Below are 51,304 nucleotides of genomic sequence, written 5' to 3'. Positions count from 1 at the left end.
GCGGCCAATCTTCAGCGCCTCGAGCGCCGCGTAGCGCCGCCGGTGATCCTCCGGCAGCGACGCGTAGTAAAGCCGCATCGTGTCTTCATGCTCAGCGCCGTAGCCAGCAAACGCACTCATCGTGTCACCCCACTGCGTACCAAGACCCAAGGGTCGCGCTTGGACCTCGAGCAATCATTGCGTTAGCGCATAAAACCGATAGTTTTTTGCGAGCCCAACTGAGTACCTTGTTAGTGAACCGTTCCCTAGTAGACCCCCTTGAGGTAGAGCCATGGAATCAGTTTCCCAACGCTGCAGGCGCGCTTGAGTTACGGCAGCAGGAGCGCGGAGTGAACGCAGGCGCCGCCACCGATGCGCTCGTGCACCTTCGGCACCCGCACCTCGACGTCGCCCATACCAATCTGCACCGTGCGCTCAGGCAAGTCGCCGTTACGCACCACCGCCGGGCGCTCGTCGCCCCGAAGACGATAGGCGGCGTCGCTCAGGAACGCGGCCAGCTCCGCCGCCATGCCTCGGCGATCAGCCGTCGGGCGCCGTTGCTCAGCAGCGCACGCAGCGGGTCAGTTTTCTCGATCGCTGATTGTGAAAGAACGCTCAGCGTCGACTCGGACGTGGCATACCCACCTCTGCTGTCTGTAATCTTGGCGGTGATCAGTCAACCGGATACGCCACCTGGGGGAGCCGGTAGCGGGTCCGGACGGGAGGATGGGAGGCAACCGAGACGATCCCCTCCCGCTTCTCTTCCAGCCGACGGATCTGTGCCTCCAGCAGCTCCAACCTCTCCTCGGAGGAGACCATCGGCTCCGCGCCCTCCGCTCGCAGGAACCGGCGGATGTGCTCCGTGAAAGATGGCATGCCCGCAAGCTGAGCGCAGGGTGCGCCTAGATCACGATCAATATAGGAGCAACCGCCGGGGGGGGATCGCCACGCCCTCATCCCAGCTATACGAATACATTTCCTGGCTCCGCGAAAAAATCGGCTTCGCGGGGGAGAAATCAGCGAAAACCGAAGCCGTAGAATGCCAGAAGATTCGTCGGCGAGGGGCAGCGAGGGGTATGGGTAGGGTGCGATTGAGCGGCAGGACCGGTGCCGCTATAATCCACCACAAACGACATCATCAGTGCAATTCGCCGACCAAACTCCGCCTGCCGCATTCTCCAGTTCCTCATCACTGAGGCTCTGGATTCGGCCAGCTTGCTGGCGAATCAGCTCAGCCTGGGTGATCGAGAAACCTGCCTCCATGGCGATGGCCACAGGGTCGGCCCCCTCGGCCTTGAGCTTCTCCTGTAGGGAGGGGTCCTGTTGGACGGCTTCGAGGAATTGGGTGAGATCTTCTTGGGACATGGGTCGTTGGGTTAGGTATAGGTTGCTGTTGGACGGATAGGAAATTCAAGCCATCCTGAGCGCCCAGCTTAGCTCAGAAGGGGAGGATAGCGGGGGCGGGATGTGTGGTCAACACCAAACAGCGGGGCTGACGGGCGTCGGGGCGGTGTAGGCGGCTCCACGATCACGGCCGCAGGCCCACCGGAACCGGGGCGCCCGGCTAGACTGTATATAAATTCAGTCAAGCGCCGAATTCCAGCCGGATACCGACATGGCCGCCGCATCACCGGGATGCGGACCTACCCCGTACTGTCGCCGCCATCCCGAGCAAACCGTCCTCTACCAAGTCGTCCAGCAGCACCTGGAGACCTATCTGGCGCTCGCAGGGGAAGACGACTGGGACGGGCAGCGCGTGCCGGCCTACGTGGAGCGTGAGTTCCGCCACGACCTCGAATGCGGCATCCTCTCCTATGGTTTTGCGAGGGCCAGAGGCCCGGGCTGCGGGCATGACTTCCTGGTCGCCTTCTCGCGCAAAGGGCGCGGCCTGTGTCCGTCGTGCAACGCCCGGCGCATGGCAGAGACCGCGGCGCACCTGGTCGATCACGTCATCCCGCCGCTGCCGGTGCGCCAGCGGGTCCGCTCGGTGCCCAAACGGCTGCGCTGGCCGATTTGAGATCAGGCGGAGCGCGAGCCGCGGGCGCTCAGCGCCGTGCTACGCATTTGGTGTAGGCCGACACCTGGCCGCAGCTCGACGCATGGATCAAGCGTCGTTGGCTATCAGCCAGTCCGTCGGGCACCTGTTTCCCCTGCAGTTCCTAGTAAAACCCTCACTTGGCATCGCCGGGCGTGGCGTTTATAGTCATGCTCGGTTTCGGAGCCGCGGGAGAGACCGGTGACGTGCGGGGCAGCTTTGCCATCGCGCGCGCCGGCGCCGAAGGCGCAACACCGCCCGGAATCGCTCAGGCAAAAGGACCGCGGCACCCAACACCGACTCTGGAGAGCGGCCGACGCAGACGTTGATGCGCCGGCCCACCGACGGGGCAGCAGTGGCAAATGGCCCACCATCACACTGCGATGGGGCCAAAGCGTGCAAAGCAATCCGGCTGCGCATACAGGCCACCGCAAACTCTCAGGTTCAGGACAGAGGGGCGGCGTGCAGATTCGTGAGTCATCTGCGCGTGCGCGCATGTCCAACCTGCCGGCCTCGCGTCGGCGCGACCGGGAGGCCCGCATGGGTTCCAGAACGCCGCTCTACGACGCCCACATTGGCCTCAATGCCAAGATTGTTCCCTTCGGCGGCTGGGATATGCCGCTGCACTACGGCTCCCAGCTCGCAGAACATCATGCCGTGCGCCGCGGCGCCGGCGTCTTCGATGTCTCTCACATGCAACCGGTGGATGTCACCGGACCCGCCGCGAAGCCGTTCCTGCAATACCTGCTCGCCAATGACGTCAACAAGCTGCGCGAGCCCGGCCGCGCCCTCTACAGCTGCATGCTGAACGCGCGTGGCGGTGTCGTCGATGATCTGATCTGCTACTACCTGGCGCCGCAGCGCTACCGGCCGGTGGTGAATGCGGCGACTGCGGACAAGGATCTCGACTGGATGCGGGATCGGGCCAAGGGCTTCGATGTCGATATCACGCGCCGCGACGATCTCGCCATGCTGGCGGTGCAGGGGCCGAGCGCCCGCAACCTCGCAGAACCGCTCCTGCCGGCGTCCCTGCGCGACCGCGCCATGGCCCTCAAGCCGTTTCACGCCGCCGAAGGCGATGGCTGGCTCGTGGGCCGCACCGGCTACACCGGCGAGGACGGCTTCGAGATCATGCTGCCGGCGGCGGACGTCGGCACGCTCTGGCAAGGCCTCCTGCAGGCGGGTGTGGTGCCCTGCGGCCTCGGCGCCCGCGACACCCTGCGACTGGAGGCCGGCATGCATCTCTATGGCCAGGATATGGACGAGGAGACCGACCCCTTGTCCGCCGGTCTTGGCTGGACCGTGTCCTGGCAACCGCCGGAGCGCAACTTCGTCGGTCGTCAGGCGCTGCAGGCGCGGCGTGAGGCAGCGAGCCTGCCGCACTTCGTGGGCCTGCTGCTCACCACCCGCGGGGTGCTGCGTGCACATCAGCGGGTGCTGCACGCCGGCGTCCCGGTGGGCGAAATCACCTCGGGCGGCTTCTCGCCGACCCTGGAGCGCTCCATCGCCCTGGCGCGCATCGACGCCGCAGCCGCCGCGGCCGAGGGCACCGAAGTCGCCGTTGAGATCCGTGGCAAGGCGATGCCTGCGCGCGTCGTGCCGCCCTCTTTTGTGCGCAACGGCAAGCCCAAGATCACCGTCTGAGCCGGCGTGCGGGCGGACCACGGGACTGCCGCACCGCCGTCGTCCAGCGTCTCTGCATCCGCAACTGCCCCCAACAGGAGTCAGCCATGAGCGACATCCCGAACGACCTCCAGTACACCGAGTCCCACGAGTGGGTCCGCGACAACGGCGATGGCACCGTCACCGTCGGTATTACCGATCATGCCCAGGACGCCCTCGGTGATCTGGTGTTCGTCGAACTGCCTGAGGTGGGCAAGCAGCTCGCCGCCAAGGACGCTTGCGCCGTGGTTGAATCGGTCAAGGCGGCATCCGATATCTATGCGCCAGTGGCGGGCGAGGTCGTGACAGTCAACGAGGCGCTCGGCGATACCCCCGAGACCATCAACTCCGACCCCTACGGCGAAGGCTGGATCTTTCAGCTCAAGCTCGCCGACACCGATGCCGACGCGGGCCTGTTCGACGCCGAGGAGTACCAGCAGGTGGTTGAGGACGAGGCCTAGCGCGCCGCCGCCGCACCCATCCCGCCGGGGTGGGACCAACCAAAAAGCGGACCAGCATCCCGCCCAATCAGGCCCCGGCGCCCACTGGCCGGGGTCGGTGACGACCAGCAGCGATCGTAATCATGCCGTTCATACCCCACACCGACACCGACGTCACCGAGATGCTCGCCGCCATCGGCGCCGGGAGCATCGACGACCTATTCGATGAAATCCCGCCGGAGCTGCGTGCCCAGGGGCTCGACGGCATTCCCGCCGGCCTGTCCGAGATGGACGTGACGCGCCTGATGCAGGGCCGCGCGCGCACGGACGGCCAGCCGTTGTGCTTCATCGGCGCCGGTGCCTACGAACATCATATTCCCGCTGCGGTGTGGCAAATCACCACCCGTGGCGAGTTCTACAGCGCCTACACCCCCTACCAGGCGGAAGCCAGCCAGGGCACACTCCAGGTACTCTACGAATTCCAGTCCATGATGACGGCGCTGACCGGCATGGACGTCTCCAACGCATCGCTCTACGACGGCGCCTCGGCGCTGGCGGAGGCGATGCTGATGGCGGTGCGTGCCAACCGCAAGAGCAAGAGCCAACGGGTGCTGATCCCCAAGGCACTGCACCCGTCCTATCGCCGCACCGCCCGTGGTCTGGTGGGCAACCAGGGCATCGAGCTGGTGGAAGTGGATTTCGACCGCGAGACCGGCCGGACGCCCGTGGCTCAATACGAAGCCGCAGCCGCGGATGGTGAGTTCGCGGCACTGGTGGTCCCGCAGCCCAACTTCTTTGGCGCGCTCGAGGACGTTGACGCCATCACCGACTGGGCGCACCAGCGCAATATGCTCGCCATCGGCGTCGTCAACCCGGTGGCCCTGGCGCTGCTGAGCCCGCCGGGAGACTGGGGTGACGCGGGTGCCGACATCGCCTGCGGCGAGGGTCAGCCGCTCGGGATGCCACTCGCCTCCGGCGGGCCCTATCTCGGTTTTCTGACCTGCAAGCAAGACTTCGTGCGCCAGTTGCCCGGGCGCATCGCGGGCAAGACATTGGACGCCGACGGCAAGGTGGGCTACACGCTGACGCTACAGGCGCGCGAGCAGCACATCCGCCGATCCAAGGCCACGTCGAACATCTGCACCAACCAGGGCCTGCTGGTGACGGCGGCCACCATCCACATGGCCATTCTCGGCGCCGACGGTCTCGAGCGCGTCGCCGCCAGCTGCCATGCCAACACCCGTCGGCTCACCGAGCTGCTCTGCGAAATCCCGGGAGTCGAGCCGCTGTTCGACGCGCCGGTCTTCCATGAGCAGGCGCTGCGGCTGCCGGCGCCCGCCGCCCGGGTGCTGTCCGCACTGGCGGCGGATGACATCCTCGGCGGCTTCGACCTCGGCGCCGAGTATCCGGAGCTGGACCCGGCGGTACTGGTCTGCGCAACCGAAATGCGCACGGACGAGGACATGATGGCCTTCCGCGACAAACTTGCATTGGCTTTGCGTCACGCGTGAAGAGGACAGCGCGCCTGTCTGCAACCGCGTGACTTGACCCTCGCGCGCCCCCCAAGCCGCCTCTCCCAGGAGACCACGACCATGGCCCAGACCGCACTCCAAGGCAGCCCAGTCAACCTGGCCGGCGAGCTGCCCGCCGTTGGCAGCCCCGCACCGGACTTCACGCTCGTCGACAAAGATCTCGGTGATCAGTCCCTGGCGGACTTCGCCGGCAAAAAAGTGCTGCTCAACATCGTACCGAGCCTGGACACGCCGGTTTGCGCCACATCCACCCGCAAGTTCAACGCCTCCTTCGCCGGACGCGACGACGCCGTCTGCCTCGTGGTGTCGGCGGACCTGCCCTTCGCCATGGGCCGGTTCTGCAGCACCGAGGGTCTCGAGAACGTGCATCCGCTGTCTATGATGCGGTCGAAGAACTTCGCCAAGGACTACGGCGTGCTCATCGCCGACGGCCCGCTCGCCGGCATCACCGCCCGCGCAATCGTCGTCGTCGATGAAAACGGCAACGTCGGCTACACCCAGCTGGTGCCGGAGATCGGTGAGGAGCCTGATTACGATGCGGCGCTGCAGGCGCTCGGCTGAGCGTCGATCGAGCCGGTGTCGTGGCGCCATCGCACGGCACAGCATGCGGCATGACCGACAGCGCTGAGCGCAGCCCGGATTTCACCGCCCCAACGAACCGAAAGCTGAGCATCCCATGCTGATTCAAGAGCAATCCCGCCCCGGCCGCACGGCCCCCGCGCAAGCCCCCCTCCACATGGCCGACGTGTCGGATCTGCCGGCCGGCCTGCGCCGCCAACGCCGCGCCGCGCTGCCGGAAGTCTCGGAGCTGCAGGCGGTGCGCCACTACACCCGCCTGTCGCAGCAGAACTTCGCCATCGACACGCACTTCTACCCGCTTGGCTCGTGCACCATGAAGTACAACCCGCGGGCCTGCAACAGCCTGGCCTCGCTGCCGGGCTTCCTGGCCCGCCACCCGGCGGCGCCCGAGAGCCACAGCCAGGGCATCATGGCCTGCCTGCATGAGCTGCAGGACATGCTGAAGATCGTCACCGGGATGCATGCGGTGTCGCTGGCGCCCGCCGCCGGGGCCCAGGGTGAGCTCGCCGGCGTAATGATGATCCGCGCCTACCACGACGCCCGCGGCGACCATGCGCGCCGTGAGATCCTGGTGCCGGATGCCGCCCACGGCACCAACCCGGCGTCGGCCATCATGGCCGGCTTCACGGTGCGCGAGATCCCCACCGGCAGCAATGGCGACGTCGACATCGCCGCGCTGCGCGACGCCGTGGGGCCGCAGACCGCCGGCATCATGCTCACCAACCCGAGCACCGTCGGCGTCTTCGATCGCAACATCCAGGCCATCGCCGAGACCGTCCACGAGGCCGGCGGGCTCCTGTACTACGACGGCGCCAACCTGAACGCCATCCTGGGCAAGGTGCGCCCCGGCGACATGGGCTTCGACGTCATCCACATGAACCTGCACAAGACCTTCTCGACGCCCCATGGCGGCGGCGGTCCGGGTGCGGGCCCGGTGGGTGTCTCCAAGCGCCTGGAGCCCTATCTGCCGGTGCCGCTGGTGATCAGGGACGGCGATGCCTACCACTGGCAGGTGGAGTCCGACCGCCCCGAATCCATCGGCCGCATGACCGCCTTCGGCGGCAACATGGGCATCCTGCTGCGCGCCTACATCTACGCCCGGCTGCTCGGCGCCGAGGGCATGCGCCGGGTCTCGGAGTACGCCACGCTCAACGCCAATTACCTGCTCGCCCGGCTCAAGGCGGCCGGCTTCACCGCCGCCTACCCCGAGCGTCGCGCCAGCCATGAGTTCATCGTGACGCTCAAGAAAGAGGCCAAGGAATACGGCACCAACGCCATGGACTTCGCCAAGCGTCTGCTGGATTATGGCTTCCACGCCCCCACCACCTATTTCCCGCTGCTGGTGCCCGAATGCCTGCTGGTGGAGCCCACGGAGAGCGAGTCGAAAGAGTCCTTGGACGGGTTCGTCGAGGCCATGACCAAGATCCGCGCCGAGGCCCAGGACAACCCCGACACGCTCAAGCAGGCCCCCTACACCCTGCCCGTGCGCCGGCTCGACGACGTGCGCGCCGCCCGGCAACTGGACCTGGCGTGGAAGCCTGCGCAGGTGGAGGGCTAACGCCCGGAGTCGTCCGGGCTGGGTGTCGCGGCTGAGCACGCCTGCAGCATGCGTCCAGCCGCCCTGCGCCACCCAAGGCAAGCACGATGGCCAACCGCAACGTCCATGGCTGGAAACGCGTCCTCTACGCCTTCGGCTATTCCATGAAGGGACTCAAGGCCTGCTACGAGGGCGAAGAGGCCTTCCGCCAGGAGCTGCTGGTCCTGATCCCGCTGCTGCCGCTGGGGCTGTGGCTCGGCGAGTCGCCGGTGGAGCGTGCCATGCTCGTGGGCAGCCTGCTCATGGTGCCCATCGTCGAGCTGCTGAACTCCGCCATCGAAGCCAATGTGGACCGCGTCGGCACCGAGCGCCATGAGCTCTCGGCGCGGGCCAAGGACATCGCCTCCGCGGCGGTGTTCACCAGTATCCTGTACGCGGCGGCGGTCTGGCTGCTGATCCTGGTGCCGAAATGGCTGTGACGCGCCGCGCTGCTTTTGGGGGAGCGCACGCTTGACCTCAACCGCGTAACCGCCCAGATTCAGCGAATCCCAGTGCCGACCAAGCCGATGCCCGCATGAGCCGAACCCCAGACGACGCCCCCTTCCGGTCGCCGCCCATCGCAGTGCTCACCGTCTCCCAAAGCCAAACCCGGTCCCGCGACTTCGCGCCGCCCACCGCGCGCTTCGGCGAGCACTGACATGGCCGGTGCCCACGACTGTGGCGATCCCGGCCGGGCCATGCACTCCGTCGAGGCGGCCCTGGCGCTACTCCTGGCCGAGGCGCGCCCGCTCACCGACAGCGAGCCCGTCCCGCTGGTCGGGGCACAGGGTCGCGTGCTCGCCTCCAGCCTCGTCAGCCCCGGCGACCAGCCCGCCTGGGACAGCAGCGCCATGGATGGCTATGCCCTCCGCGCCGCCGACGCCGCACAGGGCCCGCTCCCCGTCTCCCAGCGCATCCCCGCCGGCGCCATGGCCGAGCCGCTGGCGCCCGGCACCGCCGCGCGCATCTTCACCGGTGCCCCGGTACCGGCGGGCGCCGACACGGTGGTGGTGCAGGAGGCCTGCGAGCGCCTCGGCGACGGCCGGGTGCAGCTCCCGGCGGCGGTCGACGCCGGCCACAACATCCGCTATCGGGGCGAGCGACTGCGCGCCGGCGATGCAGTGCTCACGCCGGGTGTGCGATTGGGGCCCCAGCACCTCGCCCTGGCCGCCTCCGTAGGGGCCACAGTGCTGCATGTGCGCCGGCGGCTGCGGGTGGCCATTGTCGCCAGCGGCGACGAGCTGGTGGAACCGGGAGAGCCCCTCGGGCCCGGCCAAATCTACAATTCCAATCGCACCCTCTATCAGGCCCTGCTCGCGGGTCTCGGCTGCGAGATCATCGATCTCGGCATCGTCCCCGACACCCTTGCGGCGACCCGAACCACCCTCGCCGACGGCGCCGAGCGGGCCGATTTGGTGCTCGCCAGCGGCGGCGTCTCCGTGGGCGAGGAAGACCATGTGCGCCCGGCCGTGGAGGCACTCGGTCGGCTCGACCTCTGGAGCATCGCCATACGCCCGGGGCGGCCCCTCGCCTTTGGCCATATCGGGGAGACGCCCTTCATCGGCAGCCCGGGCAATCCGGTGTCGCTGTTTGTGACTTTCTGCCTGTTCGCGCGGCCCTTCATTCAGCGTATGCAGGGGCTGGAGCCGCTACCAACCCCGAAGCGCATCCACGCCACCGCCGGCTTCGACTGGCCGAAGCCGGATCAGCGTCGCGAATACCAACGCGCTCGATTGATGGTCGACGCCACCGGCCATGCCCGGGTCGAGGTCTTCGCCAGCCGCTCCTCCGCGGACCTCAGGTCGCTGACCTGGGCAAACGGTCTGGTGGAGCTGATGGAGGGCCAGACCTTGCGTGCCGGCGACCCGGTGGCATTCATTCCTTTGACGGAGCTTCTGTCATGATCCGTGTGCGCTACTTCGCAAGCCTGCGCGAGGCCCTGGGCACCGCCGAAGAGACCCTGTCCGCCGCGCACGCCGGCAGCGTGGCGGCGATTCGCGCCCAGTTGTGCGAGCGCGGCGGCCCCTGGACCGCAGCCCTGGGCGATGACCGTCGCCTGCTCACCGCCGTGAACCAGCAGATGGCACAGCCCGACACGCCGGTCGCAGACGGTGACGAGCTGGCCTTCTTTCCGCCGGTCACCGGCGGCTAGGGCATCCTGCGGCCCCTGCGTGCATCCCGGCGCCCGAGGCTGAGCACGGGCATCACGTCAGCGCGCCCGCGAGATCGGACGCCGCCGGTATCCGTCTGCAAGGGTCAGCGCTCCAGGATTTGCCGCACCGCCCGTTGCACCCGATTGGCGGGCACCGAAAACCCGATGCCGACGTTGCCGCCGCTCGGACCGATGAGCGCCGTGTTGATGCCGACGATGCGTCCCGCCAGATCGATGAGCGGACCACCGGAGTTGCCGGGATTGATGGAGGCATCGGTCTGGATGAGCTCCCCCAGACTGTCGTCGGCGATGCCCGTGCGGCCGACGGCACTGACGATGCCGGAGGTCACGGTCTGTCCCAGGCCGAAGGGGTTGCCGATGGCGAGCACGAAGTCCCCCACCTCCAGCGCGTTGGAGTCGGCGAAGCCCAGATCAGGCACGTCCAGGGGCATGATGCGCAGCACCGCGACGTCCGTGCCCGGATCACGACCGATGAGCCGGGCCTTGAAGCTGCGCCGGTCCTTGAGCGTGACGGTGATGTCCCGGGCGTCTTCGATGACATGGGCATTGGTGAGCACGAGGCCGCGGTGGGCGTCGACGATGACACCGGAGCCGACACTCTCGCGTCGGCGCAATTCCTCGGACGTCGGCGGCTCGATGTCGAACTGCTCGAGAAATTCCCGGAAGGCCGGGTCTTCCAGAAAGGGGTGGTCTGCCAAGTTGACCTCGGAGATCACGGCGACGTTCACCACCGCCGGCGTCACCCGCTTGAGCAACGGTGCCAGCGATGGATAACCGCCATCACGCTTCCAGTAGAGGGCGCCGCCGCCGACAACGGCCGGCAGCGGCCTCGCGGCCGCATCCACCGGCTCCCGCACGGGCAGATCCGGACCGGCGCAGCCCACAAGAAGCATCAGCAGCCATGGCGCCAGGGCCGATCCGATCGGGCGCCGCCGACCAGACCGACGCCAGCCACGGGGCCGGCGTTGCGCGCGCCCGACGCCGATGACGCCATGGTCCTGGCGAGTCGCTCGCACCGCTGCCGGCTCAGTACCGCGCCAGTCTCGGTGCCGTCGCCAGCGCACTGGCCACCTGATGACGGAAACCATAGGCCACCGGCTGGTTGATGAGCAGGCTGAAGGCTGCCCAGCCGCCGTCCCGGCGCACCCAGCCGGCATAGCAGCTCACTCCGGAGAGGGTACCGGTCTTGGCGCGGACATTGGGGTTGCCATCCTGCACCGGTACCAGCTGGCGGTAGGGCACCATGGCGTCGAGCACGTCGATGAGCTGGCGCCCGCTCAGGCGGTTGCCGCGGGAGAGGCCGGCGCCATCTTCGATGGTGAAGCGGTCCCAGCCGAACTGACGCCGCGCCCACGCCTCCATGGCCCGCTGCGATTGCGCCATGCTACTCACCCCGCCGCGCTCGCCGAACAGCAAAAAGAGATCGTTGGCGATGAAGTTGGTGGAATACTCCAGCATGTTCTCCACCACGGTGGCCAGGGGGCGGCCGTTGCGGTGGACCAGCAGGACGTCGGCCCCATCCGGCACACGCCCGACGCGCACGTCGCCGGTCACGCGCACGCCGGCGGCTTCGAGCTTCAGCGCCAGCAGCTCGCCGAAGTGGCTGAGCGCATTGTCACGGCTCTGCAGGTTGATGCGGTGCTCGCCGGTGCCCATGCGCATCCCCAGGCGGCGCGCCGTGGGCGTGAGCCCGGTTTGCGCCTCGGCACTGCGTACGCGGCCGCCGGCGACACGGACGTTGACCGTATTGAAGTTGACCGCCAGCGCCGTCACCGGGGCGTCGTAGGGGTTGTGGCTGGACGCCCGTCCCGGGATGCGGTCCCCCGCGACGAACAGCGTATCGTCCAGGCCGATGCCGTTGACAGTGCTCAGCCCCTGGCGCCGCAGGGCGCGCACCGCCTGCTCCAGCTCTTCGGAGACGAGGTAGGGGTCCCCCCGCCCCACCACCCAGAGCCGACCATCCCGCCCCCGCCGGAATTCCGTCGTGAAGCGGTGGTCCAGGCCCCAGCGCTCGATGGCGGCGAGCGCCGTCAGCAGCTTCATGGTGGATGCCGGCACCATCCCCCGATCGGCATTGTCGGCGATGACGGTGCGATCGTCCTCAGCCACCACCAGGCTGGCGTTGCCCAGGGCGAGCGCCTGGCCGATGGGATCGGCTTGCGTGCCGGTGGCAGCCAGCCAGAGCGCGACGGTGCCGAGCACCAGGGCGGCGCGGCGGCGTGCGGCCCTGGGCGCCGCGAAACATTGGCACGGGGTCGGGGCAGACATGACTTGACTCCTAACGGGGCACCTTGCGGGCGCAGCCACAGATGGCCGTGACCGCCGGGCGTGCGTCTACATCCGGCGCGGCGACGCTTGATTGCGCTTGAGCTTAGCACGTGGCGGCCCTGCCACATCGGCTCGCCGGTGCGGCTCAGCCGTGGGCGGCGGCGATCAGCGCAGCAGCGGTTCCAGACTCAGGTATTCGGCGACGACGTCGGGCTTCGGCAGGTCGAGGCGGGGCACGACGCCAAGCGTCGGCGCGTCGATGAGCGCGGCCAGGGTGGCGATGTTCTCGTCCCGGGCCTGCATGTCGGGGTCGATCTCGTTGGCGACCCAGCCCAGTAAGCGCACGCCGCGGGCGCGGATGCTCTCGGCGGTGAGCAGACTGTGATTCAGGCAGCCGAGCCTGAGCCCCACCACCAGCACCACCGGAATATCCAATGCCTCGGGCAGGTCGCTCACCGCCAGGGCCGGTCCCAGCGGCACCCGCCAGCCGCCGACGCCCTCCACCACCACCCACTCGGCACGCCGCGCAAGGGCGGTATAGGCCTCGCGGATACGACCGAGCCGGATATCCACGCCTGCCTGACCGGCAGCGATGTGTGGCGCGATCGCCTCTGCCAGGGCGAAGGGGTTCACCTCGTCGTAGGGCGCATCGACGCCGCCGGCCGCCAGCAGCTTGATGGCGTCGTCGGACTGGAGTCCGTCGTCGCCGGGTGTGCAGCCGGAGGCCACCGGCTTCATGCCCGCGGCACTGATGCCCCGGGCCTTGAAGGCCGCCAGCAGGCCCGCCGCAATCTCGGTCTTGCCGACGCCGGTGTCGGTGCCGGTGATGAAGAGACCGCTCATCCCCGCCCCCCCGCCGCCTTGTGCGGGCGCACCACGGCCGCGAGCGGGATGGCAACACCGTCATCGGTGACGAACTGCGGCTGCGCCTTGACCGCGACCCAGGCGTGGCCATGCACCACCTCGTAGGTGGCGGGCAGGTGCCCGTCCCGACGCTCGCGCTCGTAGGCCGCGGCCAGCGCCGCCAGCCGCCGGCGCCCGGTGAGCCCCCGCGGGCGCCCCGCCAGGGCATTGCGTGCCCCCAACTGCTTCAAATCCCGCATCAGGCCACCAATGTCGGCATAGGTGAGTGTCATGCGCTCCACATCCATCACCGGGTCTGCGAAGCGCGCGCGCACCAGGGCATCGCCGATGTCGTGCATATCCAAGAACGGGCTGACGTGCTCGCCCGGATCCACGGCGGCCCAGGCGGCGCGCAACTCCTTCAGGGTATCCGGACCGAAAGTGCTGAACAACAGCAGTCCGCCCGGGCGCAGCACCCGCAGCAGCTCGCGAAAGGTGGCATCCAGGTCGTTCACCCATTGCAGCGTCACGCTTGAGAACACCAGATCCACCGAGTCATCCGCCAGCGGCAGCTGCTCGGCGTCGGCGCAGACCACCCGCGGTCGGTTCAGCCAGTGCCCCCGGCGCCGGGCCCGGGCGAGCATGCCGTGGGCAAAGTCGAGCCCGATGACTTCCGCCCGGCGATAGCGCTTGGCGAGGCGCTCCAGGGCCACGCCGGTGCCACAGCCCAAATCCAACACACGCTGTGGCGTGAGACGGATGTAGTCGAGCCGCTCCAGCATGCGCTCGCCGATCTCGTGCTGCAGCACGGCGACGGCGTCATAGCCGGCGGCGGCGGCATCGAAGGCGCGGCGGGCGGCCGTTTTGTCGATGGCGTTCATAGCCCGATGCTATCCAGAAACTTGATCATGGCCGCGGCGGTCGCACCGCCGTGGGAGAGCCAGGGGGCATGGGCCGCCCCCGCCAGCACCTGCATCCGGGCCTCGGGCATCAGCAGGGCCACGCGTTCGGCGGCGGCGGCCGGCACCAGCGTGTCACGCTCGCCGAACAGCCATAATGTCGGCGGGCGGATGTCCGGCAGCGGCCCGCGCAGGTCCTCCTCGCGCAGCAATTGCAGCCCCTGAGCCAGCGCCGCCGGGTCCGCGGCGGGTTGTCCCGCCAGTCCCGCGCGCAGCCGTCGCAGCAGCGCGCGGGCGTCATCGGCACCTCGGACCTGCAGGGCGAGGAAGCGTTCCAGTGTGCCCTGCGGATCTGCAAGCAGGCCATCGTGGAACTGTCCGAGCGTGCCCTCGGGGACCGCCACCTGCCAGTCCACGGCGCGCACGAAGCGGGGGGTCGCCGCCAGCAATACCAGCGCCCTGACGCGATCCGGCGCCAGCCGCGCCGCCTGCAAGGCCACGAGCCCGCCCAGGGACCAGCCGAGCCAGACCGCAGGGGTATGGTCGCCCGCGGGCGAGCGCGCGCTGACCTGGTCCAGGCAGGCCTGCGCCCAATGGTCCAGGGACCATTGCCCGGCGGAGAACGGCGCTCCGCCATGGCCCGGCAGATCCACGGCCAGGGGCGCGAAGCGCTGGGTGATCGCCTCCGGCAGGCCGGCCCAGACACCGGCGTTCATGCCCCAGCCATGCACCAGCACCAGGGGTGTGCGTACCGGTTGATGGGTGCTCGAGGCGACCTTCATCCGCTCATCTCCCGCCGACGCTGCCCCGCGTTCCAACGCTCACGCCGCTTGTCATCGTCGACGCTCCCCCGCGACGACGCCCCCAACGCCAACGCCGATCGGGATTGCGACCACGCCGGCGCACGAGCGAGCCACCGCATGCCATCAATCGCCCACGGCCCGATCCGGCAGCCGCGCCAGCAGCGCCAACAGCCGCTCGACATCCTGCTCAGCGTGTGCCGCGGACAGGGTGATCCGCAGCCGTGCCGCACCCTTGGGCACCGTCGGCGGGCGGATGGCCGTCACCAAGACGCCCTGCGCCTCCAGCCAGCGGCTCCAGGCCAGCGCCCGCTGCGCGCTGCCCGCCAGCAGCGGCTGGATGGGCGTGGTCGAGGCCATCAGCGGCAGGCCGAGCGCCGCGGCGCCGGCGCGAAAACGCGCGATAAGTGCCTGCAGATGCGCCCGACGCCAGGCGTCGCGCTGCGCCAGCGCCAGCGCCGCAGACGTGGCATGGGCCAGCGCCGGCGGCAGGGCCGTGGTGTAGATATAGCTGCGGGCGCGCTGTATCAGCGTCTCGATGACGGCATCGCTGGCGGCGACGAAGGCGCCGAAGGTGCCGAAGGCCTTCCCCAAGGTGCCCATGACAATGACATCGCCGGCGTCGTCCCAGCCCTGTTCGCGGTAGACATCCAGCGTGCCACGGCCGTCGCGGCCGACGACGCCGAGTCCGTGGGCGTCGTCCACCAGCAGCCGGGCGCCGGCGGCATCCGCGCAGGCGGCGAGTGCCGGCACCGGCGCCAAATCGCCGTCCATGCTGAAGACGCCGTCGCTCACCAGCATGGCGGCATCGCCGCCGGCGCGCATGCGCGCCAGCGCCGCCGTGTCGGCGTGCGGATAACGCCGCAGGCGCACCCCGGCGAGCAGGGCGCCGTCGTTGAGGGAGGCATGGTTCAGCCGATCCGCGTAGAGCGTCTCGCCCCGCTCGCACAGCGCACTGATGACCCCGAGATTGGCCATGTAGCCGGTGGAGAACAGCAGCGCCCGCGGCCGGCCGACGAAGGCCGCGAGGTCGTCCTCCAGGCGGCGGTGTGCTGCGCTGTGACCGGTGATCAGGTGTGCGGCACCGCTGCCCACGCCATAGCGGGAGACACCCGCGCGCAGGGCGGCCGCGAGTTCCGGGTGCGCCGCGAGGCCCAGGTAATCGTTGCTGCAAAAAGACAACGCCTGACGGCCATCGATGACCGGCCGCACCCCCTGGGGGCCATCCAGCACCCGGCGGGCCCGGTAGAGATGGGTGTCGCGCAGGCGCTCCAGCGCCGCGCGCAACGCCGCATCATCACGCCGGCGCTGGCCGGTGACGCCTTGCGCACGCGCACCGGTGGTCCCCGAATGCCGCAGGGCTGTGCCCATCAGCCGGCGGCGGTGGGTGCCGACGGCGGATGCCGGTGACAGGCCCCGGGCGCATCCCGGTCCGGCAGGTCCGCCGTCTCGAAGGCGAGCCCGAGGCGGGCGAACAGCGCCAGATCACGCTCGCTGCCGGCGTTGGCGGTGGTGAGCAGGCGCTCGCCGTAGAATACGGAGTTGGCCCCGGCGAGAAAGCACAGCGCCTGCAGCTCGTCGCTCATGTCGTCGCGGCCCGCGGACAGGCGCACGTAGGCGCCGGGCATCATGACCCGGGCGGCGGCGATGGTGCGCACCAGCTCGAACGGGTCCAGGAGCTCGCTGCCGAACAGCGGCGTGCCCTCCACCTGCACCAGCAGGTTGATGGGCACGGATTCGGGGTGTGCCGGCAGGTTCGCCAGCTGACACAGCATGGAGGCGCGGTCCCGGCGCCCCTCCCCCATGCCAAGGATGCCGCCGGAGCAGGTCTTGAGGCCCGCCGCGCGCACATGCTCCAGGGTCTCGAGCCGGTCCTGGTAGGTGCGGCTGGAGATCACCTGGCCATAGAACTCCGGCGAGGTGTCCAGGTTGTGGTTGTAGAAATCCAGGCCGGCGTCGGCGAGCCGCCGCGCCTGCGCCGCCGTCAGCATGCCCAGGGTCACGCAGGTCTCCAGCCCCAGATCCTTCACGCCCTCGACCATCGCCAGCACGGAGTCGAGGTTCTTGTCCGTCGGGTTGCGCCAGGCGGCGCCCATGCAAAAGCGGGTCGCCCCGGCGGCGCGGGCGCTGCGGGCCGCCGCCAGCACCGCATCCAGCGACAACAGGCGCTCACGCCCCAACTGTGTGTCGTGATGGGCGCTCTGGGAGCAGTAGCCGCAGTCTTCCGGACAGCCGCCGGTCTTGATGCTCAATAGCGTGCTGAGCTGGATACGATTGGGGTCGAAGCGCGCGCGATGCGCCGTCTGCGCCGCGAACAGCAGGTCGGTGAAGGGCTGGCCGAGCAGCGCTTCGGCTTCGTCGGTGGTCCAGTCGTGGCGCTCGGCGGTGTCCGCGGCGACGGTCGCGGCATGGGTGACAGTGGCTTGCATAGGGGCGGCGGTCGACGATCGGGCGGCCGCCGGAGGGCGGCGGTATGGCCGGGCAACACCATCGCGTTGCCGGCACGGATTAAGAGCGCGAATGGTCCCGCGCCCGTCCCGGGCTGTCAACCAATGACCCGGCCATCGGTTGACAGGCCCCAAGACCGCCCTGACCGCAACCGGCGGCCGCAGACGCTCTAAGTCTCCAGCACCATGATGGCGTCCATCTCCACCTGCGCCCCCCTGGGCAGACTGGCGACGCCGATGGCGACGCGGGCCGGATAGGGCGCGCTGAAGTAGGCTTGCATCAGCTCGTTCACCAGCGCGAAGTGGCTGAGATCGATCAGATAGATGTTGAGCTTGACGATGTCGGTCAGCTCGCCGCCGGCGGCGCGGGCCACGGCCTGAAGGTTGTCGAAGACGCGACGCACCTGCGCCGCCATGTCGCCGTCCACCAGGTTCATGGTGGCCGGGTCCAGCGGGATCTGCCCGGACAAGTACACGGTCTCGCCGGCGCGCACGGCCTGGGAATAGGGGCCAATGGCTTCCGGTGCCTGGTCCGTATGGATGATCTGCTTCGCCATGGGGTCTCCGGTGTGCTGTCAGGTCCGTCGCGGACCATAGGCAGTCGGTGCGGCGGGGTCAATCACGCGCGATGTTTAGCGATACCCGTTGCCCCAAGGGCCTCAGCCGAACAACCGCTGCCACCAGCGCCGCCGGCCGCGGGGTGCGGGCTGCGCGGCCGGCAGGTCCACGGGCCTGCGCTTGCTCATGATCCAGCCCGGCAGCGGCGGGTTGTCACTGAAGCCGCAGACCACGCCCAAGTTGTTCGGGTCGTAGATCTTGACGAAGCCGGGTGCCTTGAGATCGTCGGCGTAGACGATGCCGCAGTAGTCTTCGTCGTGCTCGCGCCGCAGCAAGGCATCGAGCTCGTCGATGAAGCGGCGCACCTGCGCGGCGGTGGCGGGCGCCGACGGCGGCGCCTCGCCGACGGCGTAGAGGTACCAACCGCCCTCGGCATCGGCGCGCAGCACAGCCCACAAGGCATCCAGATGATGCCAGCGCAACGCCGAGGTGAAACTGCCGCGGAAGGCGCGCAGGAAGGCCTGGGCGTCAGCGTCGGGCGGTGGCTGCGTGGCGGCCGTGGGCGGTGTCTCGGGCGTGGCTTTGGTTCGCGGCATGGGCTGACTGTCCGGCGCGCTGGCGTTGATCATGGGGTTGACGACGGCGCGCGGGGCACCGCAAGGGCTGAGTACCCGGGCCGCAATGGGCACGGAGCCGACGCGCTGGGCTGCTATAGTCGCAACCGCAAGCCTGCGGGGCAACGGGCCACGGCCCGGTTGCGCAGCATGCAGCGCCACCCGCACCGGCGTGCGCCGCCGGTACCAATGCATCGCAAAGGCCTGAGACCATGACCGCCAGAGCAGACGCCCTGTTTCAATCGGACCTGCCGCACTTGCCGCTCATCAACCGCGGCAAGGTGCGTGATATCTACGGCATCGACGATGATCACCTGCTCATCGTCACCACGGATCGGCTGTCGGCGTTCGACGTCGTGCTGCCCCAGCCCATTCCGGGCAAGGGCGAAGTGCTGACGCGGGTGTCCAGTTTCTGGTTCCGGCGCACCGCAGGCCTGGTGCCGAATCACCTGGTGGATCGGCCGCTGGCGGCGGTGGTGCCCGATCCGGCTGCGCGCAGCAGCCTCGGCGAGCGCGCCGTCGTCGTCCGACGGCTGCGGCCGCTGCCGGTGGAGGCCATCGTCCGCGGTTATCTCATCGGCTCCGGCTGGAAGGACTACCAGCGCACGGGCGCCGTCTGCGACCTGCCGCTCCCCGCCGGCCTACGCCTGGCAGACAAGCTGCCGGCGCCCATCTATACGCCTTCCACCAAGGCCGCCGTCGGCGACCACGACGAGAACGTGAGCTTCGAGCACACGGCGGACCTCATCGGCGCCGACCTGGCCGCACAAATCCGCGACGTCAGTCTGCGCATCTACGCCGAAGCGGCGGACTACGCCCGCGGCCGCGGCATCATCATCGCCGATACCAAATTCGAGTTCGGCCTGGACGACGCCGGCCGCCTGCACCTCATCGACGAGGCGCTGACGCCGGACTCATCCCGCTTCTGGCCCGCCGACCAATACCAGCCGGGCAGCAGCCCGCCGAGCTTCGACAAGCAGTTCGTGCGCGACTATCTGGAGACGCTCGACTGGGACAAGCGTCCGCCGGGGCCCGAGCTGCCGGCGGAGATCATTGCGAAAACAGCCGCGAAGTACCGCGAGGCGGAGCGGCGGCTCCTCCCAGGCGCCGGGCCTTGAGGCGTCCGGCGCGTCCGGGGCGGCGTCAATCCTCGCGGCCGCCGCCGAGCAGGGCCGCCACCTCGTGCCGACGCCCGGACCGGCTGTGACGGTGTCCGCGTTGCGGATTGGCCGCGTTGGCAGACTGCGATTTGCGATGCTGATGGCCAGCCTTGGGCTTGCGCCCGGCGGGCGGCGCGACGGCGTCCTGGCCCCTGCCCTGCGCTGTCTGCTGCGCCGTCGTCCGCTCCGAACGGCGTTGTGGCTTCCCGCTGTCCTGCCGGCTGGCTTGTGGTGATCTGCGCGCGCCGCCGGCGCCGTCGCCGCCGCGCCCGGCGGCATTGCGCCCCGAGGCGCTGCGCTGACCGCCACGCCGGGCACCGTCCGCCGGGCGATCATGGCCGCGGGCGCCGCGAGCGCCCTTGCCCCGCACGATGGGCTCCGCCGGGATGCTCGGGTCCGGCGCATAGCCCGCCAGCACTACCTTGGGCACCTGGCGCTGCAACAACCGCTCGATGTCGCGCATCAGTTTGTGCTCGTCCACGCAGACCAGGGAGACGGCCTCGCCGGCGTTGCCCGCGCGGCCAGTGCGGCCGATGCGATGCACATAGTCCTCCGGCACGTTCGGCAGCTCGAAGTTGACCACGTGCGGGAGCTGATCGATGTCGAGCCCGCGGGCGGCGATATCGGTGGCCACCAGCACGCGCACATCACCGCTCTTGAAGCCGGCGAGGGCCCGGGTGCGCGCACCCTGGCTCTTGTTGCCGTGGATGGCGGCCGCCGTCAGGCCGTCGGTCTGCAATTGCTCGGCGAGACGGTTGGCGCCGTGCTTGGTGCGGGTGAACACCAGCACCTGGCGCCAGTCGTTGGACCCCACCAAATGGCTCAGCAGCTCGCGCTTGCGATGGCGATCCACCGGGTGCACCACCTGGCGCACCGTTTCCGCGGCGGTGTTGCGCCGCGCCACCTCGATGAGCTGCGGGCGATTCAACAACCGGTTGGCGAGCGCCTTGATCTCGTCCGAGAAGGTGGCGGAGAACAGCAGATTCTGGCGTTGCTGCGCCGCCGGCAGCAGCGCCAGCACGCGGCGGATGTCATGGATGAAGCCCATATCGAGCATCCGGTCGGCCTCGTCCAGCACCAGGATCTCGATCCTTGACAGGTCGATGGTGCCCTGCCCGGCATGGTCCAGCAGCCGTCCGGGGGTGGCCACCAGCACATCCACGCCGCGACGCAGTTGGGCGATCTGCGGGTTGATCTTCACACCGCCGAAGATGACGGCTGACGTGAGGGGCAGGTGGCGGCCATAGGTTTCGATGCTCTCGTGCACCTGAGCGGCGAGCTCGCGGGTGGGCGCCAGCACCAGGGCACGGATGGGGCGCGGGCCGCTGCGCCCGCCGCCGCCGGAGCGGGTTTCCGCGAGCCGCTGCAGCAGCGGCAGCGTGAAGCCGGCGGTCTTGCCGGTGCCGGTCTGGGCGCCGGCGAGCACGTCCACACCGGTGAGAATAAGAGGAATAGCCTGGCGCTGGATGGGCGTGGGCTCGGTGTAGCCCTGCTCGCGCACGGCGCGCAGGAGATCGGCGGTGAGGCCGAGGGTGTCGAAGGACATGGGATCAGCTCCGGTTGTGCCCTCCCTGGGGCGCGCACGGGTAACGGGCGCGCCGCCGGGAGCCGGTCCAGGCGGGGTTCGGGTTTGCTTGGCTGGAACGGGAGGCGCCCGACGGATTGGCACTGGGCGGCAGCGCGGGCGGCAGCACGAACGGCTTAAAGCGGGTTTCGGCGACGCCAGTGGCCTGGTGAGGCGCCTGGTGAGCCGCAATGGTGCCGACCGGTGAGGCACCCGAGCCGGGATTGTAGCAGAGAACCGCCTCGGGCAGACACAGGGCACTGGACTCAGCGCCGATGCGGCCCGCTCCCGCCGCCGCCGATACGCTTGATGCCCAACGGCCGACCGCAGACGCGGGTCTTCTTGAGATGCTGCAGCAGCTCCTTCGGCATGCCCGCCGGCAGATCCAGGGTGCTGTGGTCGTCACGGATATCGATACGGCCGATGTAGCGGCCTTCCAGGCCCGCCTCGTTGGCGATGGCGCCGACGATGTTGCCGGGCTTCACGCCGTGATCGTGGCCAACCTCGATGCGGAAACGCTCCATCCCCTCAGCCGAGGGCGCGTTGCGCTGGGGGCGCTCGTCCACCCGCTCGCCGTCGCGCCAGCGCCCGGGCTCGGGGCGCGGGCCCCGGTCCTGTCGGCGGGTGGTCGCTGCGCCGCCATCCGGCGCCCGGCGCTCGCGCCGATCCGTATGCGCCCGATCGGGCTCGCGGGTGCGCGGGCGTCTCTCCCGCCCTTGGCGTGGCCCCTGCTCATCGCGGCGGCCGCGCTGCTCCCGCGGCTCGCGGCGGGGCCGGCGCTCCGGCTCGGGCGGCAGCAACAGGGGCTGCTCGCCGATGACCAGCCGCGCCAGCGCCGCGGCGATCTCCACCGCCGGCACGTCGTGCTCCTGCTGGTACTGCTCCACCAGGCCTTGCAAGAAATCCAGCTCGCCGGCGGCCAGGGCATCGCTGATGCGCTGCTTGAAGTCGGCGATGCGCTTGTCGTTGACCGTTTCCGTGGACGGCAGCTGCAAGGGCTCGATGGGCTGGCGGGTCGCCTGCTCGATGGCACGCAGCATGCGACGCTCGCGGGGAGCCACGAACAGGATCGCCTCCCCGGCGCGCCCGGCCCGGCCGGTGCGGCCGATGCGGTGGATATAGGCCTCGGTGTCGTAGGGGATGTCGTAGTTCACCACATGGCTGATGCGCTCCACATCCAGCCCGCGGGCGGCGACGTCAGTGGCGACGATGATGTCGAGCTGCCCCTGGCGCAGACGCTCTACGATCTGCTCGCGCAGCTTCTGCGGCAGGTCACCATTGAGAGCCGCGGCGGCATAGCCGCGGGCCTCCAGACGCTCGGCGAGCTCCACCGTCGCCGTTTTGGTACGCACGAAGATGAGCAGCGCATCGAACAGCTCCACTTCCAGGATGCGGGTCAGCGCATCCAGCTTGTGCAGGCCACTCACCAGCCACCAGCGCTGACGAATGGTTTCCGCCGTCGCCGTGCGCGCGGCGATGCTGACTTGCACCGGATCATGCAGGTAGGACTGGGCGATGCGCTGAATGGCCCGCGGCAGCGTGGCCGAAAACAGGGCTGTCTGGCGCGTCGGCGGCGTCTGCGCCAAGATCCACTCGACGTCATCGATGAAGCCCATGCGCAGCATTTCATCCGCTTCGTCGAGCACCAGCACCCGCAGCGCATCCAGGTCCAGCGTGCCGCGGCGCATGTGATCCATGATCCGCCCGGGCGTGCCGACGACGACATGCACGCCGCGCTGTAACTGGCGCAGCTGCGTGCGATAGTCCTGGCCACCATAGATGGGCAGGACATGGAAATCCCGTAGCTCCGCGGCATAGCGCCGGCAGGCCTCGGCCACCTGGATGGCCAGCTCGCGGGTGGGCGTGAGCACCAGCGCCTGCGGCACACGCTGGCTCAGGTCCAGTCTGGCCAATAACGGCAGCGTGAAGGCGGCGGTCTTGCCCGTGCCCGTGGGCGCATGACCCAGGAGGTCGTGCCCGGCGAGCAGATGCGGGATGGTTTGGGCCTGGATCGGCGACGGTGTCTCGTAGCCGACGCGCTCCAGCGCGGCGAGCAGGGACGGCGGCAGGCCGAGGTCGTCGAACCGGGGCTCGGTGCCCGCGGCATCGCCGGGGGATGGGTCACCGGCAACCGCGTCCGGCGCTGTGGGGGTGGCGTTGTCTGTAGAATCGGGCGTCATACTGTTGCCGGCGGCGGGTCCGCCGGCGGATGCGGAGGCGTTCATGGGTCGGGATGCTCAAGTCAATCCCCCAGTATACTCGCCACGGCAGCCGGGCGGCGCCTGGCGTCGTGAAACCCGCACAGGACGAAGGAGCGCACAGCCATGCAGATCTGGGTCGACGCGGACGCCTGCCCGAAGCCCGTCAAAGACATCCTGTTCCGCGCCGCCGAGCGCACCCGCACCCGCCTCACCCTGGTGGCGAATCAGCCCCTGGCGACGCCACCGTCGCGGCTGATCCGCAGCGTGCGGGTCGGTGCGGGCTTTGATGTGGCCGATAATCACATCGCCCAGCATGCCATGCCCGGCGACTTGGTCATCACCGCCGACATCCCCCTGGCGGCGGATGTGGTGGCCAAGGGCTGTACGGCGCTCAATCCCCGCGGCGAGCCCTACACGCCGGAGAACATCCGCGAGCGCCTCAACCTGCGAGACTTCATGGACACCCTGCGCGCCAGCGGCGTCGACACCGGCGGACCGTCGGCCTTCGGCCAGCGCGAACGCCAGGCGTTCGCCAATGCGTTGGATCGCTGGCTGGCCGCGGCACGGTAATGGGCAGGGCGATGACGATTGCCCACCCGAGAGGACAGCGCCATGGGCTAGCGTCCCGTTGGACGCGCGTTAGTCACCCGATCTGAGATCAAGCAACCTACGCCAGCGGGTGAGCATCTCCTGGCGCTGGCTTGGCGACCGAAAGCCGAAGGGTAGTCCAGCCAAAACCAACCGCACCCGTCGATGCCCCGACGCCATCGTTGCGATGGTCATCGCGGGGCGGTGCTCGTTCCCCAGCGCGGGATAAGCCAAAACGGTATCGGTGAACTCAGTATCAGTGAGAGCCGTGTAAGCCAGCGCTTGGTGTAGATCGGCGCGGTGAGCATCGCGTACGGCTTCTGTGAGACCTCGCCAGCCGTATTGGGAGAGCAACGTGAGGTGGGCCTTGTATTTGGCATCCACCCAGATCACCCGCTGGGGGCTCCGCAGTCCCGTATCGGGAATTAGCGCCCCCATTGAACTTGGCCGACCCTGCCAGTTGAGCCGGTGCTGGGTCTGGCCACGCCCAGCCCAGACCATGCCGAGGTACGGCGCCAAATCACGCACAAAGGATGCAACAAAAGCTTCCCACAGTTGGTCAGCTTCAACATCCCAAGCCAAGCCATCGAGGCTGCGGGCACCGCCCAGGCCCCTCTCCTCCGCCACCCAGCCCATAGCCTGTTGCGCATCCGCAAGCCAGCCGGAACTCTGCCCGGGCTGATCCCAAGGCGCGGGCCGGCGACTCCGGCCGGGGCCCAGATCGTGGTTCAGCAAACGAATCCGCTCGTAGAGTGCACGGCTGGTCAGCGAGTCGAGTTGCGAGGCAAGGTCCTGCTCCAAGCGTGCCAGCGTCCAGCGCATGGTGGCGATAAGCTCAGGGTCATCATCAAGATCCGGAAAGGTACACGGCAAACGCCCCCATTGTCCCTTCCCAAACTCCCGCTGGATCCATTGCGGCCACTCAACGCGCCCGCGCGGGGTCAACCTGACCTCCGTGCGCTCGACAAAGCCCCGCTTCATATAGCGCAGCAAAGCCTCGAGGCGGTTCAACACTGGCGCGACAAGCAGCCAAGCGGGGACTTCACGAGCCGAACCTGGGACGAGGGGTGCTTTCCCGAGCGCCGGTTCGACCGCAAAACCAACTGTCTGAAGGACACTACCCAATGCCGCCCAACCAAAACGGGGCGCAACGAGTACCCCTGCGGCCACCCGGCGCGTCGACGTTGACACTAGCGGTATGGCGCCGATGTGGCTACCAGGACGTACCACCAAGCACACGCCGCCGCGGGTCTCAACCTCAGTACGCAGATCGAGCCGGCGCAGATGCTTACAGTTGGCCTCCAGAAAGCCGTCAATCCATCGATCCCCTGCGGCGCCGACGTTTGAGGCTCTGATCCGGATCGGATCGCCATGGTCCACCAGCCGAAACAAATTCCGGGCTTTGGGTACCGATGACTGGGCCAGTTGACCGCGTGCCTTGCCCTTCGCGGCAGGACCCCGCGCTGCCATCAACTCAAACCCATGATTGTGCTACTGATTCTGTCAGTCAGACCGGCGATGGCTTCGCTGGCACCACCGCACAGGCGCTCGTCAAGATAGTCACGCAACAGCGGCACCAGTTCTAACTCCAGACGCCGAGCAACCCGAGCCTGGCGGTCAACAGGATCAAACTCTGGACGGGGATCGAGGAAGTAAGCATGGCCGGGAACGAGCCGCAGAGTCTCGTCATCGGCGAACTCGGCAAAGCTATGGACGGTATCTGCAAAGAGCTGCACGGCAAAATCTACCCCCTCAGCCGCTACCACGTCCAGGTCGGGCCAAACGGGAACGAATGCGAAGCGTCGGCGGATGGCTAAGTCCAGACGTGCGATGGTGCGGTCGGCGGTGTTGCGGGTACCAAGCACCAGAAGGTTTGGCGAGAGCTCCAATTCCGGCGGATGGCCGGCTGGTACTTGTGGCAAGTGGACCCGCCGCGGCGCCTCGCCGACCTCGAAGAGCATTACAGCCTCACCCAATACCCGTCCAAGGTCGGCACGATTGATCTCGTCGATCAGGAGGACGTGAGGCCCCTGCGCTGCCGCTAAGTTTGCTTGCAGTAAGTCCCCTGCTCTTACCTCGAAGGCCAGGCCATCAGCGGCTGGACGGGGAAAGAGACCGACAACGAAGTCCTCATAGGTGCGCGCTGGGTGAAATTGGACCGTCGTCACAGGCCCAATCCGATGCGACAGATCTAATGCCCAACGTGTCTTGCCGGTGCCGGGGGGCCCTTCCAAGATTACGAAACGGCGTTCTTTGAGCAGGCTCAGGACCTTAGTTGGGTCGAAGCGCGGGAAAATGGCGCCGGCAATCGCTTGCTGCCGATCAGCCCAGCGCTCGCGAAACTTGCCTGTCAGGGGTGTGCCATGCTCTGCGAAAAAGAGGTCGAGGAGATCTTCAACGGCCGAGCTATCCGCGATGTTACGCACCGGAACAGCAGCGTAGATAACGTGGCCGTAGATCTTCATCGCGGACTCGGCGGCCGGCCAGTTGCCGATGACACTATCCGGCACGCGAGTGTTGAGGTCGAGGAGGTCCGGCTTGACCCACACCTGGCCCTGGTGCAAAGCCCTTAGGGCACGCAGCCTGCGGGCATGCCCCGGCCGCCCGAGGATGTGACTATCGGCCCCGAAACCGTCAGTGCCAATCACCAGGACTGCAATGCTGCCGCCAACACCCGGGAACCATACGAAGGAAGTCCCCTGGTATGCGCCTGAGGTGGGATTGTCCGCAGTTATCCAGCCGGCGTACGACGCGACATCTTCTTTCTTCTGCAAGTTTGCGCGCTGTTGATAACGGTCCCGGAAATGCGCGGCGCTATGATAGCGCTCACTGTACACCGCCGTCATCAGCTCACGGGCTTGCTCTGAGTTTCCCATACCTGGCCAGTCTCGACCGGCAATCATCGCAGCAATGAGATCTTGAAAGGCACGCATAGGGCACTCCTTGGGGTTGCTCATCGATGGCGCCTACCCACCCGGACGAACGGGCCTGCGGCTGCGCCTCCGCGAAATGCCATCCTGACGCTCAGAGCGCTCCCCGAAGGCGGCTCTGAGGGAGCGCGCGCCGGGTGAGCGTGCGGTGGCGCCGCAACGCCGGGCCTCAGTCGGTCTGCACCCGGATACAGCGCACCGTGCGCCCATCCGCCAGGCGGCGCTCGTCGGGATAGGCCGCCGCGCAGTCCTCGATGGCCTCGGGGCAGCGCGGGTGGAAGTGGCAGCCCGCCGGTGGGTTGGCGGGTGAGGGCATATCGCCTTCCAGGCGAATGATGTCGCGCTGGCGCTCGGGGTCGGCGACGGGCACGGCGGAGAGCAGCGCCTTGGTGTAGGGGTGCCGGGGCTCGCCCAGGATCTGCGCCGTGCTGCCCCGCTCGACGATGCGCCCGAGATACATCACCGCCACTTCGTGGGCGAGGTAGGACACCACGGAGATGTCGTGGGTAATGAACAGGTAGGCCAGCCCCAACTCCTGCTGAAGGCGCTTGAGCAGGTTCAGGATCTGCGCCTGTACGGAGACATCGAGTGCGCTGGTGGGCTCGTCGCAGACGATGAGTCTGGGCTCCACCGCGAGCGCGCGGGCGATGCAGATGCGCTGGCGCTGGCCGCCGGAGAACTCGTGCGGATAACGGCCCAGGGCCTGCTCGCCGATGCCCACCTGCTCCAGTAACGCCGCGACGCGCTGGCGCCGCTCGGCCCGGCCGGGGGCGATGCCGAGCGCCTGCAGGCCTTCGCCGACGATGTCCTCCACCAGCATGCGCGGATTCATGGACGCGAAGGGGTCCTGGAAGATGACCTGCAGGTCCTTGCGATAGGGCCGCAGCCGTGCGGGCTTGAGCCGCGACAAATCCACGCCGTCGTAATGTACGGCGCCGGCGGTGGGTCGCGCCAGTTGCAGAATGCCCTTGCCGGCGGTGGTCTTGCCGCAGCCGGACTCGCCGACCAACGCCAGGGTGCGGCCGGCATAGAGGGCCAGATCCAGGCCGTCGACGGCCTTGACATGCCCCACGGTGCGCTTGAAGAGCCCGCGGCGGATGGGAAAGTGGATCTTCAGGTCGTCGGTGCTGAGCAATGCATCCGCAGACGCGGCCGCCTCCTCGCCGTCCGTGGCCTGTTGCGCGGCCACGGGCGCGAACGTGGGCGTGCCGGCCTCCCACAGCAGGCAGCGCACACGCTGCTCGGCGCCGGCGTCGAGCCAGCCCGGCACGGTGTCGTGGCAGCGCTCCATGGCGCGGAAGCAGCGGGGGGCGAAGCGACAGCCCGTGAAGTCCTGGTCCAGCGGCGGCACCCGGCCCGGGATGACCGCGAGGGCGCCGGCGCGCTTGTCCGCGGCGGGCAGACTTTCCAGCAGCTTGCGGCTGTAGGGATGGGCCGGTCCAGCGAAGAAGGCCGCCACACTCGCCTGCTCGACGATCTGTCCGGCATACATGACCGCGAGGCGATCCGCCGTCTCCGCCACCACGCCCAGGTCGTGGGTGATGAGCAGCACCGCCATGCCGCGCTCGCGCTGCACGCCCTTCAGCAGCTGCAGCACCTGGGCCTGGATGGTCACATCCAGCGCCGTGGTGGGCTCGTCGGCGATCAGCAGCTCGGGGTCACCGGCGAGCGCCATGGCCACCATGATGCGCTGCTTCATGCCGCCCGAAAGCTGGTGCGGATACTCCTCGGCCCGGCGCTCGGGATCCGGGATACCCACGGCGCGCAGCAACTCCACCACCCGGGCACCGATGCCGGCGCGCGGCATACCCGCGTGCACCCGCACCGCCTCGGCGATCTGCGCACCCACCGTCAGCACCGGGTTCAGCGAAGTCTGCGGCTCCTGGAAGATCATGCCCATGCGTCCGCCCCGGATGCGCCGCATGTCCCGCTCCGTGAGCCTGAGCAAATCCTGATCGCCGAGGCACACCGAGCCCGCGGCGATGCGCCCGCCGAGGGGCAGCAGCCGCATCAGTGACAACGCCGTCATGGATTTACCGCAGCCGGACTCGCCGAGGAGGGCGACGGTCTCGCCCGGGCGGATGCTGAAGCCGACGTCGTCGCAGACGCGCACCGGGCGCTCGCCGCCGCGGCTCGGCGGCAGCTCGGTGGTCAGTCCGGTGACTTCCAACAGCGCGTTGGTCATGGTGGTCTTATGGGCTCTTTGTAGGCTGTACGGTTGCGCGGCGTCCGTCGATGGCCGTCTCGCCACCGCCGCCGATGCTACCCGGCGGCTGCTCGCGCGACCGACGCCGTCGCGCGCCCGACGCCCGTTGCACGGCGGCGCCCTCGACGCCGCACCTCAATCATGGGCCTCACCGCACGCGGGCGAGCCGCGGATCGAAGGCGTCGCGCACCACGTCTGCGAACAGGTTGGCCGCCAGCACCAGCGTGAACATGAAGACGAAAGCGGCGGCCAGTGACCACCAAACGATGGGCTCACGCGCCAGCTCCAGGCGGGCGCTGTTGATCATGTTGCCCCAGCTGTTCATGGTGGGGTCGACGCCGATGTTGACGTAGGAAAGCACCGCCTCGGCGAGCACCAGGCCGCTGAAGTCCAGCACCACGGTGATCATGACGATATGCAGCACATTGGGCAGAATGTGGCGGCTGATGATGGTGCCGTGGCGAACGCCCAGCGCCGAGGCCGCCTGCACATAGTCCTGCTCGCGCAGCTTCAGTGACTCGCCGCGCAACAGCCGGCAGAGCCCGGTCCAGCTGGTGACGCCGAGGATGATGCACAAAAACAGCAGCCTTAGGTCGGCGCGCTCCACCAGACTGGCGAACTGATCGGCGTTGTTGGTCATGTACACCTGCAGCATCAGGATGGCCGCGGCGATGAGCAGCACACCGGGAATGGAATTGAGCGTGGTGTAGAGATACTGGATGATGTCGTCGGTGAGACCGCGGAAATAGCCGGCCATGATGCCCAGGATCACCGCCGCCGGCAGCATCACCAGCGTGGTGAGGGTGCCGATGACGAGCCCGGTGCGGATGCTCTTCAGGCTCTGGTAGAAGACGTCCTCACCCACCTTGTCGGTGCCGAGAATGTGATAGCCGGCGGCCAGCTCGGCGGCGACGAAGCCGAGCACCAGCATCACCGCCAGCGTCAGCAGCAGCACGCGCCAGGGCACCGTGGTGCGCGCCTGCCAGATGGCGCTGGCACCGTCATTGAAGGTCTCACCGCGGGCATGGGCCACCAGCCACACCAGGCCCGCCGTAAGCGCCATCCAGACCAGCAGCCCTTTGATGGCGCCGAGCACCGTGCGCACGGCGATATCGAAGCCGCGCCGCGACGGGTCTTTCAGGTGTGCGCCGCCGTGCTCCAGCGGCGGATAGCCGCGGACGATGCTGCCGTCAGGCTGCTCGATGGGCTCTTTGACGAACAGATGGGTGGCGAAGGGCGCTGAGAACGTCTTCTCCTGGCGCTCGCGCAGGCCGCTCAGGATCACATCCAGCACCGACAGCACCTGCGTGGAATAGCGCGCCTCCATCGGCGCAGCGGCCGCCCCGCCGGCGTCCGCACGCGCGGCATCGGTGGCCGCCGGCGCCGCCGAAGACGCCGCCACCGGCTCGACACGCGGATGGAAGTGCATCGAATCCAACAGCCCGATCAGCACATAGCAGCCGATCACCACCAGCGCCGCCACGCCGACCCGCGAGCGCGCCACGCTGCGCCAGGGCGCGCGCAGGTGCTCGTGCTGGGCGGCATAGACGCCGTAGCCGAGCGCCACCGCGATCAGCAGAAAGATCAGCGCGTCCGTGGTCAGAATCACCGGCATCTGCGCGACCTCCCGCCGCACCAGGCTGGGTTTTCGCGCGCCACGCACGCGCCCGCGAACATGATCATGACAACCTCACCCGCGGGTCCACCATGGTGTAGGAGATGTCTGTGAGGATGAGCCCGAGGATGTAGAGCACCGAGCCCAGGAACACCATGGCGCGCACGATGGCGAAATCCTGGCGATTGATGGCGTCGATGGTGTAGCTGCCGAGCCCCGGGATGCCGAAGAAGGATTCGGTGATCAGCGCCCCCATGAACAGCAGCGGCAGCACGGCGACGACACCGGTCAGGATCGGGATCAGGGCATTCTTCAGCACATGGCGGAACAGCACGATGCGCTCGCGCAGCCCTTTGGCGCGGGCCGTGCGCACATAGTCACGATTGGCCTCTTCCAGAAAGAAGGTTCGGTACAACCGCGTGCCCGTGCCGATGCCGCCGACGACGCCGACGATGACCGGAAGGATGAGGAACTTGAATGCGTCGAGCCCCGTGTCGTAACCGGAGATGGGCACCAGGTGGAACAGCTTCCCGACGAGGAACTGCCCGCCGATGATGTAGAAGAGCCCGGAAATGGACATCATGGCCACCAGCAGCACGACACTGCCGACGTCGATGTAGGTGGCACGGAAGAAGACGATCATCAGTGCATAACTGATGTTGATGGCGAGCCCCACCAGCAGCACCGGCAGTGCAATGGCCAGGCTCGGCCACATGCGCTGGCGGATGTCGTAGCCGATGTCCCGGCCGCTGTCCGAGGTGCCGAAATCGAATGCGAAGAGCTTGAGCGACTTCTCGAAGAAGATAGTGTCGGTGAGCTTGTCAGTCCCCTCGGCCTGCGCGTTGTAGAGCAGCGGACGGTCGTAGCCATGATCCGCTTTCCAGGCCTGGATAGCCTCCGCAGTGACGCGCTTGTCGCCGAGCTGCATGCGGGCCATGTCGTCCGGCGAGTTGACGACGAAGAAGAGAACGAAGGTAATGAGGTTGACGCCGATGAGGATGGGAATGGCGTACAACAGCCGGCGGATGATATACGCACTCACAGGGCGGCACTCCGCTCGCGCCGGCGGGCGATCATGATGGCGGGCAGCGCTCCCGCCGCCAGCACCACCAGGACGGCGCCGAGGGGCCAGAGCACCGGCGGATTCCAGGCGGTGCGCTGCGTTTCACGGACGCCGGACTCGAGGCTGATGTACTTCAGGGTGTTGTTGGCCATCAGGTTGGGCTTGACGTTGCCGACCCACTGATGATGCAGACTGAAGGACTCCGGGTAGAAGCCGAAGGACCAGGGCGCATCGTGGCGGACGATCTCGGTCATCTCATCGATGACGGCCTGCCGCTCGGGGCCGTCCGGCATGTTCTTCATCCGCTCGAACAGCCGGTCGAGCCTGGGATTGCTGTAGTTGGCGGCATTCTCGCCGCCGTCGATCTTGCGGTTTGGCCCATACAACAGGAAAAAGAAGTTTTCCGGGTCCGGGTAGTCCGCGTTCCAGCCCCACATGAACACCTGGCCGGTGCCCTCGCGCATCTTCTCCTGGAAGCGATTGTAGTCGGTGGCGCGAACGATCAGCTCGATGCCGAGCTTGGCGAACTGCTTGCGCATCCAGTTGAGCCTGGCCTTGCCGTCGGGGCCCGCGTCCATGGCCTCGTAGTAGATACTCAGGGGTCGGCCGGTCTGCGGGTCGCGGCCGTCGCGGTAGCCCGCCTGCGCCAGCAGCGCCCGCGCCTCCGCGATGGACTTGCGCTGCGCCCGGCCATGCGCCCAATCGAACACATAAGGGTTGATGCCGGTCTCGCCGTCACGGTGGCCGAAGATGCCGGGCGGCAGCGGCCCCTGCCCCTGCACACCCCGACCGTTGGCGAAGATCGAGATGAACTCGCCGAAGTCCACCGCGATGCTGATCGCCTGGCGCAGCAGGCGCGCACGCTCGGAGTCGCCGCCGACGATATCGTCCTCCATGTTGAAGCCCATGTACCAGACGGACGTCTGCACCGCGGTGCTGAGCCCGATGCCTTTCGCCCGCATGTCGGCGGTCAGTCCCGCCTCGCCGGCGGCATCGAACTTGACGGCCTGGTCGAAGGCGTCCGAGCTGATCCCTGAGGTGTCGTAGTAGCCCTGCAGAAACTTGTTCCAGTAAGGGATGCTTTCCTTCTCCAGGCTATAGACGGCGCGGTCGATGAAGGGCAGCGGCAGGCCGGCATCGTCGAGCAGTCCCGCCTCCCGGTCGCCGGGCATGCCCGTGGTGGGATAGGTTTCGCCGTGGAAGTTCGGGTTCCGCGCCAACACCATGCGCAGGTTTGGATTGTTTTCGGTGAGCATGAAGGGCCCCGTGCCCACCGGATACCAGTCCAGCGTCATGTTGTTCGCCGCCATGCCAGGCTGACCGGTGAGGGCCTCCGCCTCCCAGGGCATGGGCGCGAAAAAGGGCATCGCCAGCCAGTAGACGAACTGCGGATAACGGCCGTCGATGCGTACCTTGTAGCTGTAGCGGTCCACCACCTCGGCGCCGGGGAAGTCATGCTCGCGCAGATCAAAGAAGGGCCGCTCGCCGCCCACCGGCTCGGGGGCCACCTCGCGGATGCGGTTCGAGAACGCCTCGAAGCCCAGGATGTGCTCACCCATGAGGCCGGCGATGGGCGAATGCAGCCAGGGCACGGCGAGACGCTTGATCTGGTACACGTAGTCTGCGGCCGTGAGCTCCCGGGTGTCGGTCTCGGGCAGGTCCGAGAGCTTGTTCAGGCCCGCGATCCGCCCCGGCGGAAGGTTGTGGTACAGGTAGCCACCGTCCGCATCCCGGGCGAAGGCCGGGTGAGGCTGGTAGCGGATGCCCGGGCGGATACGCACCAGGTATTCCGAAACGGCAATGCGTTCGGGATCGGCGTCCGCCGGCAACGGATTGCCATCGGCATCGAGGTAAGTGGGCTCCGGCACCGCCGCTGCGGTGAGTGGCACCAGGGTGTAGGGCCGTTTCAGCAGGTGATACTGCAGCGGCGGCTCGTAGATCTGGGCGATGAACGCGTACTCGTTGGAGCTGTAGGAGCGCACCGGGTCCAGGTGCTTCGGGCGTTCGGTGAAGGCGCCGTAGAGGATGTTCCCGCCGGCCTGACTCTCGGGGTACGGATTGTTCCAGGGTGGGGCGCCACAGCCTGCTACCAACAGCGCAGCCGCCGCCGCAAGCATCGCAATGGCGATTTGACGCAGGCCGGCGGCGCCCGAGCGCAACGGCGTTCTTGTCACTTTCGCCATCGGGAGGCTTTCGGTAATGTGACCGCGCCGCGGACGCAGTCCTCTGCGCACCGCCCGATTGAAGAATTCAAGACAGACTGACACCGGCAGACCATGGAGACCATCTGATGGGGTTTTTGACTGACAAGCGCTTTCTCATCACCGGCGTTGCGAGCAACCGTTCCATCGCCTGGGGCGTTGCGCAGGCCATGCACCGCGAAGGGGCGCAGCTCGCGCTCACCTACCAGGGCGAGAAGCTCCAGGGCCGAGTGGAAGATCTGGCCAGCGCCGTCGATTCCAACATCGCGCTGCCCCTGGATGTGGCCAGTGACGCGCAGATCGACGCCTGCTTCGAGGCCCTCGCCTCGCATTGGGACGGTCTCGACGGCATCGTGCACGCCATCGCCTATGCGCCGAAGGAGGAACTGGAGGGCAACTATGTCGATGCGCTGACCCGCAAGGGCTTCGCGACGGCGCACGATATCAGTTCCTACAGTTTCGGCGCGCTGGCCAAGGCCGGGCGTACGCTGATGGCGGGACGCGACGGCGCACTGGTCACCATGAGCTACCTCGGCGCGGTGCGCGCCGTGCCCAACTACAACGTCATGGGCGTCGCCAAGGCGAGTCTGGAGGCCAATGTGCGCTATCTGGCGGCGGCGCTGGGGCCCGAGGGCACCCGCGTGAACGCCGTCTCCGCGGGGCCGATCCGCACCCTCGCCGCCGCTGGTATCGCAGACTTCCGCAGCATGCTGAAACAAGTCGAGGAGCGCACGCCGCTCAAGCGCAACGTGACCATCGAGGAAGTCGGCAACGCGGCGGCCTTCCTGTGCTCGGATCTGGCCTCAGGGATTACCGGTGACGTCCTCTACGTGGACACAGGCTACCATATTCTGGGTCTCGGTTGAGGGCACACGGTGTGCGACGCGGCGCCGGCTGCCGCCGGCGTGCGCTCGCCCGCCCGCCCGGCTCTTGGCCGTCGCCGGTCAGGGGTTTTCCCCGCGCAGCGCCTGACGCTCGATGTCGGCCCGGGCAACGAGGTCGTCCAGCACTCGCTCGAAGCCGTGCTCGCCGCGGATGCGGGCGAGCAGGCGCCGTTCCGACGCCCGTGTGGCAGGCTCCATGGTCTCCGGATCACCATCCTGCACGGCGCTCACCGCAACCACGACGGCATCGCCGTCGGGCTGCTGACCCGCAACGTAGCTGATCGCACCGGCATCAGGCCGCGGCGCAGAGAAGGCGAGCTCCAACACCTTCGGCGGCACATCAGCCTGATTGCGAGAGACCAGGCCCGGCGTTTGCGGTTGCGGCACGCTGTCGCCTTCCGGCGCCACGGCGGCCAGCTCGGCCCCAGCCCGTAATCGTTCCAGCAGAGCCTCTGCCTCGGCGAGGGCAGCCGCCGATGCCTCCTCGGCCTGGAGCGCCGCCACGATCTCCTCACGCACGGCTTCGAGCGGTCGCACGGCGGCGGGCTCATGCCTGTCCACCCGCAGCACGATGGCCCGCAACTGATCCCGGTCCGGCTCGATGAGATCGCTGTTGTTGCCACGCGCCAGCACCTCCTCGCTGAACGCCGCAGTGATCACCCTGGGGTTGGCGAGGATACCCTCACCGCCGCCGCGCTCGATCCAGTCGCTGGTCTGCACCTCGAGCCCCAGGGTCTCGGCGGCGGGGATCAGGCTGTCGGGAGCCTCGTAAGTGAGGTTTGCGAGCTGCTCGGCGAGCTCGAAGTACGTCGCTTCCGCATCACCCCGGCCCAGCTCGCGTGCGAGCTGTTCGCGGACCTCCGCGAAGGGCTTCGGCTCGCCGCCTTCGATGGCGGTGACTTCGATCAGGTGGTAGCCGAAGCGGCTGCGCACCGGATCGCTGACCATACCAGGCTGCAGTTCGAAGGCGGCCTGCTCAAAGGCCGGGTCCATCATGCCGCGGGTCACCATGCCGAGGTCGCCCCCTTGCTGGGCGCTGCCCGGGTCCTGGGAATGCTCGGCGGCGAGCGCGGCAAAGTCAGCGCCGGCGGCGATCTCCTCCTTGAGAGCGCTGGCCCGGGCTTTGATGGCCTGCGTCTCTGCATCGTCCGCGTCGGCTGGCACCGTGAGCAGAATGTGACGGATGGCGCGCTGCTGCGGCGTCGTGAACTCCTCCAGGCGTTGCTCGTAGGCCGCACGCAGCGCCTCGTCGGTGATGTCCTCCGAGCCCAGCGCCTCGGCATCGAGGATGATGTAGGCCAGCCTGACCCGTTCCGGCGCCTCGAACTGCGCCGGATTGGCTTCGTAGTAGGCCTGAATCTCCTCCGCAGTGGGGGGCGTCGTGGGCAGATAGCCCCCCTGCGGCAAGATCAGGTAACTGATATCGCGCTGCTGGCGCAGTAACCGGGTTGCCGCGGCGAGCTCGGTATCCGTCGTGAAAGCAGACCGCGTGACGGCCCGGTCGAGCTGTGTCGCCAGCAAGCTCTGGCGGAGCTGCTCTTCATAGGCGGCGGGCGTCAGGCCCTGAAGCCGAAGCACCCGCTCATAGGCCCCTTTGTCGAAAGCCCCATCGCTCTGGAAGGCGGGCTCGGCGAGAATCGCCGCGCGTACGGCTTGATCGGACACGCGCAGCCCCATGGCGTAGGAGCGGTCCAGGAGCACCGCATCGCGGATCATCTGCTCGAGCACCTGTCGACGCAACTGCGTCGTCTCGAAAAGCGCTGGGTCATAGGCCGCACCAAGGCGCTCGCGCAGACGCATGCGCGCACGCTGGACATTGCGATCGAGCTGCCGCTCGCTGATCTTGGTGCCATCCACCTTCGCCACCGTGGGCTCTGCGCCCACGCCCAAATAGGACTGGATGCCCCAGAGTGCGAAGGGGATGCTGATGAGGATCACGATGGCCCAAGCGACCCAACCCTGGGCACGTTCTTTGATCGCCTGCAACATGGTCTACACCCTGTCGGTGGTCTCTGAGATTGGCGCGTGCGCTAAGGCGGCCGGCCGTCATCACCCTGCCGCGAGCGCGGAGCGGCTGGCCATGGCCCCGAGCCTCGCGTCGCCGGGCGCGACGGCCGGCGCCGTGATGCGCCGACCGCCGCAGCCGTTTGCGTTGGTGGGCATCGGGCCGCAAAACAAGAGGCACAAAAAAGGCGCGCCCCTCGTGATGATGGGAAGCGCGCCCTTCTTAGTGTTGGCGGAGTGGACGGGACTCGAACCCGCGACCCCCGGCGTGACAGGCCGGTATTCTAACCAACTGAACTACCACTCCTTAAAATCGCGACTCCCTAATCGCCCGGGCTGACCCGGGTGTCATCCTTGCCCCCATTGGCCTCGGCGAGGACTTGAGGCGCGTTTTGCTGCTGTGTCGTCAGTGCACCAGGCTGTGCACAGTGGGGTGACTCGGACCCTTGAGTGCCAGACTACCCATCACAGCTGCTCACTGCTGTGGCGGCGGTCGCCGCTTCTGGCCACTTGCGAGGTTTGCAGCCGTCTGACCTGAGCACACCCCGGTGTGGTGGGTGCTGCAGGGCTCGAACCTGCGACCCTCGCCTTGTAAGGGCGATGCTCTAGCCAACTGAGCTAAGCACCCCGCGTCATCACCCGACGAAGCCCCTTATTGTATAGCATCCTTCAGCGCTTTGCCAGCCTTGAAAGACGGCGTCTTGGAAGCGGCGATCTCGATGGTCGCACCGGTTTGCGGATTCCGTCCGGTTCGCGCAGCCCGCTCCTTCACCAGAAAGGTGCCAAACCCGATGATGGAGACGCTATCGCCACTCTTCAGTGCCACGGCAATGGAGTCCGTGAGTACGTCGAGCGCCCGGCCGGCGGCTGCCTTCGAGATGTCTGCCCCGTCTGCCATGGCATCGATAAGATCCGATTTGTTCATTCTCCCCCCGTTGTCTCGAATGACCGTGGATACCGCGCGTTCAGTGGAAACGTCATGGTGGCCGCAACGCTCGAGTGGACGTGCGGCCTGCGCTGAATGTTGTCGAGCGCATGCAATGCTGTCAAGCGAATCCGCCAACCCCGACGGCGCCGAGCGCCAGGGCTCAAGGGCCCGCCCGACGTGTTACGACGACATCTGGCCGGTGCCTCCGCAGCCGACGACCTAATGAGATGGGTGATGGCCCGTCAGGCCACGGCGCACGGCACGGCGCCTGGGGCCGTAAGGCCCTGGCGCTGGTTGCGTCCGCTCGATGGCCCGGGCGCACGAGCAGGCGACCGTAACAGCCGCCGGGCGTGCGATGGCCGGCTACGGCGGCCCTGGCGCCGCCGGCCAGGGCCGTCGTCCCGGCCAGCTCAGTGATGCGTGCGCACCCCGCTCGGCTGCTCTTCAGGCTTGGCGGGAGGCGCATCCTTGGCCTCGGTCTCACCCGCCTCGTCTGCCGGTCGTGGCAGTGCCGTGAGCGCCACATCCAACACTTCATCGATCCAGCGCACGCTGCGGATATCGAGCTTTTGCTTGATGTTCTTCGGAATATCGACGAGGTCGCGCTCATTGTCGTGCGGGATGAGCACGGTCTCGATCCCACCGCGATGGGCCGCCAGTAGCTTCTCCTTCAGACCACCGATGGGCAGCACCTCGCCGCGCAGCGTGATCTCGCCGGTCATGGCGACGCTCGAGCGCACCGGGATCTTGGTCAGCGCCGACACCAGCGCCGTGCACATGGCGACACCGGCACTGGGACCATCCTTGGGTGTCGCCCCCTCGGGCACATGGATGTGCAGGTCGTACTTCTGGTGGAAGTCGGGCTCGATGCCGAGTGCCGCGGAGCGACTGCGCACCACGGTCATGGCCGCCTGGATGGACTCCTGCATGACGTCACCGAGCTGCCCGGTGTAGACGAACTTACCCTTGCCCGGCACCAGCGCGGATTCGATGCGCAGCAGCTCGCCGCCGACCTCGGTCCAGGCGAGCCCCGTCACCTGGCCGATCTGATCGTGCTCGTCGGCGCGGCCAAAGCGGAAGCGGCGGACACCGAGGTACTTCTCGAGCGACTTCGGCGTCACCACCACCGTGGCATCCGAGCGCTTCTTGAGGAGCACCTCCTTGACCACCTTGCGGCAGATCTTGGAGCACTCGCGCTCCAGGTTGCGTACGCCGGCCTCGCGGGTGTAGTAGCGGATCACATCCCGCAGCGCCGCCTCACGGATGGTGAGTTCTCCCTTCTTCAAGCCGTTGGCCTTCATCTGCTTGGGGATGAGATAACGCTCGGCGATATTGACCTTTTCGTCTTCCGTGTAGCCCGCGAGCCGAATCACCTCCATGCGGTCGAGCAGCGCCGGCGGGATATTCAGGGTATTGGCGGTGCCGACGAACATCACCTCGGAGAGGTCGAAGTCCACCTCGAGGTAGTGGTCGTTGAAGGTGTGGTTCTGCTCGGGGTCCAGCACTTCCAGCAGCGCGGAGGCCGGGTCGCCACGGAAGTCCATGGCCATCTTGTCGATCTCGTCCAGCAGGAAGAAGGCATTGCGCGAGCCGGCCTTGGAGAGGTTCTGGATGATCTTCCCGGGCAGGGCACCGATGTAGGTGCGCCGGTGGCCCCGAATCTCGGCCTCATCACGCACACCGCCCAGGGACATGCGCACGAACTTGCGGTTGGTCGAGCGCGCGATGGACTGCCCCAGCGAGGTCTTACCGACGCCGGGCGGACCCACCAGGCAGAGGATGGGGCCCTTGAGCTTCTTCACCCGCTGCTGGACGGCCAGGTATTCGAGAATCCGCTCCTTGACCTTTTCCAGGCCGTAGTGGTCGGTGTCGAGCACCTTTTGCGCCACGCGGATATCGTTGCGAATACGTGTGCGCTTCTTCCAGGGCACCGACACCAGGGTGTCGACGTAGTTGCGCACCACCGTCGCCTCGGCGGACATGGGCGACATGAGCTTCAGCTTGTTGAGCTCGGCGGTCGCCTTGTCCTTGACCTCTTTGGGCATGCCCGCCTCCTCGATGCGCTTGCCCAGGTCTTCGAGCTCGTTGGGCGCGTCCTCCAGCTCACCCAGCTCTTTCTGGATGGCCTTCATCTGCTCGTTCAGATAGTACTCGCGCTGATTCTTCTCCATCTGGCGCTTCACCCGGCCGCGGATGCGCTTTTCCATCTGCAGAATATCGTTCTCGGCCTCCATCAGCCCCATCAGGTGCTCCAGGCGCTGCTGCACGTCCACCATCTCGAGCACATGCTGCTTCTCCTCGAGCTTCAGCGACATGTGTGCCGCCATGGTGTCCGCGAGACGCCCGGGCTCGTCGATGCTCGACAGCGACGTCAGCACCTCCGGCGGTACCTTTTTGTTGAGCTTGACGTACTGATCGAACAGGCTGACCGCCGAGCGCATCAGCACCTCCTGCTCGCGCTCATCGGCCTCCAGCGTATCCGGGAGTGCCGCCACCACCGCAGAGAAGGCGTCGTCGGCGCTGACGAAACGCTTGGCCTTGGCGCGCCGGTGGCCTTCCACCAGCACCTTGACGGTGCCGTCCGGGAGCTTCAGCAACTGCAGAACATTGGCCAGCGTGCCGATGTGGTGCAGATCGCTCACCGCCGGGTCGTCCACATCGGCGTTCTTCTGGGCGATCAGCAGGATCTGCTTGTCGGCGCCCATGGCCGCATCAAGGGCCTTGATGGACTTGTCACGACCCACGAACAGGGGGATGACCATATGCGGATAGACCACGACGTCCCGCAGCGGCAGGACCGGCACGTCTTGGTCGGTGAGGGTGGATCGGTCGTTTTCGTGAACGCTCTCGCCCATGGAATCTTTGCTCCGGTTGGCCGTGGCGGCTGGCACGAGGCCGCAGGAGAACTGCGGTCTATGCCTACGGCAGTTGCAGAAATCTTGGATAAGGATTGACGTTTGGGCGCATTGGCGGCGCTTCAATCAGCGCCACCGCGAAAAACCCATGCCTGCCGTGCCAATTATTAGCAAGCACCATGCCCGATTCGCCAACGGCGGCCATCATGCACCATGGGCTGCGGGGAAAGCCCGATGGTTCTCGTGCTGTTGGCGTTTGCGCCCGCACATGGCAGGCACAGCGAAGAGGCGGGAGATGGGACGGGATGGCGGCCCGCCGGGAGGCGATTGCGTGCGCCAGCCACGCCTGCAGTCGGGCACCAGCCGGCCGATGCTCAATCCGAGGATGCGGCCCGCTGTTGCTCGCCGCCGTCGTAGATGATGAAGGGCGTGTTCTCCCCCGCGATGACGGAGGAGTCGACCACGACTCGACTCACGCTCTCGAGTGATGGCAAATCGTACATGATGTCGAGCAGCACCTGCTCCATGATGGTTCGCAGTCCGCGGGCGCCTGTCTTGCGCTCCATGGCTTTGACCGCGATGGCCTGCAGCGCGTCGTCGCGCAGCTCCAGCTCGCAGCCCTCCATGGAGAACAGGCGTCCGTATTGTTTGTACAGCGCGTGCTTGGGCTCGGTGAGGATGCGCACCAGGGCTGCCTCGTCGAGCTCGTCCAGGGTGGCCATCACCGGCAGCCGCCCCACGAACTCCGGGATGAGGCCATAGCGAATCAGGTCTTCGGGCTCGACACCGCACAACAGCTCGCCGATCTTCTTGCCGTCGTCCTTGGAGTGGACCTCGGCCGAGAAGCCGATGCCGCCCTTGCGGCTGCGCTGCTCGATGATCTTATCGAGACCCGCGAACGCGCCGCCCACGATGAACAGGATGTTCGACGTGTCCACCTGCAGGAACTCCTGCTGCGGATGCTTGCGGCCACCCTGCGGCGGCACCGAGGCGACGGTGCCCTCGATCAGCTTGAGCAGGGCCTGCTGCACGCCCTCGCCGGAGACGTCGCGCGTGATGGAGGGGTTATCGGCCTTGCGGGAGATCTTGTCGATCTCATCGATGTAGACGATGCCGCTCTGTGCCTTCTCGACGTCGTAATCGCACTTCTGCAGCAGCTTCTGGATGATGTTCTCGACGTCCTCGCCGACGTAGCCCGCTTCCGTGAGCGTGGTCGCATCGGCGATGGTGAAGGGGACGTTCAGCAGCCGTGCGAGCGTCTCGGCGAGCAGTGTCTTACCGGAGCCGGTGGGGCCGATCAGGAGGATATTGCTCTTGGAGATCTCGATGTCTTCCTTGGCTTCGCTCGCCTCGAGCCGTTTGTAGTGGTTGTAGACGGCAACCGAGAGGACTTTCTTGGCCTGCTCCTGCCCGATGACAAACTGATCCAGGCTGTCGTTGATCTCGCGTGGCTTGGGCAGACGGCTGGTGGCCTCGCCCACGCCCTCCTGCATCTCCTCGCGGATGATGTCGTTACACAGTTCGACACATTCGTCGCAGATGAAGACCGACGGTCCGGCGATCAGCTTACGCACCTCGTGCTGGCTCTTGCCGCAGAATGAACAGTACAGGAGCTTCCCTTCGTCGCTCTTTCCGTGGGTGTTTCCGCTCATGTGTGGCGAGGTCTCCGCGGGACGGTCCGGCTGTTGCAAGGCGTTGTGAACGCCTCTTTACAAGCGTTTTATCATAACGACTCGCGACGATATCGCAAGCCGACGGATGGGCGGGCTCGACGTCGTCGATGCCAGCGCCGGCGGCGCGCGCCCGGACTACACGCCGGGCGCGCCCGTGCCGGCGCGGGCGCTGCTAAGCCGCTTGCGGCGAGCCCGTGCGCTCATCGAGGACACCGTCGATGAGTCCATACTCCACGGCGGCCTCGCCGCCCATGAAGCGGTCGCGCTCGGTGTCTTCGGCGATCTTCTCGAGTGGCTGGCCGGTGTGGTGCGCAAGGATATGATTCAGCTGGTCGCGAATGTGGAGAATCTCGCGGGCATGGATGTCGATGTCCGTGGCCTGGCCCTGGAAGCCCCCGAGCGGCTGATGGATCATCATCCGCGAGTGCGGTAGACAGAAGCGCTTGCCGCCGGTGCCGCCCGCCAGCAGCAGCGCACCCATGCTCGCCGCCTGGCCGATGCACATGGTGCTGACATCCGGGCGGATGAAGCGCATGGTGTCGTAGATCGCCAGGCCCGCGGTCACCGAGCCCCCCGGCGAGTTGATGTACAGATGGATGTCTTTGTCCGGATTCTCGGACTCGAGGAAGAGCATCTGCGCAACGACGAGGTTGGCCACGTGATCCTCCACGGGCCCCACCAGAAAGACGACCCGTTCTTTCAGGAGCCGCGAGAAGATATCGAACGACCGCTCGCCGCGGGCGGTCTGCTCGATCACCATCGGAACCAGGCCGAGGGCCTGCGGCGACGGCGGTAGCTGATCGTGTGTATGATTCATGGCTGCGGGATGTCGCTAGATCGGTGAAACGGGCCACGCGTGGCCCTAAGAGTTAGGGACGCGCGCCGCCGGAGGCAACGCGCAACAGCACATCGGCGTGCGCGCACCGCGACGAACGATGTCAAACGTCGTTGGCCTGGACCAGATCGTCGAAGCTGTTGGGCTCGTCTTCCACATCGGCGCTCTCCAGCAGACGCTCGATCGCAAGCTTCTCCAGCACCACCGACTCCACCTCCGACAGCCGCTGCGGATCGGCGTAGTAGTAGCTCACCACCTCCTCAGGGTTTTCATAGGTCGCGGCCCACTCCTGCACCAGCGCCTCGACCTGCTCCGAGCTCGGCTGCAGCTCGTAGCGCTTGACCACTTCGCGCATCACCAGAGTCAGCTTGGCACGGCGCTCGGCGGGCTCGGCGAAGAGCGCATCCGGCAAGTCGATACCGTTAGCCCCGGCGCCGGCCGCCTGCAGCGTCTGGCGCTTCATGTCCCGGATCTCCGCATTCACCAGCGCCGGCGGCAGATCCACCGGGTTCGCCTCCAGCAGGGCGTCCGTGACCTGCTTCTTGACGTTCGCCTCGATGCGCTGTGCCAGCTCACGCTCCATATTGGCACGCACGTCCGCGCGGAAGCGCTCGGCGTCGCCATCGTCGATGCCGAAGGCGGCCATGAACTCGGCGTCCACCGCCGGCAGACTCGGCGCCGCCACCGCCTCCACGCTCACCTGAAACTGCGCATGACGGCCGGCGAGGTCGGCGTTTTGATACGCCTCGGGGAAGGTGACCTCCACGACGCGCTCCTCGCCGGCGCTCGCGCCTTCCAGCTGCGCTTCGAAGCCGGGGATGAAGCGCTCGCTGCCGAGCACCAGCTCATGATGCTCGCCGCTGCCGCCCTCGAAGGGCTCACCGTCGATGCTGCCCACGAAGGTTATGGTCACACGGTCACCGCTCTGCGCCGGACGCTCCACATCCTCGAAGGTGCGTCGCTGCTCGCGCAGACGCTCGATCATCGCCTCCACGTCCGCATCCGTGACCGCAGCCACGGGGCGGGCGATGCGCTTGCCCGCGAGATCCTTGAGCTCGACCTCGGGCAGCACATCGAATTTGGCGACGTAGGCGTAGCGGCGGCTCCCGGCATCGATGTCGGGCTCGATCTCCGGCACGCCCGCCGGGTGCAGATCCTGATCGGTGACGGCCCGCACGAAGCTCGACTGCACCATCTCGCTGAGCACCTCGCCGCGTACGCTCTCGCCGAAGCGCTGGCGCAGCACGCGCATGGGCACCTTGCCGGGGCGGAAGCCAGGAATGTTCGCCTGTCGGGCCGCGTCCCGCAGCTTCTGGTCGACTTGGCGCTCAAAGTCGTCGGCGGGCAGTTCCACGATCATGTGGCGGGCGAGCCCCTCGCCGGCCTCGACGGTCACTTGCATGGCTTCGTGCTCCTTGGATCTGATGTGCGGGATGGCCGAAAAACACGGCAGTATAAGCCGCAACCGGCGCATTCTCCAAGCACGCGCATCGACATCGACGCGATTGTCGGCGCCGCAAGCCCAACATCGCGCGGCTGCGCCATCGCCTCGACGCGAGACGCCCAAGCCACGGGCACGGCGGCGTCGCACACGGCGTCGGCTCGCCGCGTCAGAATGGCGCGCCGCGCGCAACCGATCCTGTCGGCGGTGGGTCGTCCTCTGCCTGGCGCGCCCCGACGCAGGCGCACCCAACTCGTCGCGCACACTTGCGTTGCGGGAATGCGGGCGGCAGCATCAGGACAACGGCCCTGGCGCCGTGAACAGCCGCCGCACGCGGCCACCAAAGCACCGCCGCCCAAGGGGCCGGCACCCGCTCCGTTTCACCAGTCTCCCTGCAGCCCCACGTCCCCATGGCCCGTCCCACGCGCGCTCACGTCGACCTCGCTGCGATCCGGCACAACTATGCTCACGCCAAGACGCGGGCACCGGGCGCGAGGGCGCTGGCGGTGGTCAAGGCCGACGCCTACGGCCATGGCGCCGTGGCCGTGGCACGCACGCTGGCGCCGCTGGCGGACGCCTTCGCGGTTGCCTGCACGGAAGAAGCCCTGGCGCTGCGCGAGTCCGGCATTGGCAACCCCATCGTGCTGCTGGAGGGGATCTTCGAGCCGGCCGAGCTCGGGCTGCTGGACAGCGCCCGGCTCACACCCGTGGCCCACAGCCGCGAGCAGGTGGACTGGCTGTGCCGCGCGCGCCCAACGCGACCGTTGGCAGTCTGGCTCAAGATGGACACGGGCATGCACCGCCTGGGCCTCGAGCCCTCAGACTTCGCGGCCGCCTACGCCCGGCTCGCCGACTGCCCCCACGTCAGCGAGATCGTGCTCATGACCCACCTCGCCTGCGCCGACGAGCCCGACCACCCGGCCACCCAGGCACAGCTCGCATGCTTCAGCGCCCACGCCGGCGCCCTCCCCGGCCCGCGCAGCATTGCCAACTCCGCCGCCGTGCTGGGCTATCCACCCGCACACGGCCACTGGCTGCGCCCGGGCATCATGCTCTACGGCGCCAGCCCCCTGGGCGAAGCCCATGCATCCGCCGCGGCGCTGCGCCCCACCATCGCCCTGGAGTCGCGGCTCATCAGCGTGCGCCACCTTGCCCCCGGCGAGGCCATCGGCTACGGCGGACGCTTCGTCTGCCAGCGCCCCACCCGCGTCGGCGTGGTCGCCGCCGGCTATGCCGACGGCTACCCCCGCCACGCCCGCGACGGCACGCCCGTGGCCGTGAACGGCAAGCCGAGCCGGCTCATCGGCCGCGTTTCGATGGACATGCTGACGGTGGACCTCACCGACCAGCCCGGCGCCCACCCCGGCGATCCGGTGCAGCTCTGGGGCGATCTGGTCGCGGCCAACGCCGTGGCGGCCGCCAGCGACACCATCGCCTATCAGCTCTTCACCGGCCGCTCGCAGCGGGTGCCGGTGAGCTATCGCGACGACCGCTGACCCGCCGGCGCACGCGCTTTGCCCTGCGGTGACAACCCGGGGCTGGTCGCGCGGCCAGCCGCACCGCCCGTGCGGCCCGTTCCCTGGGCATCGGCGTCGTCAGGCCTTTGCTGGCGCCTTCGGGTAGATCTCCGGGACGATCTTCTGCTGATCCCTGGGCGGGCGGATGTAATCGCGCTGGGGCGGGCGTGTCGCCAGCGTCAGCGGTTCCGGCGTCAGATCCTCGTACGGGATCAGGGTGAGCAGGTGTGCGACGCAATTGAGCCGGGCATGCTTCTTGACGTCGGAGTTGACCACATACCAGGGCGCCTCGGGAATATCTGTGTACTGCATCATCCGATCCTTCGCCTCGGAGTAGTCGACCCAGCGATTGCGTGACTCCAGGTCCATCGGGCTCAGCTTCCAGCGTTTGGTGGGATCTTTCAGCCGCGACTGGAAGCGTCGCTCCTGTTCCTCGTCACTCACCGAGAACCAGTACTTGATGAGCGTGATGCCGGAGCGCACCAGCATGCGCTCGAACTCCGGGCAATCGTACATGAAGCGGATGTACTCCTCGTTGGTGCAAAAGCCCATCACACGCTCGACGCCGGCGCGGTTGTACCAGCTGCGATCGAGGATCACGATCTCGCCGGCCGCCGGCAGGTGCTGCACGTAGCGCTGGAAGTACCACTGGGTCTTTTCCCGCTCAGTGGGCGCCGGCAGCGCCACCACGCTGGCGACGCGGGGATTGAGCGGCTCGGTGATGCGCTTGATGGTGCCGCCCTTGCCGGCGGCGTCGCGGCCCTCGAACACGAGCACCACCTTCAGCCCCTTGGTCTTCACCCACTCCTGCATTTTCACCAGTTCCACGTGCAGGCGTTTCAGCTCCTTCTCGTAGGTGGCGTTATCGATGCGGTTGGCCTTGGCCTGTTTGGCCTTTTGATCTTTCTTGTTGGCTTTTGCGCGGGTCGCCCGCTTGCCATTTTTCTTCATCGCTGCGGCGTCATCATCCATCATCGGCTCCTATGGCCCAGTCGTTGTAGACCCCATCATCGTCAATGGCCGGCTCAGGCCGCGGCCGGCTGGGAGGCGACTGGCGCCGCCCGCGGCCTGCGGAGCCCACGCCCGCGCAGGCGCCGAGGCGCACCAGCGCCGCGCATTGCGACAGGGGATGCCCGTTGGCTGTGCACAACCGCGGCAGTCGCAGTTGTCATGCGTGTGACGGTTTGATGATAAGCAGATTACGCGCCAACCGCACCCGCGCGGCTGCCCACCGTCGATAAACAGCAGCAGCGCCCCTCCTCTGCAGCCCGAGGGATGCCGGGCAGCCGCAAGCGCGGCACCGGCAGCCGGGGTGCTGATCGGGGGCGCAGATCGGGGGCGCGGATCGTGTCAGAGAACGCCGAGCGTGGCAGCCACCAGGGTGGTGGCCACCAGCAGCGTGCAGGCCAGAGCCCGCAGCGTGGCGTCGGCCGTGTCGGCCAGCACCACCGCCTCGACACGCACTGGCTGAAGCTGTTTCTGTTGCCGCATGACGCTGACTCCCTGCGTGGCCAAATGACAGGGCCATCTGGCCTGGTTACACGGTCACGGCCTGCAAGCACAGGCCGTGCATGTCGAGCCGGCCGACGGCGGCGGATCATCAATCGCAGTCACAGCAGTCGACGGTGCGGGCGGCGCCATCATCGGCACCCCGACCGGCGCCCCTGTGGACGCCGCCACAGCGGCCCGCCGAAGGCCGGCTTTCACTAAAAGCATAGCTCACACAAATCCTCATATCATGCTGCCCGCCGTGCGGGCCTATCTGCAACAGCCCGATGCACGGCGCCCCATGCTGCACAAGCTGCACCGGCTGGAGCCACCGGGCCCCGTCGATTATGCTGGTGCGGGCAGGCCATCAAAAGGCGCCTGCTCGCCGGCGTGGACGCAATGAGAGCAAACGTTGCAGACAGCAGGCCTGCCCGGTTGGCTAAGACCAAGACAGCACGCAGGCCTGATCCGCCTGATCCGAACGGTGCTAGTTGCGGCTGCGGAAGCCCGCTGATCGGTCATGCGCCGGACGGGCGCGAGACCCCGGTGCGGCCTACCGCCGAACCGCAAAGGCGCACGCCCCCGAGGCCCACCAACCTGCCAGCAGGATGCCCCCCATGCCATCGCAGGACCACTTCAAGCCCTTGTTCAACGCCCGCTTACTGCGGGAGGCACTCGAGGCCGCGCATGTCCAATGCGCCGACACGCAAAGCCGAATTGCCGAGCATTGGGCCGACAGCGCCCGCTCCGGCGCGCTGCTCGCCAGCAAAGAGAAGCAGTTGCAGGGCCAGTTCCTGTCGGAAGTCTTCGGCCAGCTGCTGGGCTACGCGCAGATTGTCGGCGCCGGCGAGGTGCATCACCTGGAGCCCGAGACCAGTTCCAAGGCGGTGAAGGGCTACCGACCGCCGGATGCGCGGCTGGGCTGGTACGGCCCGGACATCGACCGCACCCGCGCCGTTGTGGAGCTGAAGTCGCCCGGCGCGGACCTGGACGCCAAGCAGAGCGCCGCCTATGCCCGCCTGACCCCCGTGGAGCAGGCCTTTGGCTATGCCGCCAAGGTGGACGGCTGCCGCTGGGTCATCGTCAGCAACTACCTGGAGCTGCGCCTCTATCGCACCGACCGCGGCGAGGGCTACTACCAGCGCATCGAGATCGCCGATCTCGCCGAGCCTGCGTGCTTGCGGGCCTTCTGCTTCCTGCTCGGGCGCGACACCCTGCTCGGGCTGGCGCCCGGCGCCGAGAGCGCCGTCGAGCGACTGGCGACCCGCACGCACGCCGAAGAAGAGCGCATCAGCAAGGCGTTCTATGTGTTCTACCGGGATCTGCGCATCAGCTTGTTCGACCAGCTGCGGGAGGATAACCCGGCGCCCGCCAACGTACCGACACAAGCGCACCTGGACCGGCTGCTGGAGCTGGCACAAAAGATTCTGGACCGGTGCCTGTTCATCTGCTTCTGCGAGGACACCCGGCTGCTGCCCGCCGAGGTCCTGACGCAAGCCCTCAACGCCAAGTCCGAGGGCTTTGTGCAAGTCTCGCGCTGGCAACAGCTCTGCGGGCTGTTCAAGGCGGTGGACAAGGGACACCCGCCGATGCAGATCAACGCCTACAACGGCGGGCTGTTCGCACATGACCCGGACCTGGAACGCCTGACCGTGGCCGATACCAGTCTTGATGGGATTGCAGCGTTGGCCCGCTACGACTTCGAGACCGACCTCAACGTCAACATCCTGGGGCACATCTTCGAGCAGTCCATCACGGACCTGGAGCTGATTCGCGCCAGCATCCGGGGCGAGATTGCGGACAAGCAGCGCTCGCGGCGCCGGCGCGACGGCATCTTCTACACGCCCGAGCTGATCACGTCGTTCATGGTGGCGCGCACCATCGGCGGCTGGCTGGCCGGGCGCGAGGCCGAGCTCGAGGCCCGGCATCGCACCGGCAAGCCCGGACCCATGTCCAACGAGACCCGCCTGAAAGTGCAGCTGGACCTGCTCGAGGTGCTGCGGCGCATCAAGGTGCTGGACCCGGCGTGCGGGTCCGGGGCTTTCCTGGTCGCCGCATTCGACTACCTGATCGCACAGCACGAGCGCATCAACGCCGCCATCGCCGCGCTCACCGGGTCGGCACAACAGCGGGGCCTGTTCGACCTGAATCGGCAGGTTCTGCAAGACAACCTGTTCGGCGTGGACCTCAATCGCGAGTCCGTCGAGATCACCAAGCTCTCGCTGTGGCTCAAGACCGCGCGCCGCGACAAACCGCTCAACGCCCTGGACGCCAACATTCGCTGCGGCAACTCCCTGGTGGCGCCGCTCGCGGCCGACGCGCCCGAGTCTTTGCGCCAAGCCTTCGCGGCACTGCCCGCGGACATCCGCGCCTTCGACTGGCGTGACGCGTTTCCCGAGGTCTTCGCCGGCGGGGGCTTTGATGTGGTGATCGGCAATCCGCCCTACGTGCGCCAGGAGTCAATCGGCACGCTGAAGCCCTACCTCGCGGCGTGCTACGCCAGCTACAGCGGCGTGGCAGACCTGTACGTCTACTTCTACGAGCGCGGTCTCAGCCTGCTGGCCCCCGGCGGCAAGCTCTCCTACATCGTCACCAACAAGTGGATGCGGGCCGGCTACGGTGAGCCGCTGCGCCGTCTTTTCAGTGAGCGCGCGGTGTTTGAAGAAATGCTCGACTTCGGCCATGCGCCGATCTTCGAGGACGCCGACACCTTCCCCTGCATCATCGTCGCGCGACGACAGCCAGCGGCATCCGACTCGGAGTCCGTTGCGGACCCGGAGCCGCCCACCGTAAGCGTCTGCCCGGTACCGCGGGACCGCTCCGCCGAGCTGTCGCTCGACAACTACGTGCACGAGCACGCCTACCCCGTGCCCTGGAGCCGCTACGGCGCCGAGCCCTGGAGCCTGGAGCCGCCGGCGGTGGACACGCTGATGCAGCGCCTGCGGGAGCGCGGGACGCCGCTTGCGGAGTTCCTGGGCGTGCGACCGCTGTACGGGATCAAGACCGGACTCAACGAGGCCTTTCTGATCGACGACGCCACCCGCGCCGCGCTGATCCGCGATGATCCCGGCTGTGCCGACATCATCAAGCCCTACCTGCGCGGGCAGGACATCAAGCGCTGGGCGCCGGACTGGCAGGGGCTGTGGATGATCGCGCTCAAGTCCAGCGGCGATCACACATGGCCGTGGAGTGGAGCTGGCGACGGTGCCGAAGATGTCTTCGCGGGCACCTTCCCGAGCTTGTACGCGCACATGAAGCCGTTACAGGCGCGCCTGATGAAGCGGCGGGACAAGGGATGGTTCTGGTGGGAGCTGCGGTCGTGTGATTACTACAGCCAATTCGATCAACCGAAGATCGTGCACACCGATATCGCATGGCGCCCACAGTTTGCCTTTTCCGATTCAACCTTGTATTTCGTGAACACGAGCTACCTGTGGCCCACGAGTGATCTCTATGTCCTGGGAGTCTTGAACTCGCCGCTCATGTGGGCGTTCCTCTGGCGCAATGCGCAGCACGGCAAGGACGAAGCCCTAAGATTTTTCAGCTCCTTCATGGCCACTCTACCTATCGCAGACCCCACCCCCGCGCTGCGCACCAAGATCGAGGAGCACACCGCCGAGGCCCTGGCGCTGACCGGCGCCGCGCAGACCGCGTCCCGCGAGCTGCTGGACTGGCTGCGTGTGGAGTTCGGCGTCGAAAAGCCGGGACAGCGCCTCACCGACTACCAGAATCTCAGCACCGACGAC

General features: G+C 67.6%; 42 protein-coding genes, 2 tRNA genes, 1 pseudogene and 1 riboswitch. Of the genes and pseudogenes, 15 read left to right on the top strand and 30 right to left on the bottom strand.

Annotated elements, in window-relative coordinates:
- Nucleotides 1-311: 311 nt before the first annotated feature.
- Both QZ588_RS09360 and QZ588_RS09355 read right to left on the bottom strand, forming a co-directional pair.
- Nucleotides 312-640: pseudogene (locus tag QZ588_RS09360) on the bottom strand (IS256 family transposase); the annotation flags it as partial.
- 452 nt (nt 641-1,092) lie between these two features.
- Nucleotides 1,093-1,344: a Nif11-like leader peptide family RiPP precursor gene (locus QZ588_RS09355; protein WP_295542044.1), complete on the bottom strand. Its 252-nt coding sequence runs from the start codon at nt 1,342-1,344 to the stop codon at nt 1,093-1,095.
- Nucleotides 1,345-1,594: 250 nt separating this feature from the next.
- Here QZ588_RS09355 and QZ588_RS09350 point away from each other — a divergent pair, with 250 nt between their 5' ends.
- The 10 genes from QZ588_RS09350 (at nt 1,595) to moaD (ending at nt 9,955) form a co-directional block, all read left to right on the top strand.
- Complete coding sequence (locus QZ588_RS09350) at nt 1,595-1,996, top strand: transposase zinc-binding domain-containing protein (protein ID WP_295542042.1); 402 nt, start codon at nt 1,595-1,597, stop codon at nt 1,994-1,996.
- 197 nt (nt 1,997-2,193) lie between these two features.
- Nucleotides 2,194-2,308: riboswitch (glycine riboswitch) on the top strand.
- Nucleotides 2,309-2,554: 246 nt separating this feature from the next.
- A complete protein-coding gene (gcvT, locus tag QZ588_RS09345; protein ID WP_295542041.1) occupies nt 2,555-3,658 on the top strand; it encodes a glycine cleavage system aminomethyltransferase GcvT in 1,104 nt (367 codons plus the stop codon).
- 86 nt (nt 3,659-3,744) lie between these two features.
- On the top strand, nt 3,745-4,137 hold the full coding sequence (gcvH, locus tag QZ588_RS09340; RefSeq protein ID WP_295542039.1) for a glycine cleavage system protein GcvH: 393 nt from the start codon (nt 3,745-3,747) through the stop codon (nt 4,135-4,137).
- A gap of 122 nt (nt 4,138-4,259) precedes the next feature.
- On the top strand, nt 4,260-5,627 hold the full coding sequence (gcvPA, locus tag QZ588_RS09335) for an aminomethyl-transferring glycine dehydrogenase subunit GcvPA (RefSeq protein ID WP_295542037.1): 1,368 nt from the start codon (nt 4,260-4,262) through the stop codon (nt 5,625-5,627).
- Nucleotides 5,628-5,708: 81 nt separating this feature from the next.
- Complete coding sequence (tpx, locus tag QZ588_RS09330) at nt 5,709-6,209, top strand: thiol peroxidase (protein ID WP_295542034.1); 501 nt, start codon at nt 5,709-5,711, stop codon at nt 6,207-6,209.
- 115 nt (nt 6,210-6,324) lie between these two features.
- On the top strand, nt 6,325-7,785 hold the full coding sequence (gcvPB, locus tag QZ588_RS09325) for an aminomethyl-transferring glycine dehydrogenase subunit GcvPB (RefSeq protein ID WP_295542032.1): 1,461 nt from the start codon (nt 6,325-6,327) through the stop codon (nt 7,783-7,785).
- Nucleotides 7,786-7,871: 86 nt separating this feature from the next.
- The gene (locus QZ588_RS09320) at nt 7,872-8,243 is read left to right on the top strand and encodes a diacylglycerol kinase (RefSeq protein ID WP_295542031.1); all 372 of its coding nucleotides are present in this window, start codon (nt 7,872-7,874) and stop codon (nt 8,241-8,243) included.
- A 95-nt stretch (nt 8,244-8,338) separates the two neighbouring features.
- Nucleotides 8,339-8,461, top strand: a complete 123-nt coding sequence (locus QZ588_RS09315) for a hypothetical protein (protein ID WP_295542029.1) — start codon at nt 8,339-8,341, stop codon at nt 8,459-8,461.
- A gap of 1 nt (nt 8,462) precedes the next feature.
- Complete coding sequence (gene glp / locus QZ588_RS09310; RefSeq protein WP_295542027.1) at nt 8,463-9,707, top strand: gephyrin-like molybdotransferase Glp; 1,245 nt, start codon at nt 8,463-8,465, stop codon at nt 9,705-9,707.
- Entirely contained in the window at nt 9,704-9,955 is a 252-nt protein-coding gene (gene moaD / locus QZ588_RS09305) for a molybdopterin converting factor subunit 1 (protein WP_295542025.1), read from the top strand. The genes glp and moaD overlap by 4 nt, the downstream gene beginning before the upstream one ends.
- 104 nt (nt 9,956-10,059) lie before the next feature.
- Here moaD and QZ588_RS09300 read toward each other — a convergent pair whose 3' ends face one another.
- The 9 genes from QZ588_RS09300 to QZ588_RS09260 form a co-directional block, all read right to left on the bottom strand.
- Nucleotides 10,060-10,869, bottom strand: coding sequence for a trypsin-like peptidase domain-containing protein (locus QZ588_RS09300; protein WP_295542024.1), 810 nt, complete (start codon nt 10,867-10,869; stop codon nt 10,060-10,062).
- Nucleotides 10,870-11,002: 133 nt separating this feature from the next.
- Complete coding sequence (locus tag QZ588_RS09295) at nt 11,003-12,244, bottom strand: D-alanyl-D-alanine carboxypeptidase (RefSeq protein ID WP_295542023.1); 1,242 nt, start codon at nt 12,242-12,244, stop codon at nt 11,003-11,005.
- Nucleotides 12,245-12,409: 165 nt separating this feature from the next.
- On the bottom strand, nt 12,410-13,087 hold the full coding sequence (bioD, locus tag QZ588_RS09290; protein ID WP_295542021.1) for a dethiobiotin synthase: 678 nt from the start codon (nt 13,085-13,087) through the stop codon (nt 12,410-12,412).
- The gene (gene bioC / locus QZ588_RS09285) at nt 13,084-13,968 is read right to left on the bottom strand and encodes a malonyl-ACP O-methyltransferase BioC (RefSeq protein ID WP_295542019.1); all 885 of its coding nucleotides are present in this window, start codon (nt 13,966-13,968) and stop codon (nt 13,084-13,086) included. The genes bioD and bioC overlap by 4 nt, the downstream gene beginning before the upstream one ends.
- Nucleotides 13,965-14,768: a pimeloyl-ACP methyl ester esterase BioH gene (gene bioH, locus QZ588_RS09280; protein ID WP_295542017.1), complete on the bottom strand. Its 804-nt coding sequence runs from the start codon at nt 14,766-14,768 to the stop codon at nt 13,965-13,967. The genes bioC and bioH overlap by 4 nt, the downstream gene beginning before the upstream one ends.
- Nucleotides 14,769-14,912: 144 nt before the next feature.
- Nucleotides 14,913-16,157 (bottom strand): 8-amino-7-oxononanoate synthase, encoded by a 1,245-nt coding sequence (gene bioF, locus QZ588_RS09275; protein WP_295542015.1) that lies wholly within the window; start codon nt 16,155-16,157, stop codon nt 14,913-14,915.
- The gene (bioB, locus tag QZ588_RS09270) at nt 16,157-17,215 is read right to left on the bottom strand and encodes a biotin synthase BioB (protein ID WP_295542013.1); all 1,059 of its coding nucleotides are present in this window, start codon (nt 17,213-17,215) and stop codon (nt 16,157-16,159) included. Before bioB ends, bioF begins: the two co-directional genes overlap by 1 nt.
- Nucleotides 17,216-17,403: 188 nt before the next feature.
- The gene (locus tag QZ588_RS09265) at nt 17,404-17,790 is read right to left on the bottom strand and encodes a RidA family protein (RefSeq protein WP_295542012.1); all 387 of its coding nucleotides are present in this window, start codon (nt 17,788-17,790) and stop codon (nt 17,404-17,406) included.
- A 102-nt stretch (nt 17,791-17,892) separates the two neighbouring features.
- On the bottom strand, nt 17,893-18,387 hold the full coding sequence (locus QZ588_RS09260) for a hypothetical protein (protein ID WP_295542011.1): 495 nt from the start codon (nt 18,385-18,387) through the stop codon (nt 17,893-17,895).
- Nucleotides 18,388-18,617: 230 nt separating this feature from the next.
- Between QZ588_RS09260 and QZ588_RS09255 the strand changes: the two genes are divergently transcribed.
- A complete protein-coding gene (locus QZ588_RS09255; protein WP_295542010.1) occupies nt 18,618-19,523 on the top strand; it encodes a phosphoribosylaminoimidazolesuccinocarboxamide synthase in 906 nt (301 codons plus the stop codon).
- A 25-nt stretch (nt 19,524-19,548) separates the two neighbouring features.
- Here the strand turns inward: QZ588_RS09255 and QZ588_RS09250 are convergent, their stop codons facing one another.
- Nucleotides 19,549-21,111 (bottom strand): DEAD/DEAH box helicase, encoded by a 1,563-nt coding sequence (locus QZ588_RS09250; RefSeq protein WP_295542009.1) that lies wholly within the window; start codon nt 21,109-21,111, stop codon nt 19,549-19,551.
- 284 nt (nt 21,112-21,395) lie between these two features.
- Entirely contained in the window at nt 21,396-23,354 is a 1,959-nt protein-coding gene (locus QZ588_RS09245) for a DEAD/DEAH box helicase (protein WP_295542007.1), read from the bottom strand.
- Nucleotides 23,355-23,453: 99 nt separating this feature from the next.
- On the opposite strand from QZ588_RS09245, the gene QZ588_RS09240 reads away from it, so the two are divergent.
- Nucleotides 23,454-23,900 (top strand): YaiI/YqxD family protein, encoded by a 447-nt coding sequence (locus QZ588_RS09240; RefSeq protein ID WP_295542006.1) that lies wholly within the window; start codon nt 23,454-23,456, stop codon nt 23,898-23,900.
- A 69-nt stretch (nt 23,901-23,969) separates the two neighbouring features.
- Here the strand turns inward: QZ588_RS09240 and QZ588_RS09235 are convergent, their stop codons facing one another.
- The 6 genes from QZ588_RS09235 to QZ588_RS09210 form a co-directional block, all read right to left on the bottom strand.
- Entirely contained in the window at nt 23,970-24,929 is a 960-nt protein-coding gene (locus tag QZ588_RS09235) for a hypothetical protein (protein WP_295542003.1), read from the bottom strand.
- A 458-nt stretch (nt 24,930-25,387) separates the two neighbouring features.
- A complete protein-coding gene (locus QZ588_RS09230) occupies nt 25,388-26,851 on the bottom strand; it encodes an AAA family ATPase (protein WP_295542001.1) in 1,464 nt (487 codons plus the stop codon).
- Between the two features lie 166 nt (nt 26,852-27,017).
- Complete coding sequence (locus QZ588_RS09225; RefSeq protein WP_295541999.1) at nt 27,018-29,033, bottom strand: ABC transporter ATP-binding protein; 2,016 nt, start codon at nt 29,031-29,033, stop codon at nt 27,018-27,020.
- A 169-nt stretch (nt 29,034-29,202) separates the two neighbouring features.
- Nucleotides 29,203-30,669 carry an ABC transporter permease gene (locus QZ588_RS09220; RefSeq protein ID WP_295541997.1) on the bottom strand — a complete coding sequence of 489 codons (1,467 nt, stop codon included), beginning with the start codon at nt 30,667-30,669 and terminating at the stop codon, nt 29,203-29,205.
- A 64-nt stretch (nt 30,670-30,733) separates the two neighbouring features.
- Nucleotides 30,734-31,711: an ABC transporter permease gene (locus tag QZ588_RS09215; protein WP_295541995.1), complete on the bottom strand. Its 978-nt coding sequence runs from the start codon at nt 31,709-31,711 to the stop codon at nt 30,734-30,736.
- Nucleotides 31,708-33,849 (bottom strand): ABC transporter substrate-binding protein, encoded by a 2,142-nt coding sequence (locus QZ588_RS09210; RefSeq protein ID WP_295542046.1) that lies wholly within the window; start codon nt 33,847-33,849, stop codon nt 31,708-31,710. The genes QZ588_RS09215 and QZ588_RS09210 overlap by 4 nt, the downstream gene beginning before the upstream one ends.
- Nucleotides 33,850-34,022: 173 nt before the next feature.
- Between QZ588_RS09210 and QZ588_RS09205 the strand changes: the two genes are divergently transcribed.
- On the top strand, nt 34,023-34,799 hold the full coding sequence (locus tag QZ588_RS09205; protein WP_295541993.1) for an enoyl-ACP reductase: 777 nt from the start codon (nt 34,023-34,025) through the stop codon (nt 34,797-34,799).
- Between the two features lie 78 nt (nt 34,800-34,877).
- On the opposite strand, the gene QZ588_RS09200 is transcribed toward QZ588_RS09205, so the two are convergent.
- From QZ588_RS09200 to tig, 9 genes are all read right to left on the bottom strand, one after another.
- Nucleotides 34,878-36,806, bottom strand: coding sequence for a SurA N-terminal domain-containing protein (locus tag QZ588_RS09200; protein ID WP_295541991.1), 1,929 nt, complete (start codon nt 36,804-36,806; stop codon nt 34,878-34,880).
- 245 nt (nt 36,807-37,051) lie between these two features.
- Nucleotides 37,052-37,128 (bottom strand) — tRNA-Asp (locus tag QZ588_RS09195).
- Between the two features lie 244 nt (nt 37,129-37,372).
- A tRNA-Val gene (locus QZ588_RS09190) sits at nt 37,373-37,449 on the bottom strand.
- A gap of 24 nt (nt 37,450-37,473) precedes the next feature.
- Nucleotides 37,474-37,746 carry an HU family DNA-binding protein gene (locus QZ588_RS09185; protein WP_295541989.1) on the bottom strand — a complete coding sequence of 91 codons (273 nt, stop codon included), beginning with the start codon at nt 37,744-37,746 and terminating at the stop codon, nt 37,474-37,476.
- A 413-nt stretch (nt 37,747-38,159) separates the two neighbouring features.
- Nucleotides 38,160-40,604 (bottom strand): endopeptidase La, encoded by a 2,445-nt coding sequence (gene lon / locus QZ588_RS09180; RefSeq protein WP_295541987.1) that lies wholly within the window; start codon nt 40,602-40,604, stop codon nt 38,160-38,162.
- A gap of 64 nt (nt 40,605-40,668) precedes the next feature.
- On the bottom strand, nt 40,669-40,812 hold the full coding sequence (locus QZ588_RS09175) for a hypothetical protein (RefSeq protein ID WP_295541985.1): 144 nt from the start codon (nt 40,810-40,812) through the stop codon (nt 40,669-40,671).
- Between the two features lie 166 nt (nt 40,813-40,978).
- Complete coding sequence (clpX, locus tag QZ588_RS09170) at nt 40,979-42,256, bottom strand: ATP-dependent Clp protease ATP-binding subunit ClpX (RefSeq protein ID WP_295541983.1); 1,278 nt, start codon at nt 42,254-42,256, stop codon at nt 40,979-40,981.
- Between the two features lie 193 nt (nt 42,257-42,449).
- Entirely contained in the window at nt 42,450-43,094 is a 645-nt protein-coding gene (gene clpP, locus QZ588_RS09165; RefSeq protein ID WP_295541981.1) for an ATP-dependent Clp endopeptidase proteolytic subunit ClpP, read from the bottom strand.
- Between the two features lie 121 nt (nt 43,095-43,215).
- Nucleotides 43,216-44,514 carry a trigger factor gene (gene tig, locus QZ588_RS09160; protein WP_295541979.1) on the bottom strand — a complete coding sequence of 433 codons (1,299 nt, stop codon included), beginning with the start codon at nt 44,512-44,514 and terminating at the stop codon, nt 43,216-43,218.
- A 449-nt stretch (nt 44,515-44,963) separates the two neighbouring features.
- On the opposite strand from tig, the gene alr reads away from it, so the two are divergent.
- Entirely contained in the window at nt 44,964-46,049 is a 1,086-nt protein-coding gene (gene alr, locus QZ588_RS09155) for an alanine racemase (protein ID WP_295541977.1), read from the top strand.
- 99 nt (nt 46,050-46,148) lie between these two features.
- Here the strand turns inward: alr and ppk2 are convergent, their stop codons facing one another.
- Nucleotides 46,149-47,042, bottom strand: coding sequence for a polyphosphate kinase 2 (gene ppk2, locus QZ588_RS09150; RefSeq protein WP_295541975.1), 894 nt, complete (start codon nt 47,040-47,042; stop codon nt 46,149-46,151).
- Between the two features lie 378 nt (nt 47,043-47,420).
- The gene (locus QZ588_RS09145) at nt 47,421-47,561 is read right to left on the bottom strand and encodes a hypothetical protein (RefSeq protein WP_295541973.1); all 141 of its coding nucleotides are present in this window, start codon (nt 47,559-47,561) and stop codon (nt 47,421-47,423) included.
- 614 nt (nt 47,562-48,175) lie between these two features.
- On the opposite strand from QZ588_RS09145, the gene QZ588_RS09140 reads away from it, so the two are divergent.
- On the top strand, nt 48,176-51,304 hold a 3,129-nt coding region (locus tag QZ588_RS09140; RefSeq protein ID WP_295541971.1), incomplete at its 3' end, for a DNA methyltransferase.

Origin of the sequence: uncultured Thiohalocapsa sp., assembly GCF_913062725.1 — a bacterium.
Taxonomy (GTDB): domain Bacteria; phylum Pseudomonadota; class Gammaproteobacteria; order Chromatiales; family Chromatiaceae; genus Thiohalocapsa.
Note: the sequence above shows the minus strand (reverse complement) of the source record. Positions and strands in the feature narration are given on the sequence as shown.

What these genes read in the sequence shown, in the direction of transcription:
- QZ588_RS09355 (WP_295542044.1), bottom strand. Translation starts at nt 1,344, where the DNA reads ATGTCCCAAGAAGATCTCACCCAATTCCTCGAAGCCGTCCAACAGGAC.
- QZ588_RS09350 (WP_295542042.1), top strand. Translation starts at nt 1,595, where the DNA reads ATGGCCGCCGCATCACCGGGATGCGGACCTACCCCGTACTGTCGCCGC.
- gcvT (WP_295542041.1), top strand. Translation starts at nt 2,555, where the DNA reads ATGGGTTCCAGAACGCCGCTCTACGACGCCCACATTGGCCTCAATGCC.
- gcvH (WP_295542039.1), top strand. Translation starts at nt 3,745, where the DNA reads ATGAGCGACATCCCGAACGACCTCCAGTACACCGAGTCCCACGAGTGG.
- gcvPA (WP_295542037.1), top strand. Translation starts at nt 4,260, where the DNA reads ATGCCGTTCATACCCCACACCGACACCGACGTCACCGAGATGCTCGCC.
- tpx (WP_295542034.1), top strand. Translation starts at nt 5,709, where the DNA reads ATGGCCCAGACCGCACTCCAAGGCAGCCCAGTCAACCTGGCCGGCGAG.
- gcvPB (WP_295542032.1), top strand. Translation starts at nt 6,325, where the DNA reads ATGCTGATTCAAGAGCAATCCCGCCCCGGCCGCACGGCCCCCGCGCAA.
- QZ588_RS09320 (WP_295542031.1), top strand. Translation starts at nt 7,872, where the DNA reads ATGGCCAACCGCAACGTCCATGGCTGGAAACGCGTCCTCTACGCCTTC.
- QZ588_RS09315 (WP_295542029.1), top strand. Translation starts at nt 8,339, where the DNA reads ATGAGCCGAACCCCAGACGACGCCCCCTTCCGGTCGCCGCCCATCGCA.
- glp (WP_295542027.1), top strand. Translation starts at nt 8,463, where the DNA reads ATGGCCGGTGCCCACGACTGTGGCGATCCCGGCCGGGCCATGCACTCC.
- moaD (WP_295542025.1), top strand. Translation starts at nt 9,704, where the DNA reads ATGATCCGTGTGCGCTACTTCGCAAGCCTGCGCGAGGCCCTGGGCACC.
- QZ588_RS09300 (WP_295542024.1), bottom strand. Translation starts at nt 10,869, where the DNA reads ATGCTTCTTGTGGGCTGCGCCGGTCCGGATCTGCCCGTGCGGGAGCCG.
- QZ588_RS09295 (WP_295542023.1), bottom strand. Translation starts at nt 12,244, where the DNA reads ATGTCTGCCCCGACCCCGTGCCAATGTTTCGCGGCGCCCAGGGCCGCA.
- bioD (WP_295542021.1), bottom strand. Translation starts at nt 13,087, where the DNA reads ATGAGCGGTCTCTTCATCACCGGCACCGACACCGGCGTCGGCAAGACC.
- bioC (WP_295542019.1), bottom strand. Translation starts at nt 13,968, where the DNA reads ATGAACGCCATCGACAAAACGGCCGCCCGCCGCGCCTTCGATGCCGCC.
- bioH (WP_295542017.1), bottom strand. Translation starts at nt 14,768, where the DNA reads ATGAAGGTCGCCTCGAGCACCCATCAACCGGTACGCACACCCCTGGTG.
- bioF (WP_295542015.1), bottom strand. Translation starts at nt 16,157, where the DNA reads ATGGGCACAGCCCTGCGGCATTCGGGGACCACCGGTGCGCGTGCGCAA.
- bioB (WP_295542013.1), bottom strand. Translation starts at nt 17,215, where the DNA reads ATGCAAGCCACTGTCACCCATGCCGCGACCGTCGCCGCGGACACCGCC.
- QZ588_RS09265 (WP_295542012.1), bottom strand. Translation starts at nt 17,790, where the DNA reads ATGGCGAAGCAGATCATCCATACGGACCAGGCACCGGAAGCCATTGGC.
- QZ588_RS09260 (WP_295542011.1), bottom strand. Translation starts at nt 18,387, where the DNA reads ATGCCGCGAACCAAAGCCACGCCCGAGACACCGCCCACGGCCGCCACG.
- QZ588_RS09255 (WP_295542010.1), top strand. Translation starts at nt 18,618, where the DNA reads ATGACCGCCAGAGCAGACGCCCTGTTTCAATCGGACCTGCCGCACTTG.
- QZ588_RS09250 (WP_295542009.1), bottom strand. Translation starts at nt 21,111, where the DNA reads ATGTCCTTCGACACCCTCGGCCTCACCGCCGATCTCCTGCGCGCCGTG.
- QZ588_RS09245 (WP_295542007.1), bottom strand. Translation starts at nt 23,354, where the DNA reads ATGAACGCCTCCGCATCCGCCGGCGGACCCGCCGCCGGCAACAGTATG.
- QZ588_RS09240 (WP_295542006.1), top strand. Translation starts at nt 23,454, where the DNA reads ATGCAGATCTGGGTCGACGCGGACGCCTGCCCGAAGCCCGTCAAAGAC.
- QZ588_RS09230 (WP_295542001.1), bottom strand. Translation starts at nt 26,851, where the DNA reads ATGCGTGCCTTTCAAGATCTCATTGCTGCGATGATTGCCGGTCGAGAC.
- QZ588_RS09225 (WP_295541999.1), bottom strand. Translation starts at nt 29,033, where the DNA reads ATGACCAACGCGCTGTTGGAAGTCACCGGACTGACCACCGAGCTGCCG.
- QZ588_RS09220 (WP_295541997.1), bottom strand. Translation starts at nt 30,669, where the DNA reads ATGCCGGTGATTCTGACCACGGACGCGCTGATCTTTCTGCTGATCGCG.
- QZ588_RS09210 (WP_295542046.1), bottom strand. Translation starts at nt 33,849, where the DNA reads ATGCTTGCGGCGGCGGCTGCGCTGTTGGTAGCAGGCTGTGGCGCCCCA.
- QZ588_RS09205 (WP_295541993.1), top strand. Translation starts at nt 34,023, where the DNA reads ATGGGGTTTTTGACTGACAAGCGCTTTCTCATCACCGGCGTTGCGAGC.
- QZ588_RS09200 (WP_295541991.1), bottom strand. Translation starts at nt 36,806, where the DNA reads ATGTTGCAGGCGATCAAAGAACGTGCCCAGGGTTGGGTCGCTTGGGCC.
- QZ588_RS09185 (WP_295541989.1), bottom strand. Translation starts at nt 37,746, where the DNA reads ATGAACAAATCGGATCTTATCGATGCCATGGCAGACGGGGCAGACATC.
- lon (WP_295541987.1), bottom strand. Translation starts at nt 40,604, where the DNA reads ATGGGCGAGAGCGTTCACGAAAACGACCGATCCACCCTCACCGACCAA.
- QZ588_RS09175 (WP_295541985.1), bottom strand. Translation starts at nt 40,812, where the DNA reads ATGATGGCCGCCGTTGGCGAATCGGGCATGGTGCTTGCTAATAATTGG.
- clpX (WP_295541983.1), bottom strand. Translation starts at nt 42,256, where the DNA reads ATGAGCGGAAACACCCACGGAAAGAGCGACGAAGGGAAGCTCCTGTAC.
- clpP (WP_295541981.1), bottom strand. Translation starts at nt 43,094, where the DNA reads ATGAATCATACACACGATCAGCTACCGCCGTCGCCGCAGGCCCTCGGC.
- tig (WP_295541979.1), bottom strand. Translation starts at nt 44,514, where the DNA reads ATGCAAGTGACCGTCGAGGCCGGCGAGGGGCTCGCCCGCCACATGATC.
- alr (WP_295541977.1), top strand. Translation starts at nt 44,964, where the DNA reads ATGGCCCGTCCCACGCGCGCTCACGTCGACCTCGCTGCGATCCGGCAC.
- ppk2 (WP_295541975.1), bottom strand. Translation starts at nt 47,042, where the DNA reads ATGGATGATGACGCCGCAGCGATGAAGAAAAATGGCAAGCGGGCGACC.
- QZ588_RS09145 (WP_295541973.1), bottom strand. Translation starts at nt 47,561, where the DNA reads ATGCGGCAACAGAAACAGCTTCAGCCAGTGCGTGTCGAGGCGGTGGTG.